Raw genomic sequence first — 57,671 nt, 5'->3', positions numbered from 1 at the left:
GACGTCCATCTGGTGCGTGACCCAGTGCCGGATGAAGGCATCGAGGCTGAGCGTGCGCGGCACGCCGTCGACGATCGCGAGCATATTGGCGGCGAAGTTGTCCTGCAGCTGGGTGTGCTTGTAGAGGTTGTTCAGCACCACCTTGGCCACGGCGTCGCGCTTGAGCACGATCACCAGTCGCTGGCCGGTCCGGCCCGAGGTCTCGTCGCGGAGGTCGGCGATGCCGGAGATCTTGCCGTCCTTGACGAGTTCGGCGATCTTGATGGCCAGATTGTCCGGGTTGGCCTGGTACGGCAGCTCGGTGACCACCAGGCACGTGCGGCCCTGGAGTTCCTCGACGTTGACCACGGCGCGCATCGTGATGGAGCCGCGGCCCGTGCGGTACGCGTCCTCGATGCCCTTGTGGCCCAGGATCGTGGCGCCGGTCGGGAAGTCCGGTCCCTTGACGCGCTGGATCAGCTCTTCGAGCAGCTCTTCGCGGCTGGCGGTTGGGTTGGCCAAGTACCACTGCACACCGTCGGCGACCTCGCGGAGGTTGTGCGGCGGGATGTTGGTGGCCATGCCGACGGCGATGCCGGAGGACCCGTTCACCAGGAGGTTCGGGAACCGCGCCGGCAGGATGGTCGGTTCCTGGTTCTTCCCGTCGTAGTTGTCCTGGAAGTCGACGGTTTCCTCGTCGATGTCCCGGACCATTTCCATGGCCAGCGGCGCCATCTTGGTTTCGGTATACCGCGGGGCGGCCGCGCCGTCGTTGCCCGGCGAGCCGAAGTTGCCCTGGCCGAGCGCCAGCGGGTAGCGCATGGTCCAGTCCTGGATCAGGCGGACCAGGGCGTCGTAGATCGCGGTGTCGCCGTGGGGGTGGTACTGGCCCATGACTTCGCCCACCACGCGGGCACACTTGTTGAAAGAGCGTTCCGGGCGGTAGCCGCCGTCGAACATCGCGTAGAGCACGCGGCGGTGGACGGGCTTGAGGCCGTCGCGGACATCCGGCAGGGCACGGCCCACGATCACGGCCATGGCGTAGTCGAGGTAGGAGCGCTGCATTTCGGTCTGCAGGTCAACCTGCTCGACGCGGTCGGTCAGTACGTCGCCATCGAGGATGGCGCCTTCAAGGACGGGCTCGGAGCCAGCCGGCACCTCTGGTGTTTCGTCACTCATAGTCTATATTTTCCGTTTCAGGTATATATCAGTCCGGGCATATTCGGGGCTTGGCTGCCCTCTAGATGTCCAGGAACCGAACGTCCTTGGCGTTCTGCTGAATGAAGTTTCGGCGCGATTCAACGTCCTCGCCCATCAGAACCGAGAAGATCTGGTCCGCCGCCAGGGCATCGTCCATCGTCACCTGCAGCAGGGTCCGGTGGTCCGGGTCCATGGTGGTGTCCCACAGTTCCGTGTAGTCCATTTCACCGAGGCCCTTGTAGCGCTGGATGCCGTTGTCCTTGGGGATGCGGCGGCCGGCGGCCTGGCCCGAGAGCAGCTTCGCGTCGCGTTCACGGTCGCTGTAGACGTAGTCGTGCGGGGCATTGGACCACTTGATCCGGTACAGCGGCGGCTGCGCGAGGTAGACGTAGCCGTTTTCGATCAGCGGGCGCATGTAGCGGAACAGCAGCGTCATCAGCAGCGTCGTGATGTGCTGGCCGTCGACGTCGGCATCGGCCATGAGCACGATCTTGTGGTAGCGCAGCTTGGCGATGTCGAAGTCCTCGCCAATGCCGGTGCCGAAGGCGGTGATCATGGACTGGACCTCGGCATTGCCGAGCGCCTTGTCCAACCGGGCACGCTCGACGTTCAGGATCTTGCCGCGCAGCGGCAGGATGGCCTGGGTCTCCGGGTTGCGGCCGCGCTTGGCGGAACCGCCGGCCGAGTCACCCTCCACGATGTAGACCTCGCACCTCTCCGGGTTCTTCGAGGAGCAGTCGGATAGCTTGCCGGGCATGCCGAAGGATTCCAGCGGGCTCTTGCGGCGGGCGTTGTCCCGGGCCTTCCGGGCGGCCATGCGCGCCTGGGCTGCGGAGATGGCCTTGCGGATGACGTCCCGGGCGGGGCCGGGGTTGCGCTCGAGCCAGTCGCCCAGGCCGTCGGTGACAACGCGCTGGACAAAGCCCTTGACCTCGGAGTTGCCGAGCTTGGTCTTGGTCTGGCCCTCGAACTGCGGTTCCGAGAGCTTCACGGAAATGACTGCCGTCAGGCCCTCGCGGATGTCGTCCCCGGTGAGGTTGTCTTCCTTTTCCTTGATGATGTTCTTCTCCCGCGCATAGCGGTTGATGAGTGACGTCATCGCGGCGCGGAAACCCTCTTCGTGGGTGCCGCCCTCGTGCGTGTTGATCGTGTTGGCGTAGGTGTGGACGCTCTCGGAGTACGCGTTGGTCCACTGCATCGCCATTTCCAGGGCAATGTGCCGTTCCGTGTCCTCGGTTTCGAAGGCGATGACGTCCTCGTGGACCACGTCAACCTTCTTGCCGGAGTTCAGGTGCTTGACGTAGTCCAGCAGCCCGTCGTCGTACTGGTAGACCACGGTGTGGAATTCCGCGGGGATTTCGCCTTCGGTGGGGACCGTGTCCAGGTCCAGGTCGCCGTCCTCGGACGGTTCCTCCGGAGCGCGGCGCTCGTCCGTCAGCGTGATGCGCAGGCCCTTGTTGAGGAATGCCATCTGCTGGAAGCGGGCCCGCAGTGTTTCGAAGTCGAAGTCGGTGCTCTCGAAGATGCTGGCATCGGGGTAGAACGTCTGGGTAGTGCCGGTCTCGGTGGTTTCCTCGCCCTGGACCAGGCCGCCATGCGGCTTGCCGCCGTCGGCGAAAGACATCCGCCAGACGTGTCCCTGGCGGCGGACCTCGGTGTCGACCCGGCTGGAGAGTGCGTTGACCACCGAAATGCCGACGCCGTGCAGGCCGCCGGAAACGGCGTATCCGCCGCCGCCGAACTTGCCGCCGGCGTGCAGGATCGTCATGACGACTTCCACGGTGGGCTTGTGCTCGGTGGGGTGCATGTCCACGGGGATGCCGCGGCCGTCGTCGACCACCTTGACGCCGCCGTCGGCCTGCAGCACGATTTCGATGTGCGTGCAGTAGCCGGCCAGGGCCTCGTCCACCGAGTTGTCCACCACTTCATAGACCAGGTGGTGCAAACCGCGGGGGCCGGTGGAGCCGATGTACATGCCGGGACGTTTCCGGACAGCTTCCAGACCTTCAAGTACGGTGATGTCGCTGGCGCCGTATTCGCGCGATGTCGCGGTCCCCGACGGCGCCGCTGCCGGAGCCTCTTGTTCCACCGCTTCCGCTACGTCTTCCACTGCCGGGATCTCTGCATTGTCGTTAGCCACAGGCGCTTTCGACTCCTCTATGTTCGTTGAAGGCCGGCGGTTGCCCCTTCCGTGGAAAAGGCTCCTGCCAACAGGCACGTCACTGACGACGCCGGGTGTTTCCGCTGACTTGGGATACCGTCCGCCGCACGCTGAAATTGCGTCGGAAACGGACTCAGTCAACGCTTCACCGGCGCCCAGTTATCTACACCGATTCTATCGTGTTATAGGGGCCAAACCCGCATTCCAGGGCGCCAAACGGGCGGGAAAGTGCCGCTGGGAGGGCGCTGGCTCCCCCTGCAAGGCTTTCGGGGTCCAGCCCTAGGGTTCCTATACGACTCCGGGAGGTTCAAGCGCCCTACACGCCGCTTGCGGATTTTTCAAGGGTTTTTGCAAGAAGTGCTTCAGATCCGGTGCCCGCCAGGGCCGGAGGCTATCCGTACGTGTCGCGGGGACCCCGGCCGTTGACCGTCCGAAGGCCCTTGCGCCAGCTGGGGGCGGCGGGTCCGAGCACCTGGATGCTGGTGACGACGCCATCGCCAAGCTCGGTCCGGAATCTTTCCAGCAGGCTGCTGCTGAGCAGCCGCAGCTGGGTTGCCCAGGCCGTGGAATCGGTCCGCACATGCAAGGTGGTGTCGGTAAAACTCTCGGGAGTGCAGTGCGCCGAAATCTCCGGGCCCACCAGCACGGCCCACTGCGCCATCACGGATCCGACGGCCACCGGCGAGCTCCAGCCGCGTTCGGCGACGAGGCGTCCCACGACTTTGCCGAGCCCCAACGGATCCCTGCCGGTGCCGTGGAACTGGCTGAAACCGCGGGTTCCAGCGCTGCGGGCAGGCTTTTGGGTGCTGCCGGGCCGCGGCGGCGCCTTTCGGCGGATTTCGCCGCGGGCCGCGGCGGCGTCGCGCATCCGGTTCAATGCGGCCTGCGCGGCATCGATATCGTCGGGGTCGCGGCCGGGCTGCAGGCCGCCGTCGGTATCCTTATTCATCGATTTTCCTGCTCATCGATTCCTCCCGGGATGACCTTCACCCGCCGTCCCGTCAGCTCCGCCGGGATATCGTCCTCGACGGCGGCAGTGACCAGCACTTGCTCGGCGCCGGATACTATTGCCGCCAGTTTACGCCGCCGCTCGACGTCGAGTTCGGCAAAGACATCGTCCAGAATCAGGATCGGGGGCGAGCCGCCCGTGCGGGCATCGTCGAGCATGACGTAGTAGGAGGCCAGGCGCAGGGACAGGCACATGGACCAGGTTTCCCCGTGGGAGGCGTAGCCCTTGGCCGGAGCCGATCCAAGCACGAGCTCAAGTTCGTCGCGGTGTGGCCCGACCAGCGAGATTCCCCGTTCCAGTTCCTTGCGCCGGGCTGCGGCGAAGGCCTGAATGTAGCGGTCGGTGAGCTGCTCGACGGAGAGCAGGCGCAGGTCTTCCGCCGGGGCGGCCTCATCGGCAGCAGTTCCGTCCGCAGGTCTGGAATCCGCTGGTCTTGAGGTGGCGCCGTCATCGTCCAGGCTGTCCTGCAGCGTGGAACGGTACACCGCAGTGGCCTCCTTGGAGCCGTCGGTCAGCTGCGCGTAGGCGTTTTTCAGGTGCGGTTGCAGCCGGTCCACCAGCTCCAGGCGCGCGTGCAACAGCTCAGCCCCGGCCCGGGCCATGTGCTGGTCCCAGACATCGAGCGTCGCCTCGTGGCCGGTGCTGAATTTTCCGGCGCGGGCCGACTTGAGCAGCGCGTTGCGTTGCTTCAGGACCCGGTCATAGTCGCTCCTGGTCGCGGCGTGGCGCGGCATGAGGCTGACCAGGAGCTCATCCAGGAACCGGCGGCGGCTGGACGGATCGCCCTTGACCAGCGCCAGGTCCTCCGGCGCGAAGAGCACCGTCTGGCAGATCCCGAGCAGGTCCCTGGCACGGACCGGATTGCTCCGGTTGATCCGGCCGCGGTTGGCCCGGCCCGCGTTGATTTCCAGTTCCAGCACGGTGGACTGCTCGCCCCGGACCAGCTTGGCCCGGATCATGGCCCGCTCGGCACCGAACCGCAACAGCGGCGCGTCCGTGCTGACCCGGTGCGAGGTGAGCGTGGCCAGATACCCGATCGCTTCCATCAGGTTGGTCTTGCCGATGCCGTTGGAACCCACCAGGACGGTGACTCCGGGCTCAAGGCTGAGGTCGACCTGGGCGTAGCTGCGGAAATCGGTGAGCGAGAGTTTTTCTAGGTACACGCGGGATTCAGGACTTCACAGGCAGGATCAAGTGGCCGGGCAGAATTATTTGGCTGGCCGGGTCGCGTGGCCGCCGAACTGGTGGCGCAGCGCCGAGACCATCTTCATGGCCGGCGAATTGTCCTCGCGGGAAGAGAACCTGGCGAACAGCGCAGCCGTGATCGCCGGGGCCGGCACCGCGTTGGCAATGGCCTCCTCGACCGTCCAGCGGCCTTCGCCCGAATCCTCGACGTAGTCGGAGATCGATTCCAGTCCGGGATCCTCGTCAAGGGCCTTGACCATGAGGTCCAGGAGCCAGGAGCGGACAACCGTCCCCTTCTGCCAGGCCCGGAATGTCCCGGGAAGATCGGCGACGATCTCCTTGGCGGCCAGGAGCTCGTACCCCTCGGCGTAAGCCTGCATCAGGCCGTATTCGATCCCGTTGTGGACCATTTTGGCGTAGTGGCCGGCGCCGACGCCGCCGACGTGCACAAAGCTGTCGGCCCGCTCACCTGCGGGACGGAGCGCGTCGAAGACGGGGAGTGCCCGTTCGATGTCCGCGGCATCGCCGCCCGCCATCAGGCCGTAACCGTTCTCGAGGCCCCAGACCCCGCCGGACACGCCGCAGTCCGCAAAATGGATTCCCTTTTCGGCCAGCGCGGCACCGTGCTTCTGGTCTTCGGTGAACCGGGAGTTGCCGCCGTCGATCACGAGGTCACCGGCGTCGAGCTTGGTGCCCAGTTCGGTGATCACGGCGTCGGTAATCTCGCCCGAGGGGACCATGACCCAGATCAGGCGCGGCGCCGGGACGGCGGCGATGAGTTCGTCCAGGGTGGCAACGTCGGCAACGTCGGGGTTGCGGTCAAACCCGGTGACCTCGATCCCGCCGTTGCGCAGCCGTTCACGCATGTTGAAGCCCATTTTTCCAAGGCCGATTAGTCCGATGTGCACGGGGATGAACTCTTTTCTGCGCTGGGGTGCTTCGTTGGGGACGGCCGTGATGGCCCGCAGGTGCCGTGCTCCGGAGGTCCGGGGCACGGCAGTGACGGGCTAGTTGGGCAGCCGGACGGGCATGACGAGGTAGCGGTAGTCGCCCTGGTCCTCGCCCTCGGCGTCCTGCTGGGCCGTGATCATGGCCGGCTTGGGTGCGGTGGTGAAGGAGAAGCGCACGAACTTGGTTTCGATGACGCTCAGGCCCTCGATCAGGTAGTGCGGGTTGAAGGCCACGGTGATGTCTTCACCGGACAGCTGGGCTTCGAGCTCTTCGGAGGCCTGGGCGTCCTCGCCGGTGCCGGCGTCCAGGTGCAGCTGGCCCTGGGTGAAAGCGAGCCGGACAGGCGTGTTGCGTTCGGCCACGAGCGAGACGCGGCGCACGGCTTCTACCAGTTCCTGGGTCTGCACGGTGGCGTGGATGGGGGTCGAATCCGGGAAGAGCGAACGGATCTTCGGGTAGTCGCCGTCGACCAGGAGTGAAGTTGTGGTCCTGCCGCCGCTCTCGAAGCCGATCAGCCGGCTGTCGTCGTCGGCGAGGGCGATGTTGATGTCGCCGCTGCTGCCCAGGGTTTTGGCCACTTCGTTGAGGGTCTTGGCCTTGACCAGAGCACTCGTGGAGATGCCCGGCGTCGCAGGCTTCCACGGGACTTCCCGCATCGCCAGGCGGTAGCGGTCGGTGGCCAGGAGCGTGATGAGGTCGTCCTCGATTTCCATCCGCACGCCGGTCAGGATCGGCAGGGTGTCATCCTTGCTGGCCGCGATGATCACCTGGGATACGGCCTGGGCGAACGAATCGCCTGGCACCGTGCCGCTGATCGTCGGCAGGGCCGGCAGCGGCGGGTATTCGGCCTCGGGCATCGTGGCCAGGTGGAAGCTGCTTCGGCGGCAGGTCAGCGTCACCTTGTTGCCGTCGGTTTCGACCTCGACGGGGGCGGACGGCAGGCTGCGGCAGATGTCCGCGAGCAGGCGGCCCGATACCAGGATGGTGCCCTCAGCGCTGATGTCAGCGGGGATTTCGAGCCTCGCGGAGGTCTCGTAGTCGAAGCTCGACAGGCTGACGGTACCGGCTTCAGCCTTCAGGAGCAGGCCCGAAAGTACGGGAACGGGCGGCCGCGGAGACAACGACCGGGCGGTCCATGTCACGGCTTCTGCCAGGACGTCCCGTTCGACTCTGAACTTCACGGAAGGGTGCCGCCTTTCATTGCTGCTGTTAGTGCTGAAAATCGCTGAAACTGCTCAAGCTGCGGCGGACCTCGGCAGGGACGCCGAATTCCGTCAACAAGGGAATCGTCCGCCCACCCGGGCCCCATGGCCCCGTAGGAACCACAAAAGATGTCCGGGACGGACGCACTGCAGACAGCTTAGCCCCAAGGTGAGCGTTTCTCCCATCCCCGGGTTACATCGGTGTTGTTCGCGGGGCCGGTCTCCTGCGTCGGTCCGGAACGGGCCTGGGCGCTGCTCGGAGGTCGGAAGGAGATTGTTGTTTGAGGGAATTTCATTTTCTTGGGATTAGTAGTGTTAATAACTGCTGTGGAAACTGTGGATAACTCGATCCTGCCGTGCGAATCCGCGGTTAAGCCCTGTTCATGGACTGTGGGCGGAGCAGGTTTTAAACAGGGTGTGGATGGGGACAAGATTTTTGGCCGACTGGCCAATCCACAGGCGCCTTAAGGGTTTTAAGCCCATTAACCGCGGTTGTCCCCTTAACTATCCACAGGGTTGTCCACAGGGCCCTGTTAATAAGGTAAGAGTGCGCCGGCCGATGGCTCAGGAATTGCGCTGCTGTTGCTTGATCCGGTTGGTCAGCTCGGTCACCTGGTTGTAGATGACCCGGCGCTCGGCCATGAGTTCGCGGATCTTGCGGTCGGCGTGGATCACGGTGGTGTGGTCGCGGCCGCCCAGCTCCTGTCCGATCTTGGGCAGGGACATGTCCGTCAGCTCCCGGCACAGGTACATCGCGATCTGCCGGGCGGTCACCAGTGTGCGGGTGCGCGACTTGCTGCAGAGTTCTTCCATGCTGAGCTTGAAGTAGTCGGCTGTCTGGGTGAGGATCTGCGCCGAGGTGATTTCCTGGGCACCGTCGTCGGTGATCAGGTCCTTGAGCACCATCTCGGCCAGGGCCACATCCACCGGCTGCCGGTTCAGGCTGGCGAACGCCGTGACACGGATGAGGGCTCCCTCAAGTTCGCGGATGTTGCTGGAAATCTTGGAGGCGATGTATTCGAGCGCATCGTCCGGTGCGGAAAGGCCCTCGCTGAGGGCCTTCTTCCGGAGGATCGCGATGCGGGTCTCCAGTTCGGGCGGCTGGATGTCGGTCAGCAGGCCCCATTCGAAGCGCGACTTCATCCGGTCCTCGAAGCCGGCGAGCAGTTTCGGCGGCTGGTCCGAGGTGATGACCACCTGCTTGTTGTTGTTGTGCAGGGCGTTGAACGTGTGGAAGAACTCCTCCAGCGTCCGGTCCTTGCCGGCCAGGAACTGGATGTCGTCGATCAGCAGCACATCCACGTTGCGGTACGTGGTCTTGAAGCTGGTGCCTTCATCGTCGCGGATGGAGTTGATGAAGTCGTTGGTGAATTCCTCGGAATTGACGTAGCGGACCCGGATCCCGCTGTAGAGCCGGCGCGCGTAGTGGCCGATCGCGTGAAGCAGGTGGGTCTTGCCGAGTCCGGAGTCGCCGTAGATGAACAGCGGGTTGTAGGCCTTCGCCGGCGCCTCGGCTACTGCCACGGCGGCTGCGTGGGCGAACCGGTTGGAGGAACCGATCACGAAGGTGTCGAAGACGTACTTCGGATTCAGCCGGCCGAATTCGTGCGAGGTGCTCGGCAGCATCGGCTGCGGCTTCAACTCAACGGTCGGGTCGGCGGCCAGGGAAAGTTCGACGGCGGGTTCGGGCTCTGTGTGCAGCGGCACCAGATCCGTGTCGACGTCGATCGCGCAGCGGATTTCGTCGGAGAACACGCTGCGGAGCGCGTCGTCGAGGGCTTCCTTGACCTGGGTCTGCAGCACTTCGCGGGTGAGCTCATTCGGAACTGCCACCAGCAGGGTGGAACCGATGAGCCCCTGCGCCTGGGCGAGGATGACGAAGCCGCGCTGCCGGGGAGAGACACGGTGGTCGTTCTCCAGGAGGCTCACTACCCGCCGCCAGGAACTTCCGACAGTGTTGGCTTGGTTGGCTTCGTCTACTGTCATCAATCAGTTCCTCAAACTTGCTGGCCTGCATTACGTGCATCCACGCGGTCCGGAGCTGTCCACCGGCCGGCTCAATCCACAGGGTTATACACAGTCCGTGGATAAGGGGTTACTGAGACACTGTAGGGGATGAAAACGCCAGAAGATAGCTGGGTTCAGTCCTGTGGATAATTACACTGTTGTGGTTCTGAAATGGGGCGCGTGACGCACTTCATCCACAGGCTGCGGGAGCAGTTAGCCACAGCTGGGGATAGCTCGAGGAGCGGTCCCCGGTTTGACTCGGAAGGTTGGCAAGCCCTAACGTTGTGAAGTCCCATGTGTACGCTTTTCGCCTCATCTGCATCTTTCCTGACGCCCCGCGTCGTGTGAGATACGAGGGAAGCGGCACATACCAAAACTTAGCGTCGGCCAGTTCTTCCCCTTGATCGGGTGGGCGCACCTTTGATCCACTGGAGTAACTAACGTGAGCAAGCGGACTTTTCAGCCGAATAACCGCCGTCGAGCCAAGAAGCACGGCTTCCGCCTTCGTATGCGTACCCGTGCCGGCCGTGCCATCCTGGCAGCCCGTCGTGGCAAGGGCCGCACCGAACTGTCGGCCTAAATAACTGACTCGTCGGTCCATATCCCTGTGCGAGTTGAACGGTGCTAGCCACCAGGAACCGTCTGCGGACATCAACCGATTTTTCAACAACTGTACGTTCCGGTGTCCGCAATGGACGCCGGAACGTAGTGTTATATGCGGCAGCTCTCGCTGCCGATGAACCAAGCCGGATCGGATTCATCGTTTCCAAGAGTGTCGGGAACGCTGTTGTCAGGAACCTCGTTAAGAGGAGACTGAGAGAAGCCGGTGCATTGTCGTTGCAGAAATACGGCAGCGGGTTCGCCATTGTGGTCCGGGCCCTGCCCGCCGCAGCGGGAGCCAGCTGGGACCAGCTGCTCGCCGACTATGACGCCGCTTTGGAGACGACCATGAAAAGGCTGGGCAACCGCCTTTCGCAGGCTGCTTCACCAGGTTCTAACGAGACGACACAGGAAGGGACCCCGCGTGCGTAACTCAACTGCCGCCGTCGTCCCTCCTGCAAAATCCGCAGCAGCATGGTTGGGCCGGGCAGTCTGGAACTTGCCCCGCGATGTCCTCATCCTGTTGCTCCTGGCGTACCGCAAGGTGATCTCGCCGCTCTACGGCCAGGTTTGCCGTTTTTTCCCCAGCTGCTCGGCCTATGCCCTTGAGGCGATCACCGTCCACGGCGCGGTAAAAGGAAGCTGGCTCGCTGCGAGGCGCCTGTTGCGCTGCCATCCATGGAATGCCGGCGGTGTGGACCATGTCCCCGCCGGGCATCGGGAATGGCCCGCGGGCCGTACCCCCACAATTGTTGTGCTGAACAATCCGGACATATACCTGGCTGCTCAGCCTGATGGAGAAGGCCGCACTGCGGCCTGACGAATAGGGAATCGTATGGACATCTTTGGAACAATCTTGGCCCCGTTCAAGTGGCTGGTCTCAGCCATCATGGTCGGCTTCCATGACGGACTCAGCGCCATCGGCATGCCGGCGGCCAGCGGTTGGACCTGGACCTTGGCCATCATCGGACTTGTGCTGGTCATCCGTGCCGCCCTGATTCCCGTCTTCGTCAAGCAGATCAAGGCCCAGCGCGGCATGCAGCTGCTGCAGCCGGACCTGAAGAAAATGCAGGACAAGTACAAGGGCAAGACGGACCAGCTGTCCCGCCAGGCCATGGCGCAGGAACAGATGGCGCTGTACAAGAAGCACGGCACCAACCCGTTCTCCGCCTGCCTGCCCATGCTCATCCAGATGCCCTTCTTCTTCGCGCTGTTCCAGGTGCTCTCCGGTATCAGTTCGGCCAAGGCGGGCGGCCAGGGCATCGGCGCCATGAGCCCGGAGCAGGTCAAGCAGTTCGACGAATCCACCATCTTTGGCGCCCCGCTTTCGGCATCGCTGTTGCACGGCGGCGGCGGCAACCAGATGTCGGTGTGGATCCTGTCCATCGTGATGATCCTGGCCATGACGGCCTCGCAGTTCATCACGCAGAAGCAGATCATGGCCAAGAACATGTCCGAAGAGGCCCTGGCCAGCCCGTTCATGCGCCAGCAGAAAATGATGCTCTACATCCTGCCGGTCGTCTTCGGTGTGGGCGGTATTAACTTCCCCATCGGCGTCCTGATCTACTGGACCACCACCAACCTGTGGACCATGGGACAGCAGTTCTTCGTGATCCGCCGGATGCCTACGCCGGGATCGCCGGCGGCCAAGGCTCTCGCCGAGCGCCGGGCAGCCAAGGGGCTGCCCGCCCTGCCCCTTTTGGGCGGCAAGAAGGTCGACGCCGAGGCAGCCGAAGCCTCCGCCGCGGCCGCCGTCGAAGCCAAGACCCAGCGCGTCCAGCCGCAACGTAAGAACAGGAAGAGGAAGTAATGTCCGCCGAGAGCACCGAACACGCTATTTCCGCCGAGTTTGACGACGACCGGGACGACGCCCAGAGCGCGGCCGACGACTCGTCACAGGGTGCGGAGACCGGCACCGGCAAGAGTGTTTCCGCCAGCCGCCTCGAAGAAGAAGGCGACGTCGCTGCGGACTACCTCGAGGAACTGTTGGACATCGCGGACATTGATGGCGACATCGACATCGAGGTCCGCAACGGCCGCACGTACATCTCGATCGTCGCCGAAGAGGAAGCCGCCGGGCTGGACAGCCTGGTGGGCCGTGACGGCGAAGTCCTTGAGGCCCTCCAGGAGCTCACGAGGCTCGCGGTCCTCTCCGCGACGGAGAACCGCTCCCGCCTGGTGCTGGATATCAACGGCTACCGTGCCGAGCGTGCCGGCGACCTGCAGAAGATCGCTGAAGACGCCGTCGCTGCTGTGAAGGATTCCGGTGAGGCAGTTGCCCTGGCTCCGATGAGTGCCTACGAGCGCAAGATCGTGCACGACGCTGTCGCTGATTTGGGACTCGTGAGCGAGTCCGAAGGCGAAGGCGCCGACCGGCACATCGTTGTCTCCGCAGACTGAACCGTTGACTAGCTTGATGGTTGAAATTACCGCCCCGGAACTCAAGGCAGCAGAATCCATCTTCGGCGACCGCCTGGAACTGGCGAAACGCTACGTCGAGCACCTGGCGACGTCCGGGACCGAGCGGGGCCTGATCGGGCCCCGCGAGGTGCCGCGGCTTTGGAGCCGCCACGTGCTTAACTGCGCCGTCATCGAGAGCCAGATTGCCCACGGAAGCCATGTCGCCGACGTCGGCAGCGGCGCCGGCCTGCCTGGCCTGTGCCTGGCCATTGCGCGGCCGGATCTGGAACTGACGCTGATCGAACCGCTGGAGCGCCGCGTCATCTGGCTCCAGGAGGTGGTGGATGATCTTGGCCTCGAGAACGTCACGATCATGCGCACCCGCGCGGAACTCGCAGTGGGACTCGTGAACGCCGACGTCGTGACTGCCCGCGCCGTATCCGCGCTGTCCAATCTTGCCGGGCTGACCATTCCGCTCCTGGCCGGCAAGGGCGAAGTCGTCGCCATCAAGGGACGCAGCGCCGGCGAGGAAATCGAAAAAGCCGCCAAGGTTATCCGCAAACTGGGCGGCATTCAGACGTCCGTGGTGGTGGTGGGCGAAGACCTGCTTGAGGAACCCACCACCGTTGTGCGAATCGTAGTGAACAAGCCTCAAAAGATTACCTAGCACCGGCCCCGGTGCCCGGGGAGTCTGAGGGGAAGAGGTTAGGCTAGTAACCGGCAGTAAGAGCCGAATGAGAGTGAGCGTGTCATAGTGAGCAGTAGCGAAGCCTCCACACAACGGATCCCGCCGTTTGTGTCCCTGGGGTCCGCACGGGCGTTTACGGCTCCTGCAGTAGCTTTTGACTACTCCGGAAATCACACGGCTTCAGTTGCGAAGACGACCGGGATGGCCGGTGTTTCACGTGAAACATCCCTTCCGCACACGGGGAACGTGCTGGATTCCATCGACGATTCCAGTCCCATCGCCCGCGAACTCGCGCACGAAAACAAGCGCCGCGAGCGGTTGCTCGGCCGGCAGCTCCCCAAACCGGAGAAAACCCGGATCTTCACCGTTTCCAACCAGAAGGGCGGCGTCGGCAAGACCACGACGACCGTGAACATTGCCGCCGCGCTGGCGGCCGCTGGCCTGAACGTGCTCGTCATCGACATCGATCCGCAGGGCAACGCTTCCACCGCCTTGGGAATCGAGCACCACGCCGATGTCGACAGCATCTACGATGTGCTGATCAATGATGTCCCGCTGAAGGACGTCGTGGCCCCGTGCCCCGACATCGACAACCTGATCTGTGCGCCCGCCACCATCCACCTTGCCGGTGCCGAAATTGAACTCGTTAGCCTGGTGGCCCGCGAGCAGCGGCTGCGCCGCGCAATCGATGTGTACTCCAAGGAGCGCGCCAAGAATGGCGAGGAGCGCCTGGACTACATCTTCATCGACTGCCCGCCGAGCCTCGGGCTCCTGACCGTAAATGCGTTCTGCGCGGCAGGCGAAGTCCTTATCCCGATCCAGTGCGAGTACTACGCCCTCGAAGGCCTCAGCCAGCTCCTGAAGAACATTGAGATGATCCAGAAGCACCTGAACGCTGATCTGGTTGTGTCCACGATTCTGCTGACCATGTATGACGGCCGCACCAACCTCGCCGCCCAGGTGGCAGCCGAGGTCCGGGAGCACTTCCCGAAGCAGGTGCTCGGCGCTGTGGTGCCGAGGTCGGTCCGTATTTCCGAGGCGCCGAGCTACCAGCAAACTGTCATGACGTATGATCCTTCTTCCAGCGGTGCCCTGTCCTACCTGGAAGCCGCCGCGGAAATCGCGGAACGTTAGAATCTTTCAAGAATTGCACTAACCAGAGCCAGGTGAATCCCGGCTCTTCCACTGGAGGGATTTATCCATGAGCGATAAGCGACGCGGCCTCGGCCGTGGACTTGGCGCACTCATTCCAAGTTCCGCCGCGGCAAACGTCTCCGGAAACGGTGCTGCCCCATCCCGGCCCGTGGACCTCTTCTTCCCTGAAGCCCGAAAAAAGACCTCCGACGCCGAGCCGCACCCCGACGCAAACGCCACGCGGGACAAGGAGCCGAAGTCCACACCGCTCAAGGCCGACGATTCCGCTGATTTCACGGTTGACACCACGGAAACCGGCAGCGCCGGTGCCGAAGCCGACGTTGCTGCCGATAAAGCCGACGCAGCTGCCACCGTCGTGACCAAGAAAACTCCCGCTCGAAAGTCGGCTGCCTCCAAGTCGGCGCCCGCTGCTGCCAAGGCGGCCGCGTCTGACGCCGGCGAACAGCTGACGTTTGACTCCACGCCCGAGCGCGGCGACGAGGGAACTGTTGACCTCGTAGAGGTGCCCGGAGTCAGGTTCGCCGAAATCCCGGTCACGGACATCCATCCCAACCGCAAGCAGCCCCGCTCGGTCTTCGATGAGGATGACATGGCGGAGCTGGTGCACTCCGTGCGGGAAATTGGCGTCCTCCAGCCAATTGTGGTCCGTACCTCAACCGAAGAGGGTGGCGAACCCTATGAGCTCGTCATGGGTGAGCGACGGTGGCGTGCAGTACAGGCCGCGGGCCTGGAAACTATCCCGGCGATTGTCCGTGACACCACCGATGACGACCTCCTTCGCGACGCGCTGCTGGAGAACCTGCACCGCAGCCAGCTGAATCCCCTCGAAGAGGCGGCGGCCTACCAGCAGCTGCTCGAGGACTTCGGCACCACGCACGAGCAGTTGGCGGACCGGATTGGGCGTTCGCGGCCCCAGGTTTCCAACACCTTGCGCCTGCTGAAGCTGCCCCCGCTGGTGCAGCGCCGGGTCGCGGCAAATGTCATCTCCGCAGGGCATGCCCGAGCACTCCTGGCACTTCCTGACGCCGCGGCCATGGAACGCCTGGCGCAGAAGATTGTTTCAGAGGGCATGTCGGTCCGAGCGACCGAAGAAGCCGTGACCCTGTATCAGAGCCCCGCCTCGCCGGCCAAGAACAACATCCCGCGGGCGGGAGCGCGCCACGAGCGACTGGACTACCTGGCGTCGTCGCTGTCTGACCGCCTCGATACTAATGTCAAGATTTCGCTTGGTGCCCGCAAGGGGCGTGTCAGCATTGAGTTCGCCAGCGTCGAGGACCTGAACCGCATCATGGATGTCCTCACGCCGGGAGCGCCAAACTAGGTCGCGACTGGCTGAGTTCTCCGGGAGGGTCTGTTTCACGTGAAACAGACCCTCCCTTTTTGTCTCTACCGATGCTGCAGGTGTGCCGGCGGATTCGGTGGTGCCGAGTTCGGCGCTGCCGTGTGCGCGGCTGCCGGAGTTCGCCACTGTTTACGAGTACGGAGCTGCGACACCGGTGGCGCCGAGAACCTCCGGGTGACTCTCTCGCTTTCGTCCTGGCCCGGGGCTCTCGAGGGTTGCGGCTGCGGGCGTGGGACCGACGCAGCGCCGTGGTCTTTCTGTAGAAATTGTCAGTCTCGGCTCTGCTTCGGCGAGACCGAGGGACACGTGCGGAACGACGGGCTGGTACTGAGCAGGCGGTATCCCAGACTGGGACGAAGCTTCCTGCTGAGCATCCTGTTGAAGAGTCGATGGATTTCCGGTGGCCGTACCGTCCACTCTGTTGCGCTTCGTCGGTGGAGCTTCTGATTCCATGGAACGGCTACGCCGAGTGAAATGGCGGCTGTACAGTTCTCCTTTATGCGGAAAGGCCCCTCTCTCCTTTATGCGGAAGGGGCCCCTCCCTGTCGATGCCGCTGCGATCGCGCTTTTCAGCGACAGCCATCTTCGCCACCTTCCAGAGCTCAATGAACAGCTGAGATGGAATGGTCCATCAATGTTTCACGTGAAACGGGAGCGCGCATCTGCGCCTTGCCCCATCGAACGCCTTGCTGGCTGGTCGCCCGGGTGAGGACGCAAAAGGGCAGAAGAATCCGGCCACCGGCTGGAGACCGATGCGCTGTCGTCACTCCGGCAGCTGGACTGCGTCCCCGTCCATGCAAGTCTGCCTGCGACGTGGCGATCCGGCGCTGCGATTGCGCCGTCCATGGTCATGGCAATGCCGGTGGACTGGGATGCCGAGCGAATGCCGTCGTTTCGACCAAGGGTCCACCGTCTGCGTCATGACGGTTCAGCCTCCCCTTGAAGGGGGTCGGCCCGCAGCTATGGCCAAACTTTTCCTGGCGGTCGGGCCGGCCGCGGGTGCGATATGCGACCACATTCATCCATGCCGGTGCGAAGCAGGGGAAACGGCTCACTACGGCGCGGCTGCTGCGTGGCGACGGTGCAAGCTCGCCGCAGCCACAGCCGAACCTCGGAGCGACTGTTGTACCGTTGCCAGTCTCTGCGGGGTCACCCGCTCCTGTGCGCCGCTGAAAGTGCCATACGGCGCCGCTGCTGCGTTGGGTGGCCGCGTGGTTGACTGAGGGAAGGCGAAGCCGACTGGAGCGCAGCTGAAGCCTTGCACGCCTTGAGATGCCCTGATGCGGCACTGTCCGCTCCTGGCAGAGGCCCGCGGCACTCTCCCGCTGCTTACGATCACGGGCCGTGAAGGCACCCTCCGTGAAGGAAAATTGAAGTGGGTGAACCCTAAGTTCGTGCAGAGGCCGGCAGGCTGGTCAGCTACGTGCTTCGTCGGGTTCGGCGATGGATTTGTAGGCCGTTCCGGTGGTTACGGTTGAAGTAGGCGTCCGACACGCGCCTCGAAACGAACCCTGGACAGAGGTATCGATGCGGGCGTGGACGAAGGTCGGGACAAGGGCGACGGTGCAGACCTGGACGCCGAGCTTGGCGTGCAGATCGGGACGAGGGCGACGGTGCAGGCCGGACGCCGACCTTGGCGCGGGAATGGACGCGGGCCGTGATAGGGAGGGTGATCTGGCGTCGGTGCCGCAGAAAGTAGGTGGTCTCGATCGCGTGGGCAGAGGCCTCTTGTGGGACTGTGACAGCGGAAGCTGACCAGAGTTGCCTCCCTTTTGCGGATGTCTGCGTCCTTCGACTCCCCGCCGGTTTGCTGTTCACCCCCCTTTCACTGGGTTGCCCCCGCGTCCTAGGTTCCGGATTCAGTACTTGATTGTGCCTGTCAGTTTGCCGGGACCCGGGCAACCGGAACGGGGCCCTGACACGCATCCTCCCCACCCCGGTAGCCGGGTGCCATGACCGCCAACGTACTGCTGCAGTCCCGTCGCCGCATCCAGCCGTAACCATGCGCCATGTGGCATGCCGGCGTGCGAAGCATGCCTGATCTCCCTGAGGGCCCCGGCGGGCGTGCTGTTCCTGTCGCATTCTTCAGCTTCCTCCGGCGAGCCCGACGCCTTATCCAATGGCCGAGATGGCCCTGTGTGGGGCTTTCCCGGCACCCCGGACACGGCACCCCTCATCCGGAATCGCGCACCGGACACCTGGGGCCCCCACACTCTGCCGCTGCCGGCGCCTGCCGGCTTGCCGGTACCCGCTTGATGAGAGTGCAGCGCAGGTCCTGTACTGCTGCACATCGGTGACCCTGCTGCAGAGTGGTTGGAAGGAGTCCTTCAGCAGGAGCTCAGGCCACGCGACGCACCCGCGAGAAGGGAAGCGTAGCCCACGTGAAGTAGGGCCGGGGTCGTACCGATTAGTCCCAGGCGTCAACTACGCCTTCCCTGCGGATTCTATCTGGCCGGAACTGTCGGGGTGGTTCTTGTGTGGGCATCCAGCCAGCACCAGAGGGAAGCTGCCGAGCTGCTGCATGTCCAACTACACGGCTACCCGGGCCGGGTCCGCTCCCCCGGACCAGCGTGTTTCGGGCGGCCAGGTTCGTCTCCCCCGGGCACCAGGGCGCAGTTGCCTGTAGGATCCAATCCGCTGACCGCGCCGGACCCGTAAGTTGGTGCAGCAACCGGAGGGATTCAAACCGCAAAGAAAGGAAGGCAGGCATCCGGGCCAGTCTGATTGGGTTCGGGACTTGTGCTTGCGGGTGTCAACTGTGCCGGCACGACCGGGCCGACCGCTTTTTGCAGTCCGGCGCCTCCCTCATGCGAATCCCCAAGTCGACCGGCAATGCTTCAGTCGGAACAGGACCAGTGCTGTCCCAATGCAAACAACGCATGGCAAACACACGGTCGACGAGCCTCTTCGTGTCTGCATCGGCCAACGGACACGGCGGGTCCGCGGACCGGCGTGGAAAGATGATCGGCCAGACAGGCCCTGCGAGGGCGTGAGGCCCGACAGGGACTCCGAGCTCAGAGAGAATGTGAGCTGCCCGGCAAAGCTCATCGAGTCCGGCGGGTGCTGTCGTCGCATCTTGGCACGGCAAGGCGATCCCTGGACGTGGGATGGAAGAGTTCCTTGGGGTAACGGCTCCGCTCCCCTGGTTCTCTTGAGGTCCGCCTGGCGCTGTGGAACAAGCTGGCTTCGGTCGGCGCGTCGGGCGATGCAAGGGCACGCTGGCCGTCCCGGCGCTCGACGGGTTTGGTTCGACCCACGTGGATTTGCAGTTCCCGGCCGCCTTGGGATGACACGTCCGGAGAGCACTTCACTGCAGGTCAAGGGTGCATCCAGGCGGGATTCGTGTGGCCGTTCCCGGCTCGGATTTTAGCCAGCGGCCGGTGGATGGGGCGGTGGATAGAGCGGTGGATATTGCTGTGGATAACTTTGTGGATTAGTGACTGTTGCAGCCCGTTCGTGACGCCAGATTCTTGGGCGAGCTGTCGTCGTGACAACGGCCCCGAACGTCCTTTCAGGGCTCCCAGTCCGTTTCACGTGAAACATGATCATGGTGTTCAGCGACGATGGTCGAAGCGTTCGCGAAGATGTACTAAATCGACGTTCTATGGTTAATTTTACGGCGATATACGCTCTCTGCCGTATTGCGAGCCGGAGTTCTTAATCGGCGTCCAGGACACGCCTCTGGCACGGTGGGTGGCTGGTCAGACAGCCAGTTCGGAGGGGCGACCGCCCTCGGCGGCCCACTAGGAAAGGGCATGTGAATAATCTCTCAGAGCCTGTGGATAACGGTGTGAATAACTTCTGTGGAGAAACTCGTGGATATCGAGTGAGCTCCGGATTCTGTGGCCGCTGGACGGGCCGGAAATGCGCTTGTATCGGCCGCCGCTGACCTTCGCCTGGCGCCCAGGATGCCGGTCGTGATGGCTCGTGTATTGACAGTCGGAAGGCATGCACGGTGTCACTATGAGTGTGGCGATTTGCGGACAGATGCCGAGGGCTCGAAGCACATCCATAACGGGCAGCGGCGGTTGCGACGCCTGCCGGGGCGGGGGCAGGTTCGTGGCTGGACCTGGGTGTCCTCGGTCTGGCCGCCATGGAGTCGAACCTGCTGCGCCGCGACTGGCAGAGCAGGGGTCCCAACCTTCATGAGAACAAGCCTTCATGAGAACAGGCGCGCGATCTTCTTGTTCCGCGAATATCGAATTGGCCCACCTCGGGGACACAGGAGCCGGCTCAATCCGCTCCCCTCTAGAGCGGAATAGGGGCGCCCGGCTGCAGACAGCACAGGAGTTTGGGCAAGCTCAATGCAGCTTGAGTGGTGCCTGAGACCGAAGCGGGCCGGGGCGGAGAGAGTGGGCATTGTTCAGCTGGGACAAGATCATGCCGCGCGCCGAACGGGGATGGTGTTTGATGAACCGATCAGCCCACGAACTGTGAACAGGCACTGCGCGTTTGACCCTGGCTGCCGCCGGAGGGTCCCTGGACAGGAACCCTGGAGAAGAGGAGCCTGGCCTCGGGCAAGGCGAATTGGACGCGGACCGGAGGCGCAGAGGAGCAGAGGAGCAACTGTCGAGACGCGCCATGAATTGAATAAGGTGGGGGCCTAACCGGTGGAATCGCCTCAGGGCCGGGCCCTGTGTTTGGTCGGTTGCCCCATGGAATGCAGGTCCGGACCGTGCGTCCTGCGGCACGCAGAGTGCGGGAACTCCGCCGGCGGTAACAGCGGCGGGGCGTGTTCATTCGCTGACTGACTGCCGCAGCGATCCGATATTGATCGTCGGTTCGCTCTCAAATCAGACAACATAGGCCCTTGGTCGTAGGCGGGCGGCCGAGAGCGCACATGAGCACTCTGCCCCATGCTCCGGCCTGAGCTCAAGCAAGTTCACTCGCCCGTTCTGGGGCGTACTGCGCGCCGCTTCAGAGGCACCCAGGTTCGCATGTCCACACACGCGGCGGCTCGCCGAGACCTGAAGGGGCTGCCGGCAGTACCCCCATCGTGGCTACGGAGGTGAGTCTGGGTCTGCCTCGCTGCAGGCTGTTTCTGCTCCGGTGTGATGTTTCACGTGAAACCAGGCATTCCGGAGATGCTGGGACGGGGGTCGGATCCGATGATCTGCCCGAAATCCTGTCTGGTGTGCAGAAGTTGGGTCGCAGCCGGCGGTGCCTCAGCAAGCGTTGGGCCAGGAATGATGGCGGTCACCGGCACACACAAACGACCTTAGGGTCGCTCAGCCAAGGATGTGCCGTGTCCTTTTAGCAGGGAGACAAAGGCCATCAGGCGCAGCTTTGCGTCCCACCGACCTCCCTCCCTGGGGAATTGGGCACGCTGAGGCGAGACCCCAATATTTTATCTAAGAATCAACTATCATGTCGCTTCGGGTTGCGATTTATGGGTTGCCACCATGGGTGTTTCACGTGAAACATCAGTACGGCGGATGCGGGCGGAAGTATTCGGCGCTCTCGTGATGACCCTTCCAGTTTCACGTGAAACGTCGGGAGCCCGGAGGTTGGCGGGACAATTCGGCAGCCTGCGACGTACACACCTGTTTCACGTGAAACAGGTGTCCGAACCGGCCGGTCGCTGCAGCTGGTAGCGACCGGCAGGCGCTGATCGCCGTTCTTGAAAAAGGGACGAATATGTGTCGGTGTGACAGTCAAGTGCACTCGTGGTCATCCGTCGCCGAGTACAATTTCGCCTCGGACCCTGGCGGCCCCCACCCCTCCCTAAGCCCGTGGCGGACATGCAGGAGCGGTCATGGCGTGTTGCGCTGACGCGGGGGCTGCCCAATTTCGGGGGGGCAGTGGGGGTACGGCGCCGCCCTTACGGCAGTATCGGTGGATGCCCTCCCGTCACAAGACCGGATTCCTGGTATGAGCGCGGCCTCCACCCTCGACTCCCCTGCGGTGGACAAAGAGTATTTGGAGCGCATCTAGAGTCCGGACTCATCCCCAAAGCCGCCTCAAATTTGCTAACCATTCAAGAATTGGATGTTTCACGTGAAACACCATTGTGTGACGTTACGTATGGCGCTTTGGCGGAATGTGGGTCACCCACTCGGGAATATGGGCGACACGTCGCCCAGCGGTGACCACGAAGGCAACGGAAATCGAGTGGGATGTCCTGACCGGAAACCGTTCTCTTCTATGCGCGGGCGCACACCGCGCAGCAACTGCTAAGTGGGTTGTCGCGATCATCATGTTTCACGTGAAACAAGGCAGTGGTGTCCCCTACGCAACGGCCAAACACCTTCCGTGCCTGTCAGCACGAATAGCAGTTCGCCGGCCGAGGGATGGCCCATTCCACAAGCCGGCAGTAGCCAAGAGAATTGTCAGCCAGCAGACAAAAAACAATGCAGATAGACAGCCACTCAAGGTTGCAACAACGGTTATGGCAGATCTATGGCGTGTCCGCCCAGCCCTACTCCCCCACCGATGGCCTTGGAGCACAACAAAAAAGTGGCCCCCGCCAGAAGCGGGGGCCACTTTCGGTCAGCCTAGGACAGTACGTCCGCAAATTCCTTCTCGAAGAACTGCTTGGGCCGGGCGCCGATCACGGTGCTCTTGACCTCGCCGCCCTGGAACAGGTAGACGGCAGGGATGGAGGTGATGCCGTACTCGGCAGCGATGGCCGGGTTGTCGTCAACGTTCACCTTGACCACATCAACCTTCTCGCTGTATTCGACCGAAATCTCATCAAGAATCGGACCGAGCTTGCGGCAGGGACCGCACCATTCGGCCCAGAAATCGACAATGACGGGCTTCTCGGAGGCCAGTACATCAGTGCTGAAGCTGGCGTCCGTTACGTCTTTTGCGTTGCTCATAACCTTTGTCTCTCTTCCGTTGGTTGCTGCGCGCCGTTTAGGCGTGGAAATCTGCGAGGTAGTGCTCGACGTCGAGTGCCGCCACGCACCCGGAACCGGAGGCGGTGATGGCCTGGCGGTAGGTCGGATCAATGACGTCGCCGGCAGCGAAGACGCCCTGGACGCTGGTCTTCGAGGTGCGGCCGTCCACGGCGATGGTTCCCTCTGCGGTCAGCTCGAGTTTGCCCTTGACCAGATCGGTGCGGGGATCGTTGCCGATTGCCACGAACACTCCGGTTACGGACAGTTCGGATTCCGTGCCGTCCACCAGGTTCTTCAACCGCAGTGCGGTGACCTTGTCCTGTCCCAACACGTCTTCCACACCGGTGTTCCACACAAAGTTGATCTTCTCGTGGGCCAAGGCGCGGTCAGCCATGATCTTTGAAGCGCGGAGGGTATCGCGGCGGTGGACGACCGTGACGGACTTGGCGAACTTGGTGAGGAACAGGGCCTCTTCCATGGCCGAGTCGCCGCCACCGATGACGGCAATGTCCTGATCCTTGAAGAAGAAACCGTCGCAGGTTGCACACCAGCTCACACCGTGGCCCGAAAGCCTCTTCTCGTTCGGCAAGCCGAGCTCGCGATAGGCCGAGCCGGTGGAAAGAATGATGGAACGGGCCTTGAAGGTCTCCCCCGTGCCGATGGTGACGGTCTTGACGTCGCCGTCGAGGTCCAAATCGGTGACGTCCTCAAACTGGATCTCCGTGCCGAAACGGGCGGCCTGCTTCTCGAAGTTCTCCATCAGGTCCGGGCCCATGATGCCGTCGGGGAACCCTGGGTAGTTCTCCACGTCCGTAGTGTTCATCAGTTCGCCGCCGGCCGTAACCGAGCCTGCCAGGAGCAGCGGCTTCAAGTTCGCGCGCGCCGTGTACACCGCTGCGGTGTAGCCCGCCGGGCCGGAGCCGACGATGATGACATCACGTACTTCGGAGGCAGTGTTTTCTGCGTTGCTCACTGAACGGTGAACCTCTTCCTTTGTCGATGCGCCCGCCTCGATGGCCGGCCACATGGCACAACTATTGCCGGGCATTGAATATTCCGGCCGAAATGGGCGTCACGGAGCAACACCACTACTCAGGGTACCGGTTTGCCGGGGCCGGGGCCGGAGACGGCCCAGGATTACCGGCCCGCGGGCGGGCACGGCCCTGACGGCGCAACGGCGGCCTTAGAGCGCAGCCGCAGCCTCACGGCGCAACGCAGCAGCGCAACGGCGGCCGCGCAGGGCCGCTACTGGACTTTGATTTCGGCCAGGCGCAGGCCGTACCCATAGCGGGTCTTGGGTGCGGCCAGCTTCGGAAGCTTCTTGATGGACACGATCACGTACTGCGCCGTGACGGGTTCAGACAGCGGCATGGTCAGGTCCGGTGACGTAAAGCTGTTGCTGCCAATCTGCTTTGCACCGTCCAGGGTCGGCTTGTCATTGGTGAAGACGCTGATGTTGCCACCCGAGGCCCCCAACTGGCTCAGAGTGACGGAGGAGACCTTGGAAGGGTCCTGCAGCTTGACCACGAGCGGAACTTCGGAGGCGAGTCCGCCCCAGTCGTCCGTCGCGAATTCCATGTCTGACCAGAAGCTCGCGCCGTTCCCGTCAAAAGTCTTGACGAGGTCGGAGTCGTAATTTCCGGCGAAATCGAAATTGCCGAGTCGCGTCACGTCTTCGATGACGGGTGGTCCGGCCGCCGGCGCCTCGGTGGCGGTCGACGACGGCTGCGCGGTGGACGGTTCCGGTGCGCTGGAGGAGGCGGAGGTTACGGCGTTGGTCTGCGGGCTGCTCTTGAAGAGGCTGCCAAGGTTGGTAACCGCGAAGATCAGGCCCACCACCAGCACGGCAGCCAGGAGCCCGCCGACCAGCCAGCGCATGGAACGCGGCTCCCGGTTGGGCTCGTCCTCGTCTTCGTACTCGTACTCGTCCTCATCCTGGTCGACGGCGGCCCGGGCGGAGGCGGGGAAGTTGCCCGGAGCCCGATCCGCGGAGTCGAAGCCGGCAGCTGCCACTCCGGCAGCCGCAGCTGCGCCGCCGTGGTGCTCTCCGCCGCGCTGATCGTCACCGGCGTAGTCGTCGTCGGACCACAAGGAAACTTTTGGTGCCGCGGCGGGTGCCGGCTGCTGCGCTGCCGGTTCGGCCTGGCGGGGCGCGCCGCCGTTCTGGACGGGCTGCGGCGCCGTTGAATGCGCCGCCGCCTCCTGCGGTGCGGCTGTGGGGGCTTTGGGTGCCCTGGCCGCGGCAGCCCCGGCTGCTGCCGCGACGCCTGCCGCGGCGGCAGGAGCGGACGCGGGCCGCGACGGTACTCCCGCGGGCGGCGCCGCCGGAGAAACCGGCGGCTGTGCGTTTGTGCCCTGGGCCTGGCCATAGTTGATGTACCCGGCGTCGACTTCCTCGTCGTCGTACAGCCCGTCGTAGGTTTCGGGTTCGTGGGAGCGGGCCTGCCCGAAGATCTCGCTGCCCAGCGTGTCCGTGAAGAAGGGTTCGACGTACGGCGGGTTTGAAGAGACCACAAGATCCAGCAGATCCGCCGCCGAGGTGTGGTTGGTGATCAGGTACGTGGTGGCATCGCTGACGCCAAGATCGAGGATCTGCACGTTGCCGGGGCGTTCGCCCGTTGCCACTTCACGGGCGCTTTGGGCCACCTGGTCGGCGTTGCCCGGGCCTGCGACGAGGATGCTCACGGGGCGGTTGAGCACCTGGTCCACACCGTCCAGCACCAGATCCTGGTCATGTGAGGTCAGTACGGTGGCAGTGACCTTGTAGCGGCCACCGAGTACTGATCCGACATCGATCGGGTGGGACACGGGCTCCTCCTAGACTGTCCGGGACCTGCCGACGTGGTCACTCCGAGAGCGACCGTGTGCCCTCCGGTAAGCCGGTTGACCGCTGGTCCGCAACTTCCCTTGTTAGTCTTCGATCCTAGCCGATGCTCTGTCCAGGCCGCGTGAGCACGGCAGTTCGAAACGGAGCCGGGATCATTTTTTCTTTTTCCCGCCAAACGGGAAGTAGGGGTTGTGGCCGGCCGGGCCCTGGTAGGTGCGGCGGCCCGGCAGGGGAACATCGCCCTTGCCCAAGCCGCCCTGCGCGGTGCTGGGGAGGTCTTCTGCCGGCAGGTAACCGCCCTCCGGGCCCGCGGGACGGCCGTAAGGGAACGAGTCCTCTTCCCGGATGTCGGGACCGGCACGGAACGATTCGGCGTCGAACCCGCCGGAAATTCGCGGAATCAGGCCCGTATCCACCGAGACGGTGGCCCGTTCCGGTGCCCTCCGGACCTCCGCCGCGCCGCCTGCCTGCGGCTCGATGCCCGGCTCGGCGGTGCGGCGCCGGAGCCGCCCAAGCAGCGGCTGCAGGAGGTCCTGAAGCTCGGTGACCCGGAAGAGCTTCAGCAGCAGGAAGTAGGCGGCCAGCATGACGGGACCGACGACGACGATCGTCACCAGAGCGGCGATCCGGTTGCTCCAGGCGTAGCCGTCCGGGTTGTAGCTGCCCAGCATCCACAGGGCCACGGCTCCGGCCAGGGCCGAACCGAGGGCCGCATAGCCCATCCGGATATAGGAGCTGGCAATGCGGGGCCCGTCCAGGTGGCCCAGGAGCCGGCGCAGGAAGGTTGCGCTGACGATCACGGAGAGGATGTTGCCGCCGGTGTAGAGGATGGCGATGGCGAAGATAATCTGATCGAACGGCAGGAACTGGATGGCGAATGCGGCCGCCACGTTGACCAGCGCCAGGACCAGCTGGATGAAGAACGGGGTCCGGGCGTCCTCGTTGGCGTAGAACACGCGCGACATCATAAAGTTGGCGCTCATGAAGGGGGTGCTGAGGGCCAGGATGGTGAGGGTCTGGGCAAGCATGACGCCGTCCAGGCGCACGTCGCCGGAGAAGAACATGCCCAGCGGCCCGGCCAGCGCGAAGAGCGCCAGCGCACCGAAGACGGTGGCCACGGCCATGGTCCGCAGCCCGTGGGAGAGCGCGTTGCGCAGCGCGGCCCGGTCTCCGTCCTGGGACGCCCGGGTCATCCGGTTGAACAGTACGGTGGCCAGCGACAGGGCGATGATGGAGTGTGGCAGCAGGTACAGCTGGCTGGCCACCTCCAGCACGGCGTTGCCCGGAATGAAGGCCGCCGCGGGGTCCCCCGCTTGTTGGAGACGGGCCCGTTCCGCGCCCGGAATCGTGGCGATGCGCATGACGTAAAGGAAGGCCAACTGCCCGACGGCGGCTGTCGCCAGGGTCCAGACGCTCAGCTTTGCGGCATGGCCCAGCCCGACCCCGCGCCAGCCGAAGCGCGGCCGCAGCCCCAGCCGGAGCCTGAACACGGGAATGAGCAGGACGGCAGTCTGCGTGACGACGCCGATCGTGGAGAACCCCGCCACGAGGATGGTCTGCAAGGATCCCCAGTTTTCGATCGTGTGGGGATTGACGGCGTTGGCGCCCATGATGGCGATGAACATGCCCAGTCCGGCGATTGCCACGACGTTGTTCACGATCGGCGCCCACATCGCGGGCCCGAAGGCTCCGTGGGCGTTCAGGACCTGGGTCAGCAGGGCGTAGAGGCCGTAAAAGAAAATCTGCGGAAGGCACCAGAACGCGAACGACACCGCGAGGGCCTTCTGCTGCGGCGAGTAGCCCTGGGTGGTCAGTTGAATGACAGTGGGTGCCAGCAGCGTGACCAGCAGCGTGAGTACCAGCAGCACCAGGACCGCCAGCGTCAGCAGCCTGCTGATGTAGTCCGCACCCTTGTCCGGCGCCTTGCTGGCCTTGATGATCTGCGGCACCAGAACAGCATTGAACACCCCGCCGGCCACCAGCAGGAAGATCAGGTTGGGGAGGTTGTTGGCATTGATGAAGGTGTCATTGACGGAGGAGCCCAGGCCCAGGGCGGCGGCCAGCATCCAGGTCTTGGCGAAGCCCAGGAAACGCGAAACGAGGGTTCCGGCGGCCATGATGGCGCTGGAACGGGCTTCTCCGGATTGGGCAGCTTTGGAATCGGCGGGGCCGGAGGGTACGGGGGCGGGTTTGGCTGATGACATCGTCTTCATCGTCTCACCCGCGCGGGGCATTAGTCGCTATCAAAGGACGTGACGGGCCGCACCGGCGGCCTTCAGCGGTCTTCCGGCAGGACTTCTTTGGCCAGATCCGCGATGCGGCGTTCGTTGGGGAAGGACAGCTTGCGCGCCAGCTCCTGGATCGGAACCCACGCGACGTCCACGGCTTCCTTGTCCGGATCGTTTTCGATGGTGAGTTCCCCGCCGGTGGCCCGCAACAGGTAGTGGTGCACGGTCTTGTGGACGCGGTGCCCGCTCACGGTGAACCAGTAGTCGATGCTTCCCAGCGGTGCCAGGATCTTGCCTTCGATCCCGGTTTCCTCGGCGATCTCGCGGACCGCGGCTTCCTCGTTGCTTTCCTTGCCTTCCGGGTGGCCCTTCGGCAGGCACCACTCGAGACGTCCGCCGCGGTTAAGGCGCGCGATGATCGCTACCCGCAGGTCGGCGTCGGACATGTCCACCACGACGCCGCCGGCGGAGATTTCCTCAACAGTGGGCAGGGAGGCGTGGCCCGTGTGCTGGACAGGCGCGACGTTGGCACCTATTGCCGACGGCAACGGTGCGTTTGTCCTCCTGCCGGGAGCGCTCGGTACGGGATGGGCCATGAGGTCCACTCTAACGACTCTTGCCCGCTGTTGATGACCTAAACATGGCCGGAAAGTAGACGGCCGGGAAAGTCGGCCCGCGCCGGTTCGTGCGCTATCGTGACGAACCCGCCGGATCCTTGAGGGTTCCGGTGTGGTGCTGGCGCGGTTTTCTGACAAGCTTAAGTAACTATGGCGCACGCACATCACAAGACTGACTCCCACACCGTTTCTTTCCAGGTAGATCCGGTGGTTCTGGAGCTGGGGCAGCGCTTCGTCGACGCCGGCCACGAGCTGTCCCTGGTGGGCGGGCCCGTCCGTGACCTTTTTCTTGGCCGGGTCTCGCCCGACCTGGACTTCACCACTGACGCCACTCCGGACCAGACGGTTGCCCTGATCAAGAAATGGGCGGACAACTACTGGGAGATCGGGCGCGCCTTCGGCACCATCGGGATGCGCAAGGACGACTTCCAGATCGAAATCACCACCTACCGGGCCGACGCCTACGATCCGGAGTCCCGCAAGCCGTTAGTGGCCTTCGGAACATCCCTGACGGATGACCTGTTGCGGCGGGACTTCACGATCAACGCCATGGCCCTGCGGCTGCCCGTGCTGGAGCTCGTCGATCCTTTCGGCGGTGTCCGCGACCTGCACGCCTCGATCCTGAACACACCCGGGCCGCCGGAAACGTCCTTCTCCGACGACCCCCTGCGCATGATGCGCGCCGCGAGGTTCGCGGCCCAACTAGGGGTGTCGCTGCACCCCGACGTCCGCGAGGGCATGGTCCGGATGGCGGAACGGATCAGCATCATCTCGGCCGAACGCGTGCGCGATGAACTGATCAAGCTCATCTGCGCCGCTCAGCCGCGGGCCGGCGTGGACCTGCTGGTCGATACCGGACTCGCGGACCTGGTCCTGCCGGAAGTCTCGGCCCTGCGCCTGGAATCCGATGAACACCACCGCCACAAGGACGTCTACCAGCACTCGCTGCAGGTGCTGGAACAGGCAGCAGCGCTGGAGTCGAAGGCGGACGGCCCGGTTCCCGGCCCGGACTTTGTGTTGCGGTTCGCGGCGCTGATGCACGACGTCGGCAAGCCGGCCACGCGCCGCTTTGAACCGGGCGGCGCAGTGAGCTTCCGCCACCACGACATGGTGGGCGCCAAGCTGACTGCCAAGCGCATGAAGGCGCTGCGCTTCGACAACGACACGATCAAGGCCGTGGCCAGGCTTGTGGAGCTGCACATGCGCTTCTACGGCTACGGTGAGGCCGGCTGGAGCGATTCCGCGGTCCGCCGCTACATCACCGACGCCGGTCCCCTCCTGGAGCGCCTGCACCGGCTCACCCGCTCCGATGTCACCACGCGGAACCAGCGCAAGGCGGACCGGCTGTCCTTCGCCTACGACGACCTCGAGGACAGGATTGCGGCGCTGCGGGAGCAGGAGTCCCTCGACGCCGTCCGCCCGGACCTGGACGGCGGCCAGATTATGGCGCTGCTTGGTCTCAAGCCCGGTCCCGTGGTGGGCCGCGCCTACAAATTCCTGCTGGAAGAACGCATGGAGCATGGCCCGCTCGATCCCGCCGTCGCCGAATCCCGCCTGCGGGACTGGTGGGCGGCACAGCCCGAGGCGGCGCCCGCCGGCGCCGAACTTTCCACCACTGAGGAGTCCTAAGTGATTGCACCATCCAATGGCCCCCGCCCCCAACTGTGGATCCTGCGGCACGGTGAAACAGAATGGTCCAAGAGCGGGCAGTACACCGGTCTCACGGACATGCCCCTCACGGTGGAGGGCGAGCAGCAGGCCGTGGAGGCGCGCAGGGTGCTCGAGACCGTCGACTTCGACCTCGTACTGACCTCACCCCTGCGCCGCGCCCGCCGGACCGCCGAACTCGCCGGCTACCCCGACGCCCAGTTGGAGCCGCTGGCGGTGGAATGGGACTACGGCGACTACGAGGGCATCAGCTCGGACCTCATCCGCAAGGACAACCCCGAATACCTGATCTGGACGCACGGCGTGCCCAATGGTGAAGCGCTCGACGACGTCGCCGCCCGCGCGGACAAGATCGTGGCCCGGGTGCTCGAATCGGGCCTGGACAACGTGCTGATCGTCGCGCACGGGCATTTCTCCCGCATCCTGACCGCCCGGTGGCTCGGATTGGACCCCCGCGAGGGCCGGCATTTCGTGTTGGGGACCGCCAAAGTCTGCACACTGGGATGGGATAAGAAGACACCGGCAATCGTGCGCTGGGGACTCTAAAACCGGTTTCTAAAACAAAGTCAAAAAAAGTTTATGAATTCGGTAGGCAACTGCCGTATTCGTAGTGTATTTTTATTTCTGACCCCAAGGCGACTTGCCGGAGTCACGGCGCGCGTCGCCCGGCCAGTCAGCCGGAGCCACGGCAGAACAGAAAAGGAGGTTGGGAAAATGATGATTACTTTGACTAGCGGATGGATGTACTCCACCACCGCCAACCCGGCCTCGTTCGCTGAGCCGCGCCCAAATGTCGGACTGACTGTTTCCTGACCGCGTTCCCGTCCCAGGCAACGCAGCTTGGGGCCCGCGGCAGTTGGCCTTCTTCAACGGAAAGCCCAATGACGGCAGCCTGATCAGGCGGAACCACGCGGTTGCACAGCCTCCCCATAGTTCGGAACCCAGCTTCTTGTTGGGGTTTCAGCGCTACCGCGTCCAGGGGCCATTCTCCATCGAATAACTTTTTCCGCTCCGGAATTCCGGCCTAAATTAAGGCCGGGGATTTCCGGGCTAATTGGCACGCCCGGAACCGGCTATTCGAATTCCTTGCATCTAGGGCTCTATTTGTCGCGCCCAAAAATCGGCCGCCCGTTTCATCCGCCCATTCCTGCTGCCTCCTGGTCGCGACCATTGAGCCCAGGCGGCGCAATCCCCCACGAACGAAAGGTCCCTGTGACTACCGCAACCACCGCTCCAGCCCACCGCACAGCCCTGCCGCCACCCGGGCACGCCGATCGAGTCCCCGAGGGGAGGTAAGAACCATGATGAACAAGCTCTATACGGTCCTGTTCCGAAAGCTGGCCCGCAGGGAGTCGACACGCTTCAACGGCCAGCTCCTGGACCAAAAGCGGGACGACACGTTCCTCGCCATGCATCAGGCCGGCCTGATTCGCTGACGCCCTGATCTGCTGACGGCCGGACAGTTCCGCCACCGCCGCATGGACTAATCCCGTGCAGGGGCGAAGGCCGTTACCGGCAGGACTGTCCGCAGCGAAGGAGGACCTGATGACTGACATTGGAACCGATCCCAGGGAGCCCGTGCGTCGCCGCACGGGCTCCCCCTTTAAGCGTCCCTTCATGGCCCGCCGTTGTGGCGGCCTCCGATACGACGTGCCAGCGAAGACCGCGGGGCGGCATGGGTCAATGTCCCCCGGTAAGCTCAAGGTCATGCAGGAGACAAAGCCGCCGGAGCGTAAACGGGTCCGATTGGTCATCCCGAGCCGCAGCGACCCTTTTCTCCGAAACTTCACGGAACTGGTAGGCGGCCCTTTGGGCCACCGCTCGGCGCCCGGGATCGTTTCGCCGGGATTCTTTACGGTGGAACGTGTTCTGGTGATCCTCACTGTCCTCGCCGCCCTGGCCGGGATTCTGCTCAAGAACTTCTGCCGCACCAATGGCTGGGAAACACCCGGGCAGTTCTACGCCACGTGCTACTCGGACTTTCCGGAGCTGTTCCGCAACCGTGGCCTGGGCGATGGTGCCTTCCCCTTCATTACCCCGGGAAGCCTCTTCGAGTACCCCGTGCTGATGGGGTTGATCGCGGGTGCCACCGCACTTCTGGTGCCCGGCGCCGGCACCGACGATCCCCGCGTCCTTGGCTACTTCGACGTCAACGCCACCCTGATCGCCGCCGTCTGGATCATCACCGTGCTGGCCACGGCACGGACGAACCGCCGGCGGTCCTGGGACGCGGCGATGGTTGCCCTCGCCCCCGGCATTGTCCTGGCGGGCGTCATTAACTGGGACATGTGGGCCGTGTGCATGCTGGCTCTTGGCATGTACTTCTTTGCGCGTAACAAGCTCGTCCTCGCCGGGATCTTCATCGGCCTGGGCACGGCCACCAAGCTCTACCCGCTGTTGATCCTCGGCGCCGTCCTGCTGCTGGCGCTCCGGAGCGGGCGCATCCGGGCGCTGCTGATCACGGCCGGTGCCGCAACCGCGGCCTGGCTGGCGGTCAACGTCCCCGCAGCCGCGGCAAATCCGGACGGCTGGAAGTACTTCTACCAGTTCACGCAGGAGCGTCCGGCGGGCTACAGCTCGCCCTGGTTCGCCTACAACCTGGTGGCCGCCCGGCTGGGCTGGAATCCGCTTGAGGCCGCGGCCATCAACTCCCTGGCACTGGACCTGTTTCTCCTGGCCTGCATCCTGATTGCGGTCCTGGCACTGACGGCACCCCGCCGGCCGAGGATCGCGCAGCTGGCGTTCCTGATCGTGGCCGCGTTCATCCTGACCAACAAGGTGTACTCCCCCCAATTCGTGTTGTGGCTGATCCCCCTGATCGCCCTCGCCCGGCCCCGCTGGCGTGACTTCGTCATCTGGCAGGCCATCGAAGCGCTGCACTGGGGCGCCATCTGGATGTACCTCGGGCAGGCAACCAGCGGCGGCTCGACCCAGCACAACATCGATATGCCCTACTACGTCCTGGCCGTGGTTGCCCACATGCTCGCCACCGCGTACCTGATGGCGCGTATCGCCTGGGACATCTGGGATCCGTCCTGCGACGTGATCCGCCGCCACCGCATCGATGATCCGCATGGCGGCCCCTTCGACGGTGCCCCGGACTGGCTGCGGATTGATCTGCGCCGGCCCGCGGCGTCCCTGGTGCCGTGGCGGAAGAGTGCCGTGACCGAAAGCCACAGCGCATGACTGACGTCGCCGTCGTCGGTTCCGGCCCCAACGGGCTGGCCGCGGCGGTGACCATGGCGCGGGCCGGACTCAAAGTCCACGTGTTCGAGGCGGCCGCCACGCCCGGCGGAGGACTGCGCACCGCCGAACTGATGGAACCGGGCCACTTCCACGACGTCTGTTCGGCCGTGCACCCCATGGTTCTGGCCTCACCCTTTTTCCGCCGGTTCGAGCTGTCCAGGCGCGTGCCCCTGGAGGTGCCCGAGCTCTCGTACGGATCCCCGCTCGACGGCGGCCGCGCGGCGCTGGCCTACCGTTCCCTGGACCGCACCGTTGCCGAACTCGGGCGGGACGGCGCCGCCTACCGCCAGCTCATGGAGCCCCTCGTGCGGCGGGTGGAGGGCGTCGCGGACCTGACCCTGAACCAGCTGCTGCGGATTCCGGCAGATCCCCTGGCTGCCGCCGCGTTCGGCCTCCGGGCGCTCGAACAAGGCTCGGCGCTGTGGAATGCGAGGTTCAGCCAGGACCTGGCTCCCGCACTGCTGAGCGGCGTCGCCGCCCATGCCGTGGCGCCGCTGCCCTCGATCACCGCCGCCGGAGCCGGGCTGATGCTGGGCGCCCTGGGCCATGCCGGCGGCTGGCCGGTTCCGCGCGGCGGATCGGCCGCGATTGCCCGGGCGCTGACCGCTGACATCGAGGCCCATGGCGGGGTGGTCGAGACCGGCAGGCGGATCACATCGCTCGCGGAGCTGCCGCCGGCCCGGACCACGCTGCTGGATGTGGCACCACCCGCGCTGCTGCACCTGGCGGAGGGCCAGCTCCCGCCGCGCTATAGGAGCGCCCTGGCGTCCTTCCGCTTCGGGAACGCTTCCTGCAAGGTCGATTTCATCCTCTCCGGACCGGTGCCGTGGGCGGCACACGGGCTCGCCGATGCCGGGACGGTGCACGTGGGCGGCACCAGGGCGGAAACCGCCGAAGCGGAGCGCCTGGTCGCCTCGGGACGGCATCCGGACCGGCCCTACGTGCTGGTATCCCAGCCCTCGCGTTTTGATGCCGGCCGCGCGCCGGCCGGCCGGCACATCCTTTGGACCTATTGCCACGTTCCGGCCGGTTCCACCGTGGACATGAGCGATGCGGTCATGGCGCAACTTGAGCGCTTCGCGCCCGGGTTCCGGGATGTGGTGGTGCAGTTCAAGGTGACCACGGCCGCAGGGCTGGCGGCGTACGACGAGAACTTCGTCGGTGGGGACTTCGGCGCAGGCCGCATGGACCTTTGGGGCATGTTGCGGCGGCCGGTGCTGAGCCCGGTGCCCTGGCGGACGCCGCTGCCAGGGGTGTACTTGTGTTCGTCGTCGACCCCGCCCGGTCCCGGCGTCACCGGGATGCCCGGCTTCCACGCCGCCCGGCATGCCCTCAAGGACATGTTCGGTCTCGGGGTCCCGGACCTCGCATACCGGGTCCCCTAGCCGCTAGCCCCTAGCCCTGCCGCGGCGCCGCAGCGGCCGCCGTCGCCACCCTGGCGGACAGCCGTCCGTCGCGCATGCTCGCGACGGCGTCGGTGAGCGGCACGAAATCGGTGTCGTGGGTGACCATGACCGTTGCCGCGCTGAATTCGTCGGTGACCTGCCGCAGCAGCCGGATGATCGCTTCGCTGCGCTGGTGGTCCAGGGCGGCCGTCGGCTCGTCCACCAGCAGCACGGCAGGGTTGCCCATGAGTGCCCGGGCAATGTTGACGCGCTGGCGCTGTCCGCCGGAGAGCTGGTGCGGCCGTTTCGCCAGGGCATGCCCGAGGCCGACAAGGTCCAGCAGAGCCGCGGCGCGTTCCCCGGCCGCCCGAGCCGTCCCGCCGCGCAGGCGCTGGGTGATCACGAGCTGCTCCACCGCGGTGAGGGAGGGCAGGAGGTTGGGCTGCTGGAAGATGATGCCGATCTTGTCCCGCCGCAGTGCGGTGCGGCCGGAGTCGGGCAATCCGCCGGCGTCCTCGCCGTCGACCACCACCAGGCCGGCGGTGGGCCGGACCAGGGTGGCGGCGACGGCCAGCAGGGACGACTTGCCGGACCCCGAGGGGCCGATCAGGGACACGAATTCGCCTGCGTGCACCTTGAGGCTCACGGAGTCCAGGGCCTTGAGGGTGCCGTCTCCGTCCGGGTACTCCAGGGTAACGTTGACGAGGTTCAGGGCGGTGTTGTTCAGGGTTGAGTTCATGAGATATGCCTTTCTAGGAATATATGGGGCGGGCCGGGGCTGCTCAGTTGCCGCCGAGGGCGATGAGCGGATCGACGCGGGCGACGCTGCGGACCGCGAGGGCTGCGCCGGCCAGGCCCAGGAGCACGATTCCGGCGATGGGCAGCAGCGTTGTCCAGGGCGTGAGGAGGAACGGTGCCGCCTGCGACGCGAGGACTCCGCCGGCCACACCGGCCAGCCCCCCGGCCACCGCGCCCGCCAGCAGGACCAGGGCCGCCTGCGCCATGGCGTCCCGGAGGATGTAGCGGGCGGACCCGCCCAGTGCCTTCAGAACGGCGATGTCCCGGGTGCGCTGGACCGTCCAGACCGTCAGGAAGGCAACAATCACAAGGGCTGAGATGCCGTAGAGGAAGGCCTGCATGAGCAGCAGCGAGCCGTTCTCGCTCTTGTAGGAGCCGAGGGCCTGGAAGGACCCGTCGATCGTGGTGCTGACGGTTCCCGCGGCGGTGTTGGCGGCACCGAGATCCACCCCTGTTCCGGCGGTGGAGTCGAATGTCACGGCCAGCACCGTCGCGGCGTCCGCGTCTTGGATATGGGCCAGCTTCTGCCAGTCGGCCAGCGTGGTCCACACGACGCCGGTGTGGGAATACCACTGCTCCGGCACGACGGCCGTCACAACGAGGTCGGCGCCGCCCACCGAGGCGTGGCTGCCGATGCTGAGCTCCAGGTCCTCCGCCAGTCCGGCTCCGACGGCGATGGTTCCCTCTGTCAGCGGGGCAGGAGCCAGGCCTGCGCCGGGCTCGGTGCCGAAGACCGCAACGCTTGCCGTGCGTGCCGGCACGCCTTCGGCGCCGAGTGCCTGGAAGCGGCTCTGGCTGATCCCGACGGCGTCGGCTCGGACGACGCCGTCGCGCGCCGACCACAGGCTCTGTTGGGCGCGCGTGACTTCGGATTCGGTAAACGAGGCCTTGGGTGCGCTCCCGGCCGGGGCGCCGAAGACCAGCTGGTCGGCCGGGAGGGCGGCGAGGGCCGACGTCGACTGGTTTCCGAGTCCGGCCGTCAGCCCGGAAAGCATGACGAGCAGGAGGGTGATGAGGGCGACGACCGCGCCCATCAGGGCGAACCGTCCCTTGGCAAAGCGGATATCGCGGATGGCGAGATACATGTTGTCCTTCTTGGTGTCGTTTGAGGCGCTTGTGGCGTTGCTTCCAGCCTTCCCTCCGCCGGGCTCCAGGGCATCGGCCGCCCGGTTGGACCGCCGCCACCGGTCGGACGGCCCTGCGATCAACCAAAAGGTTGATTCCGCCGTGGGCGGGCCGTTTTCCGCAGGAGCCCCGCCGCACCGGCACTACGCTGGAAGCATGGAGGGCGACGCCGGCAACACGGTCCACAACGGCACAGGACCCAGGGGCGCACCGCACGCCGGCGCCGGGCATGCCGGCGCACCGCACGCGCCGGAGCCCACCGGGGCGGCCGTCATTCTGCGCGTCCTTCGCGTGAGCCTGCACGTCGGCTTTGCGGTGCTGCTCCTGGTGGCGCTGCTCCGGCTCCTGGCCGGCGGCATCACTGGGCAGGAGTGGATCACCCTGTTGCTGGCCGTGCTGCTCGCCGCCTTCTACCTCGTGGGCACCGTGCTGGAGAAACGGCACGCCGCCCGCCGGACCCGGTTCGATCCGCGGCCCTACTCGGCCTGGTGGCTGGGCGGCGTCTGCCTCCTCTGGCTGCTGCTGGTCTGGGCCAGTGCCGACTTCGTCTGGCTGGCCTTCCCGCTGTTCTTCCTGCAGTTGCACGTGCTCCGGCGCCGGCTGGCGCTGCCGGCGATCGCATTGAGTACCGTGTTTGTTATTGCGGCGCTCTGGTTCCACAACGGCGGTAGCGCGTCTCCCGATCTGGCCACTGCGGATCCGGCCAGCGTGGGGCTGCAGCTGCCCATGGTGCTCGGGCCCGTTTTCGGCGCAGCCTTCGCTGTGGTCACCGGACTGGCCTACCGGGCGCTGTTCCTGGAGGCGGAAAACCAGCGGCTGGCGGCCGAAGAGCTGCGCCGCACCCGTGCCGAACTCGCCCGGACCCAGCACAATGCCGGCACCCTGGCCGAGCGCACCCGGCTGGCCCGGGAAATCCATGACACCCTCGCCCAAGGCCTGTCCAGCATCGTGCTGATGGGGCGCGCGGCCGAGAAGGCCCTGGACGACGGCGAACCCGCCGTGGCACGGGACAGGCTGCGGATTGTCCGGGACACGGCCGCCGCCAACCTGGCAGAGGCCCGCAACTTCGTCCGGGCCCTGCAGTCCCCCGATCTCGAGGACGGCTCCCTCGTGGCCGGACTTCTCCGGCTGTGCGAAAAGACCGAAGCGGAGACCGCGGCGCGGGGTGCCGGGCTGCGGTGCCGCCTCGACGTCGAAGGTGTGCCGGTGGAACTCCCCGGCGCCCACCAGACGGTCCTGCTCCGGGCCGCGCAGGCGAGCCTGGCCAACGTGCGGGCGCATGCGCAGGCGGGCACCGCCGTCGTCACCCTTTCCTTCCTGGGCCCGGAGGTGGCCATGGACATCTACGACGACGGCGCCGGATTCGACCCCTCGGCCTTGCCGGCCCGTCCGGACGGGTCCGGCTATGGGCTGACGTCGTTGCGGGACCGCGTGGCCGCCCTCCACGGGCAGCTGGACATCGAGTCTGCCCCGGGTGAGGGAACCGTGGTGGCCATCCGGCTGCCACTGGGCCAAGCGCCCGGTTCCAACGCCGCGCCGGCGCCGGTCCGCGGGGACCGGAAATGAACAACATCCGGGTGTTCCTGGTGGACGACCACCCGGTGGTCCGGGCCGGTCTGCGGGCAATGCTGGGTGATCTGGAGGGCATCACGGTGGTGGCCGAGGCCGCCGACGGCGGCGCCGCGCTGGCCGGACTGGCCAGGCTCCACACCCTGGGTGAGCCCGCGGACGTGGTGCTCATGGACCTGCAGATGGGCGCGGGCATGGACGGCGTCACGGCCACCGGCCGGATCAAGGCAGGAGAGGCCGGCGAGCCGCCGCCGCCGGTGCTCATCCTGACCACCTATGACTCCGACGCCGACATCCTGGCCGCCGTCGAGGCCGGCGCCAGCGGCTACATGCTCAAGGATGCCCCGCCGGAGCAGATCCGCCAGGCGGTGCTCTCTGCCGCGGCCGGCGGCACCGCGCTGGCCCCCGAAGTCGCGGCCCGGCTGATGGGCCGGATCAGGAATCCGGAGCCTGCCCTGTCCGCCCGCGAGGTCCAGTTGCTCGGATTGCTGGCCACCGGGATGGGAAACCGGGCGATCGCGAAGCAGCTGTTCATTTCCGAGGCCACGGTCAAGACGCACCTGGTGCACATCTACGGCAAACTCGGCGTGGACAACCGCACCGCCGCGATCGCCGTGGCAGCGCAGCGCAGGATCATCCGGCGGCCCTAGGCGTTCCCGGCACCCGAAGTGAAGCCGGGGGGCGGGTGACGGTGCTAAGTGACGGTGTTATGTGACAACGGACTTGTCGGTGGCCCGGGGCATAATGGGCGCCATGGGGAACTCATCAAAACTTGCACTGGCCCTTGTGGGCCTTGTTCTTGGCGGCTCGCTGGTCGCCTGCGGCGACGGCCGTGAGGGCGCCGAAAGCGCTGCCAAACAGCTCGCGTCCGCGGTGTCCGCGCTCGACGTCGGATCCGTCGCCTTTGAGGGCAAGGACTCCGGTGCCGCCAACGACCAGCTCAAGGAAATATTCAAGGGGCTTGACCCGGCCCGCCCTTCAGTGGAAAGCGGCCAACTGACGCTGGAGTCCGATAAGGCCACGGTCCCGCTCAACTACCGCTGGAAGATCGGCTCCGAAGAGTGGAAGTACACCACCTTCGCCGAGTTCAAGAAGTCCGGCGACAAGTGGCTGACGGTCTGGAACCCGGCCACCCTGGTCCCCGAACTGGCCGAAGGCGAGCTCGTCGGCTCGGCAACCCATTCGCCCTCGCGCGCCGACATCCTGGGCGCCGGTGGGGTCCCGCTGGTCACGTACCGGCCCGTGGTCAATGTTGGCATCGACAAGCCGGCGCTCGGCGGTGCAGACGCCGCCGATTCCGCCACCAAGCTTGCCCATCTGGTGGGGGTCGACCCGGCGGCGTACGGGCAGCAGGTCGCGGCGGCCGGCCCCGAGGCGTTCGTTGCCGCCATCACTTTGCGTGAAGAAGGACGGACCATCACCGACGCTCAGATCGGCGAGATTCCCGGCGCCCGCGCCATCCGGGGCTCCCTTCCGCTGGCACCAAACCGCACCTTCGCCCGCGCCCTGCTGGGCACCGCAGCGGAGGCGAATGCAGAACAGATCGAAAAATCGAACGGGGCACTCAAAGCCGGGGACACCACGGGCACCGGTGGCCTGCAACAGCAATACGACGCGCAGCTTCGCGGCAGCGACGGCATCCAGGTCTTCGCCGAGAAGGCAGGCCTCACGGCCGCAGAGAAGCAGGCTCTGCCCAACGCGGGACGCCGCGTACTTTTTCAGACTGAGATAAAAGACGGCACCCCGCTGAAAACCACCCTGGACCCGAAGCTGCAGCAGCTCGCGGAAGACGTCCTCGGCAAGGTCGGCCCGGCGTCGGCCATTGTGGCGCTCCGGCCCTCCAGCGGCGCCGTCCTGGCGGCCGCCTCCGGGCCGGGCAGCAACGGCTACGACACGGCGATGCTGGGACAGTATGCCCCTGGATCGATCTTCAAGATGGTCGATTCCCTGGCCATGTTCCGCAACGGAATGACGCCCGACTCCAAGGTGGACTGCCCGCCCACCCTCACGGTGGACGGCCGCACCTTCAAAAACGCCGAGGGATACCCTGAGTCCTCCCTGGGGTCCGTGACGCTGCGCGACGCCTTTGCGCACTCCTGCAACACCGCGTTCATCAACGCCCGCGACACCGTCACCCAGGCACAGCTCGAATCCGCCGCGACCTCGCTGGGCGTGGCAGTTGAAGCACCCGCGCTGGGCGCGGCCGCATTCCTCGGCTCCGTCCCCGGGGATGCCGAAGGAACCGAACATGCCGCCTCCATGATCGGCCAGGGCAAAGTGCTTCTGTCCCCCCTGGCCGCCGCCGTCATGGCCGGCTCGGTGGCCAAGGGAGCCCCGGTGGCCGCCCAGCTGGTGTTGAATCCGGACGAGGGCGCCAGCCCTCCAGATGCCCAGGGCGCCGCCCCCACAGGCACGGCTGCAGCCGGCACGTCGCCGGCTGCCCCGGCCACCGGTGACGCGACACCGTCGGCCCCCGCACCGGCCACGGCCGTCGAAAAGCCGGTGACTGCAGCGGAAGCCGCGGCGCTGGCTGACATGATGCGGGCCGTCGTCACCAGCGGACATGCCGGGTTCCTGGCCTCCGTCCCCGGCGAGCCCGTCGGGGCGAAGACCGGAACGGCCGAGTTCGGCAACGACACCCCGCCCAAGACCCACGCCTGGATCGTGGCCGTGCACGGTGACCTCGCCGTCGCCGTGTTCGTCGAGGACGGCGGACTCGGGGCCACCACGTCCGGGCCGCTGCTCAAGGAGTTCCTGACCCGGGCCGGCTGAGCGGACGCTTTCCCGGCCGTGGGAAGAGCCGTGGGAAGATTGAACGCGTGGCTCATATTGACGTATCCGGCATCGACTACTTCCTCTCCGACGGCACCCAGCTGCTCAACGGGGTGACCTTCAAGGTCCCGGACGGCACCAAGACAGCGCTGATCGGGCCCAACGGGACCGGCAAGACCACGCTGTTCCGGATCATTTCCGGCGACCTCGTCCCGGACGAAGGCGTGATCGGCCGTTCCGGCAACATGGGCATCATGCGCCAGTTCGTGGGCCAGGTCCGGGACGAGTCCACGGTCCGCGACCTGCTGGTCTCCGCCGCCCCGCCTGCCCTGGCCGGCGCCGCGCGGGCCGTCGACGAGGCAGAGCTCGCCATGCTGGAGCACGACGACGAGCCCACCCAGATGGCCTATGCCCAGGCGATCGTGGACTGGGGGGATGCCGGCGGCTACGACGTCGAAACGGTCTGGGACGAGGTCTGCATGGCCGCCGTCGGCCTGCCCTTCGACCGGGCACAGCACCGCCCGGCGTCGAGCCTCTCCGGCGGCGAGCAGAAGCGTCTGGTCCTCGAGGCCCTCTTCGCCGGCCCCGACGAACTGCTGCTCCTGGACGAGCCGGACAATTACCTCGATGTTCCGGGCAAGCGCTGGCTCGAGGCCAAACTGAACGATTCGAAGAAGACCGTGTTCTTCATCAGCCACGACCGTGAACTGCTCAACAACGCCGCCGGCCGCATCGTCACCCTGGAACCGGGCATCAACGGCGCCGGCGCCTGGATCCACGGCGGCGGCTTCGGGTCCTACGTGGATGCCCGGGCCGACCGGAACGCGCGCTTCGAGGAACTGCGCAAGCGCTGGGACGAGGAGCACGTCAAGCTCAAGGAACTCGTCAACATGTACAAGAACAAGGCCGCGTTCCGTTCCGACATGGCCAACCGCTATCACGCGGCGCAGACCCGGCTCGCGAAGTTCCTCGAGGCCGGCCCGCCCGAGGCCCTGCCCATCGAGCAGAACGTGCAGATGCGGCTCAAGGGCGGCCGCACCGCCAAGCGCGCCGTCGTGGCCGAGAAGCTGGAACTGACAGGCCTGATGAAGCCGTTCTCCACCGAAATCTGGTTCGGCGACCGGGTGGGCGTCCTTGGTTCCAACGGTTCGGGCAAGAGCCACTTCCTGCGCCTGCTCGCCACCGGCGGCACGGATCCCGAGCGCGAGCACCTGCCGGTGTCCGACGTCGAGATCGCCGAAGTGCCGCACGAGGGCACCGTGAAACTCGGCGCCCGGATCCGGCCCGGATTCTTCGCCCAGACCCACGTCCGGCCCGACCTGCTGGGTAAGACCCTGCTCGAAATCCTGCACCGGGGCGACGAGCACCGCTCGGGCATGGGCCGTGAAGCCGCCGCCGGGGCGCTGGACGGCTACGGGCTGGCGGCGCAGTCCGAGCAGAAGTACGAATCCCTTTCCGGCGGCCAGCAGGCGCGGTTCCAGATCCTGCTGCTGCAGCTCTCCGGCGCCACGCTGCTGCTGCTCGACGAGCCCACGGACAACCTGGACCTGCACTCGGCCGAGGCCCTGGAACGGGCGATCGACCACTTCGAGGGCACCGTCCTGGCCGTCACCCACGACCGCTGGTTCGCCCGAACCTTCGACCGCTTCCTGGTTTTCGGCTCCGACGGCAGGGTCTACGAGTCCGCCGAACCGGTCTGGGACGAAAAGCGCGTAGAGCGCGCCCGCTGACCCCACATGGGCCATCATCTGCGCAACAAATGATTAAATGCTCACCAGCCGCTAGCATTTGAGCATGAACACTGATGAGCGGCACCGCCTGATCGGCGGACTGCTGCGCGACCGGGAGCACGTGACGGTGGACGAACTGACGGCCGCCTGCGGCGCCTCCGGCGCCACCATCCGCCGTGACCTCGACATCCTGGCCTTGCACGGCGTGCTGCGAAGGGTCCACGGCGGAGCCAGGAGCCTGGTTTTCGGCGGCGAAAACCCGCACTACGGGCAACGCGAACTCGAGGACCACACCGCCAAGCTGCGGATCGCCGCCGGGGTGGCGGCCATGCTCGCGGACCGTGGACACGTCTGGCTGGACAGCGGCACCACCGCCACGGAGATCGCCCGCCGGTTGCGCCAGCGTGAGATGACGATCATGCCGATGTCGCTGCGGGCCGTCACCGCGCTGTCGGCAGACGACGCTCCGGCCGGGCGCCGCCCCGAGCTCCTGTTGCCCGGCGGCAGCCTCGTCCCCGGCGAACTTTCCTTCCGCGGGCCGATGACGGAATCCAACATCCGCTCACTGCGCTTCGACACCGCCGTCGTCACGCCCTGCGCCCTGAACCTCAAGGACGGACTGTTGGCCCACGACCTCGACGACGCCGCAGTCAAACGCGCCGGCCTCGAATCCGCCGCCCGGGTGATCGTCGCCTGTGCCGGCACCAAATGGAACGCCAGCGCCGTCGCCCTCGTCGCCTCCCTGGACGCCGTGGATGCCATCGTGACGGACCGGCAGCTCAGCCCGGAAGAACTTGACCAACTCACCCAGCACTCGGTGGAAGCAGTGATCGTATGACCAGTACCGCAACCGTCCCGCAACTCAAGGCTGCCACCGGGGCGACTTTCCTTGTCTTTGGCATCAACGGGTTAGTCTTCGCCAGCTGGGCAGCCCGCATCCCGGCCGTGACGGAGATCCTGCACATCACCGCGGGCCAGATGGGAACCCTCCTGCTGTGCGTCGCGGTCGGTTCGCTGATCGCCTTGCCGACTGCCGGGTTCGTCGTCGGCCGGATCGGCACCGCCAACACCGTCCGCAGCGCCGGACTCGTGGCCGCGGCGGCCGGCGTCGGCGTCGCGCTCTCACTGATGGCGGCCTCCATCCCGGGGACTGCCATTGCCCTGTTCTTCTTCGGGATCGGCGTCGGGTTGTGGGATGTTTCGCAGAACATTGAAGGTGCCGACGTCGAACACCGGCTCGGGCGCACCATCATGCCGCAGTTCCACGCGGCCTTCAGCGGCGGCGCGTTCGTCGGCGCCCTGATCGGCGCCGGACTATCCACCCTGGGGGTCGGGCTCCCGGAGCACCTGCTGGTCATAGCCGCCGTCGTCGCCGTCCTGACCACGGTGGCCCCCCGGTACTTCCTGCCCCACCTGCCTGCGGAGGCACCCGCCGCGGGGGACGCGGACCGCGGCAACGCAGGTTCGGCCTGGCGGGACGGGCGCACGCTGCTGATCGGCGTCGTCGTCCTCGGCGCCACCCTGACCGAAGGCGCCGGCAACGACTGGATTGCCAAGGCCGCGGTTGACGGCCTGGGCGCCGAACAGTCCACGGGGGCGCTGCTGTTCGCCGCGTTCGTGCTGGCCATGACCGCCATGCGCTTCTTCGGTGGCCGTGCGATCGACGTCTACGGCCGCGTTGCCGTGCTGCGGGCCAGCATGGCGGCGGCGACCGCGGGCCTCTGCCTCTTCGTGTTCGCCGGCACCATCTGGCTGGCCACCGCCGGTGCCGTGCTCTGGGGCGTGGGGGCAGCCCTCGCGTTCCCGATCGGGATGTCCGCCGCCGCGGACGACCCCAAGAAGGCGGCCGCCCGGGTGTCCGTGGTGTCCACGCTGGGTTACATTGCCTTCCTCGCCGGGCCGCCCCTGCTGGGCTACCTGGGTGATGTCACCGGTGTCAGGACCGCCCTGCTGGCGATCGGGATTCCGATTGTGGTGGCGCTGGTCCTGGCCGGAGCCGCGAAGCCGCTGCCCGCGAGGTAGCAGTATGGTGGTCCAATGCGAACCATGCTGAGGAAGGCCCCCGGCCGCCTGTCGAAATTCGACCGCAAACTGGTGGGCGCCATCTCCAATCTGCCGGGAGGAGGCCATGACGACTTCTTCCGCCGTCTGTCCGCCGCCGCCAACAAGGGCAAACTTTGGTTCGGCGTTGCCGGAGCCATGGCTCTGGTGCCCGGCAAGACGCGGCGGGCAGCGGTGCACGGACTCATCGCGCAAGGCGCCGCCTCGGCGGTCACCAACGTCGTGTTCAAGACCCTCCTGCCCCGGGCCCGCCCCCTGCCCGAACACCTTCCGGTCTTCCGCTTCGTGAACCCGCAGCCGACGAGTTCGTCGATGCCGTCGGGACACTCCGCCTCCGCGGTGGCTTTCGCACTCGGGGTCGGCATGGTCCGCCCGGCCCTCGGTGCGGCGCTGGCCCCCCTCGCGGCCGGAGTGGCTTACTCCCGGGTCCACACCGGGGCCCACTGGCCCTCGGATGTGCTCTTCGGATCCGCGATCGGCGCCGGCGCGGCCATGGTGACGCGGAAGTGGTGGCCCGTCCGGCCGCCATTCCCGGAAACCCGCCGCGGCGCCGCCCCGGCCGCGGAACTCCCTGACGGCCAGGGGCTCGGCATCGCGGTCAACACCCTCGGCGGGTCCTATGCTGACGAGACTGCCGACGCCCTGCAAAAAGTATTCCCTAAAGCGTATATAAAGGAAATCGGGCCCGGTGAGTCCGTCGACGCGGGCATCGCCCAGGTCGCGACCCGGCCGGGCATTGCGGCCCTGGGCGTCTGGGGCGGCGACGGGACCGTGGGCTCCGCTGCGGCCGCCGCCGTCGAACGTTCCCTCCCGCTGCTGGTGCTCCCCGGCGGCACGTTGAACCATTTCGCCCGCGACGCCGGAACCCCCACCCTGGCGGACGCCGTGCAGGCGGCGTCTCGCGGCGAGGCCGCTGTGGCCGACGTCGGCCACGTGAGTGTCGAGCGCGGGCTCCCCGACAGCCCGGAGCAGCTCGAGCTGATGATGCTCAACACCGCCAGCATCGGCCTTTACCCGAACCTGGTCCGCCGGCGGGAGCAGCTCCAGCCGGCACTGGGCAAACCCCTGGCCGGAGTGGTGGCCATGCTCCGGACCTTCGCGGCCGGCACCCCCACCACGCTGATCGTCAACGGGGTGCGGCACCGGCTCTGGATCCTGTACATCGGCCGCGGCCGCTATTACCCCCGCGACCATGCGCCGCTGGTGCGCCCGGTACTGGCGGACGGCGTCCTGGATCTGCGGATGATCACCGCCGATGAGCCGTTCGCCCGCTTGCGGCTGCTCTGGGCCGTGCTCACGGGCACCGTGGCCACGTCCGGGATCACCCATCTGAGCGAAACGGACATGATCACGGTGGAACCCGGGAACGGGCCCATGGTCCTCGCCGTCGACGGAGAGGTCATGCCCGGGGTGCGGCGGGTGGAATTCTCGGTCCGCCCCGGCGCGCTGACCTACTATTCGCCCCTCGGCTGAACCCTGTCGCCCGACCCCGTCGTCCAAACCCCTGTCATCCTCCCGGACTACCCTGATTAGTCCCTGAATCATCCCTGAGACCGGCGAAATACGCAGGTTGCCTCGGTAGCGTGGTGTGCAGACGGGCCCGTGACTGCGGTGCCCCGGATCATCTCCCGCAACGCAAAGGAACGCTTCCATGATCGAAGCACGAGGCCTGACCAAGGTTTACGGCGACAAGACCGCCGTCGCCGGCGTCAACTTCACCGTCGAAGCCGGCCGGGTCACCGGCTTCCTGGGCCCGAACGGGGCCGGAAAATCCACCACCATGCGCATGATCATGGGGCTGGACCGGCCGACGTCGGGCTCGGTGACGGTCAACGGGTCCCCGCTGACCGGGCACGCCGCACCGCTGCGCGACGTCGGCGCCCTGCTCGATGCCAAGGCAGTCCACACGAGCCGCTCCGCCTACAACCACCTGCTGGCCATGGCGGCGACCCACAGCATCCCGAAGAAGCGGGTCCACGAAGTCATTGAGATGACCGGACTGGCCGAGGTGGCCAGGAAGAAGGTCGGCGGCTTCTCGCTCGGCATGGGCCAGCGGCTGGGCATCGCCGCCGCCCTCCTGGGCGACCCGCAGACCGTCATCCTGGACGAGCCCGTCAACGGCCTTGACCCGGAGGGCGTGGTGTGGGTCCGCAACCTGGTGAAGTACCTGGCCTCCGAGGGCCGCACGGTCTTCCTCTCCAGCCACCTCATGAGCGAGATGGCCGTCACGGCGGACCACCTGATCGTGATCGGCCGCGGGAGGATCATTGCGGACGCCCCGATCCAGGAGATCATCACCGGCAAGGGCCAGGGCCGGACGCGGGTCCGCACCGACCAGCCGGACCGGCTCATGCAGCTGCTGGCCGGGACCGGGGTCTCGGTGGAGGTCCAGGAGCGCGAACTCCTCGAAGTCACAGGCCTGGACCCGCGCCAGATCGCCACTGCGGCGCTGGAGAACCACGTCATGATCTACGAACTCACCCCGCTGCAGGCCAGCCTCGAGGAGGCCTACATGGAACTGACCAAGGATGAGGTCGAATACCACTCGCTGATCACCACGGGCGCCGTTCCCGTCGAAGCCGGAGGCAACTAAGCCATGAGCTCCACAACCGTTGAATCCACGCCCTCGCGCCGCGGCGCCGACGCACCGCGGTCCGGAAACGGCAGCAGTTCCGGCCCCGGCCCCAGCTTCCTGCGGGTCCTCAACTCCGAATTCATCAAGTTCCGCACCCTGCTCTCCACTCTGATCCTGCTTGGCTCCACAGTGGTGGTCATGGTGGGGTTCGGGGCGCTTTCGGCCTGGGGGACGGGCCAGTTCTCCGAGGCCGCGGCCCGGGACCCGGAGGTCGGCGCCAGGCTCGCGGCCCAGGGCGGCGACATCGTCGTCAGCGTGCCCACCTCCGGCATCGCGTTCGCCCAGCTGATCCTGGGCTCCCTCGGCGTGCTGCTGATGAGCTCCGAGTTCACCACGGGCATGGCCCGGTCCACGTTCGCGGCGGTGCCCAAACGCATCCCCGCCTTCGCGGCCAAGCTCGTGGTGGTGGTGGTGACCTCCTTCGTCGTCACCGCCGCATCCACCCTGGCCGCCGGATTCGTATCCGTGCCGATCCTGGACAACTACGGCCTGGGCCTGGACCTGGGCAGCTCGCAGTCGGTCAAGCTGCTCCTTGTCAACAGCATTTACGTGGCGGCGGTCGCGGCCATCGGCATGGCGCTGGGCACGCTGATCCGCAACTCGGCGGGCGGCATCATGAGCCTCGTGGGTCTGTTCTTCGTGGCACCCATCGCCTTCCAGCTCATTCCGGGCGACTTCTTCGTGGAGGCCCGCAAGTACCTGCCCGGCAACACCGTGGATCCGCTGACCGCGGTGGAGCACCTCCCGGACACCCTCGAGGCCTGGCAGGCCGCCCTGGTGCTGGGCGCCTGGGTTGTCATCCCGGTGCTCCTGGCCGCCGTCCTGCTCAAGAGGCGGGACGTTTAGGCCGGCGCCACGGGCCCCAGAGTCTAGGCTCAGAGCATGATCGATGCGGTACCTGTCAGGGACGCGTCGGCCGGACCGGCCGACGCGTCCCTTGCTGAACTCACGGCCCGCCGCCGCGGCCGGCTCCGGCGCTACCTGCTGGCCAATCCGCGGGTCATGGACGTCCTGGTGGTGCTCTGCTACCTGGTCCTGGTCACGCCCACGGCGGTCGAATCGGTCATCCACGGCGACTGGCCGGTGGCCGTGTTGCTCGCCGCGGCCGCGCCGGTCCTGCTCTTCCGGCGGGCGTATCCGGTGCGGGTGGCGGCGGTTGTGGGGGCCCTGGAACTGGCGGTCACCTTCCTGCATCCCTGGGGGTCCAATGTCTCCGCCGGGCTCTGGTTTTCGCTGTACGCCGTCGCCGTCGTCCGCACCCGGCGGTTCGCCCTCGCCGCCCTGGCCCTGACCACCGCCCCGCTGCTGCTCCTGTACTTCCTGCTGGCCGTCGGCCCGTTGGACGGCCGGCTCCCGGACATGGCCGTCCGCACACCGGAGAATTTCCAGCTGCTGACGGGCATCGCGGCGGGCATCGGCATCGCGCTCTCGAATGTGATCGCCACGGGGATCGGGATCTCGGTGCGGCAGCGGCGCGAGCACGAGCACGAGATCGCGGCCTGGGCCGCCCGGGCCCAGCAGCTGGGCTCGGTCACGGAACGGAACCGGATCGCGCGCGAAATGCACGACGTCGTGGCGCACTCGCTGACGGTCATGATCAGCCTGTCGGACGGCGCCGCCGTCGTGGTCAAGAAGGATCCGGAGCGCGCCGCCGGCGTCCTGGCCGAACTCTCCCGGACCGGACGCACCGCGCTGGCCGACATGCGGCGCGTCCTTGGCGTGCTGCGCGAGGACGCCGCCACGGGACATGCCCCGCGCGAGCCGCTGGTGGCCGGGGGCAGCCTGGCCAAACTGCTCGAGGGCTTCCGCACCGCGGGACTGCCGCTGCACTACACGCACACCGGCCCGTCTCTGCCCGACGATGCGGCGTTCCAGCTGACCGTCTACAGAATTGTGCAGGAGTCGCTGACCAACGTGCTGCGCTACGGCCGCGCCCTCAGCCGGGTGGAGGTCAGCATTGTCCGGAACGGCTCCCGCGTCACCATTGAAGTGCTCGACGACGGCAGGGGCACCGTTGACCCGGGGGCTCCCGGAACCGGCGCGCAGGCGAAGCCTGACGCACTGGACTCCTTCGGCACCGGGCATGGAATCGCCGGGATGCGGGAGCGGGCCAGGATCTACGCTGGCACCGTGTACGCCGGGCGCGCCGGCGACCGCGGCTGGCGCGTGCACGCGGAACTGAACTGCAACGGCGAGAATGCCACGGAATTAAGGGGGAACAATGTCCGACAACATGCCGGTACGCGTCCTGCTGGTGGATGACCAGCCGCTGCTTCGGATGGGTTTCCGCCTCATCCTGGAGGGTGAAGACGATTTGCGCATCGTGGGCGAGGCATCCAACGGCGCCGAAGCGGTCCGCCACGTCCGGGAGCTTGCGCCCGACGTCGTCCTGATGGATGTGCGGATGCCGGTGCTGGACGGGATCGAGGCCACCCGGGCGATCGCCGCCTCGGGCTCCGACGCAAAAATCATCATCCTGACCACCTTTGACCTCGATGAATACGCCTTTGCAGCACTGCAGGCAGGGGCCTCTGCGTTCCTGCTCAAGGACGTGGCGCCGGCGGAACTGGTCAGCGCGGTGCGGGTGGTGGCCAGCGGCGACGCCGTGGTGGCACCCCGTGTTACGCAGCGGCTGCTGGAGACCTATGTCCGCGGTGCCGGCGGCCTGGATCCTGCGGGGACAGGCGGCGCCGGCGGCCGGCACGCCGGGGACGAGGGCGGTCAGCAGGCCGGCAGCCCCGCACGCCCGGCGCGGGATCCGTTGCTGGAAGACCTGACACCCCGCGAAAACGAGATGCTCGGGGCGATGGCGGAGGGACTCTCCAACGCCGAAATCGCGCACCGGTACTTCCTGTCCGAGGCCACCGTCAAGACGCATGTGCGCCGGATCCTGACCAAGCTCCACCTCCGCGACCGCGTCCAGGCCGTGGTGTACGCATATGAGACCGGCCTCGTGGTGCCCAGCAACGCGGACTATTGACGGCCGTCGCCCGGCCGTCGTAAGGCAGGTTACCGGCAGGTAGTATCTGAAGCAGTGGTTTCAGGCACATTGCCGAATTGCCCATGAGGCAACTTTGGTTGACTCCCTGGCCCTCGCGTTGGGTGATGGCCCGGTCTGAGCCGCCGTCATATGTGGGACTGCACAAGACGGACGGTGTGCCGCGCGGTCTAGTGTGAAACGACATTGTGGTCCGCCGCACAGCATGGATGCGATTCCGTGCCGGCAACGAGCGGGCCTGAACCCCCCACGAAGGACGGCGCTTCCATGCCCGCTGACCAGCAGCTCTCAAAATCCCTGAAACCCAGGCATCTGTCCATGATCGCCATCGCCGGGGTGATCGGCGCCGGACTGTTTGTCGGTTCGGGTGCGGCGATCCAGCAGGCCGGCCCCGGCATCCTGGTTGCCTACGCCGCGGCGGGACTCGTCGTCATCCTCGTCATGCGGATGCTGGGCGAGATGGCCGCGGCCAACCCGGAAACCGGGTCATTCTCCACCTACGCGGACAAGGCCCTGGGCCGCTGGGCCGGGTTCAGCATCGGCTGGCTCTACGCATGGTTCTGGATCATCGTCCTCGGCATCGAGGCCACGGCCGGGGCAGCGATCATGCACCGCTGGGTCCCCGGCATTGACCAGTGGGTGTGGGCGCTTGTCCTCATGGTGCTGCTGACGCTCACCAACCTCGGGTCCGTGAAGTCGTACGGCGAGTTCGAGTTCTGGTTCGCCTCCATCAAGGTGGCGGCAATCGTGCTCTTCCTGCTCTTCGGCGCTGCCGCAATCCTGGGCCTCATCCCCGGCGTTCCGGCGCCCGGCCTGGACAACCTGATCGGTAACGGCGGGTTCATGCCCAACGGCCCCGGCGCCGTCCTGGCCGGCATCCTCGTGGTGGTGTTCTCCTTCTTCGGCGCGGAAATTGCCACCATCGCCGCCGGCGAATCCGAGAACCCGGTCGACGCCGTCAAGAAGGCCGTGAAGTCCACCGTCTGGCGCATCCTCGTCTTCTACATCGGCTCCATCGCCATTGTGGTCACCCTGCTGCCCTGGAACTCGGCCTCCGTCGCCAAGAGCCCCTACGTTGCGGTCATCGAACTGTTCGGCATCCCCGGCGCCGGAACCATCATGGACATCGTAGTGCTGACCTCGGTGCTCTCCTGCCTGAACTCGGGCCTTTACACCGCCAGCCGCATGCTGTTCTCGCTGTCCCGCCGCGGCGACGCCCCCAAGTCATGGATGCGGATTTCCAAGCGCGGCGTGCCTGCCGCCGCGGTACTGGCCTCGACGGTGGTCGGCTTCGTCACTGTCGGGCTGAACTACATCGCCCCGGACACGGTCTTCCTGTTCCTGGTCAACACCTCCGGCGCCATCGCGCTGTTCGTCTGGCTCGTCATTGCCGGCTCACAGCTGATACTGCGCCGCCGCATGGGCGCCGCCGCCAAGGACCTCCAGCTGAAAATGTGGCTCTTCCCGTACCTGACCTGGGTATCGATCGTCAGCATCGTGGCCCTGCTGATCGGCATGGTGATCCTGGAATCCACCCGGGAATCGCTGCTGCTCTCGCTGGCTCTCGCCGCCGTCGTGGTGGGGATCGGAGTCTTCCGCTACCGCAGGAACGGCTCCAAGGCCACCGTTCCCGCAACTGGTGCCGCCGAGGCTCCTGCCGACGCTGCCGAGGACGCTTCCGTGGCTCGCGCCGGGAACGCCACAGTGGTTGACGCCGAGGACGCCACGGTGGGCGCCCGTCCGGTGTCGTAGCCTCCAGGACGCCCCCGCGGCGGTCCCGCCCCACCGGACATGCCCTCCCCCCGCGCCCTCCACTGGACATAGCGCCATTATGTCCACTGCCCGGCGCGAGGGGAGGGCATGTCCATGCGTGCCGGGGGGACATGCCCAGTCTCCGGGCCGAGGGGAGGGAATGTCCATGCGTGCCGGAGCACAGCCGCGTCACAGGAAGGGACTAGCCAGCCCATAGCGCTGCCGGGTTCGATGGGGTCATGACAAAAATGCCGCAGCCCCCGCACCCCAACCACGACCGCGGCCTGGAATTCGATCTCTCCACCCTCGTCAGCCGCCGAACGCTGGGCATGTTCCTCGGCGCGGGAACGGCCGCTGCCCTTGCGGCTTGCAGCCCGGGCGGCACCAGCGGCACCAGCGGCAGTTCGACGTCGGCCGCGGGGACATCGGCGGCACCAGCCCCGGCGCCCTCGGCCGCGGCGACGTCGTCGTCGGCCCCGGCCACTCCGACGCTGACCCGGGCGATCGCCGAGTGCGGGGTCGAAATCCCGCAGGAAACCGCCGGGCCCTACCCCGGTGACGGTTCCAACGGACCCAACGTCCTCGAGGCATCCGGCGTGGTCCGTCAGGACATCACATCCAGCTTCGGGACCTCCACCAGCACAGCCGAGGGCGTACCGCTGACCGTCACGCTGACCCTTCTCGACTAAGCCAACGGCTGCACCCCGCTGGCCGGTGCGGCGGTGTACGCCTGGCACTGTGACCGCGAGGGCAAATACTCCATGTACGATTCCGGGCTTCAGAACGAGAACTACCTCCGCGGCGTCCAGGAGGCCGACGCCAACGGGCAGGTCACGTTCAAGACCATCTACCCCGGCGCCTACAGCGGCCGCTGGCCGCACATCCACTTCGAAGTGTTCGAGTCCCTGAGCAATGCGACGGCGGCCGGCCAGGTCCTGGCGGTGTCCCAGATCGCCCTGACCGAGGCGGCGTGCAAAGAGGTCTACGCGTCGGCCGGCTACGAATCCAGTGCGCAGAATTTCCCCCGCACCACGCTGAAATACGACAACGTCTTCGGCAACGACGGCGGTATCTACCAGCTGGCCACCGTGAGCGGCTCGGTAGCCGCGGGCTACGCCGCCGGCCTCAACGTCACCGTCTAGGCAAGGCGGCGCCCGGCCCACCCGGGCCGCGGGGCCCGTGTGTGCCGGGCTAGACTCGGAGCCATGCCAACACCGAGCACTGCCGAAGAGCACATCCAGGACCTCGGCGCGTATGTCAGCGCGTCGCCGTCGAGCTTCCACGCCGTCCACGAAGCCGCGCGCCGGCTGGACGCGGCTGGCTTCACGGGCCTGGACGAACTGCAGCCCTGGCCGGAGCCCAAGGCCGCCACTGCCGGCAAGTTCTATGTGATCCGCGACGGCGCCCTCATCGCCTGGGTGGTGCCGTCAGGCGCCGGACCGACCACCGGTTTCAACATCCTTGGCGCCCACACGGACTCGCCGTCCTTCAAACTCAAGCCGAAGCCCACCACGGGCAAGTTCGGCTGGCTGCAGGCCGGCGTCGAGGTCTACGGCGGACCCCTCCTGAACTCCTGGCTGGACCGCGAACTGCAGCTCGCCGGCCGGCTCGTCATGCGCGACGGCACACAGCACCTCACGTCCACTGGCCCGCTGCTGCGCTTCCCGCAGCTCGCCATCCACCTGGACCGGGCCGTGAACGAAGGCCTGGCCCTGGACAAGCAACAGCACATGAATCCGGTCTTTGGCCTGGGCGATCCCGCCGGCGAGGACCTGCTTGGGCTCCTCGCGGACAGGGTTACCGATGCCGAGGTGGATCCGGCGCAGATCGGCGGGTACGACGTCGTCATCGCGGACACCCAGGCCCCGGCGGTGTTCGGCGCGCGGGGCGAATTCTTTGCCTCCGGCCGGCTCGACAACCTCTCCGCGACCCATGCAGGGCTCACGGCGCTGATCGCCCACGCCGCCATGACGCCGCCGAGCGGTTCGCCGATCGCCGTGCTGGCCGCCTTCGACCATGAGGAAATCGGCTCAGCGTCCCGATCCGGCGCGTGCGGGCCCGTCCTCGAAGACGTCCTCGTGCGGATTTCCGACGGGCTCGGCGCTTCGGTCAGCCAGCGGCGGCAGGCGTTCGCGGCGTCGTTCTGCGTCTCGGCGGACGCGGGCCATGCCGTGCACCCGAACTATCCGGAGCGGCACGATCCCGCCAACCGGCCGGTCCTGAACGGCGGGCCGCTGCTGAAGATCAATGCCAACCAGCGCTATGCCACCGACGCCGCCGGCGCCGCCCTCTGGGCCCGGCTGTGCACCGACGCCGGTATTCCGTACCAGGAATTCGTCTCCAACAACGTGATGCCGTGCGGCTCGACGATCGGCCCGCTGACAGCCACCCGGTTGGGGATCCGGACGGTCGACGTCGGGGTGCCCCTGCTCTCGATGCACTCGGCGCGCGAGCTCTGCGGAGTTCAGGACCCGCACCGGCTGGCCACGGTGACCCGGACGTTTTTCCGGACGGCGGCGTAACCGCAGGTCAGTGGGGGTTGAGCGGCATAAAGCAGACCCACATGGATCCTGCGGATACCCACAAAGTTGACTCCGATCCTCTGGCAGGGGTTCCGGGGCGGTCCTAGAGTTCAAGGCGTATGGAAGCCCCCGCAGGTTGGTGGTCCAGGTTCCGGACTGCCGCGGAGAGTCACCTCGACGCCTCCGCCTGCGACCGGCTTCAACACAACTTGATAGCACCAAACATTTGGACTCCGAGGTATCGGTGTCCTGGTCAGGCCTAGGTAGTGCAGAAACCGCGGCCGCGCCCTAGAGTGATCGCGCCCAGCAGGGAGTCCACCGTGAAGTCTGCACACGCCTTTTTGCCCCGCCGGATTGTCCGGCCGACAGTCGCCGCCGTGATTACGGCCCTACTCGCCGCGGCATTGTCCGTCCTGGGCGTCCCGGCGGCGACTGCGGCAGGGCCATGCACCGTCCCGATTGTGAGCAAAGTAGCCTGCGAAAACACCCAGCCGGGCAACCCGGCCTCGGAGTGGCAGGTTTCCGGCGCGGGCAGCAGCACGATCCAGGGCTATTCCACGTCCATGAGCGTCAACATTGGCGACACCGTGAAATTCAAGGTCAAGACGCCGTCCACTTCGTACCACATCGATGTCTACCGCCTTGGCTATTACCAGGGGCTGGGCGCCCGGAAAGTCGCGGCGAACGTGCTGCCGAGCGCTTCGCTTCCGCAGACCCAGCCGGCGTGCGCGACGTTCTCCGCCACCGGATTGATTGACTGCGGGAACTGGGCAGTCTCAGCGTCCTGGCAGGTCCCGGGGTCGGCCGTTTCCGGAGTGTATATCGCACGGCTCGTGCGCAATGATGCCACCGGCGTCAGCGTCATTCCTTTCGTGGTCCGCGACGACGCCGCTCACTCAGACGTCATGTTCCAGACCTCGGATACGACGTGGCAGGCCTACAACAGCTACGGGGGGAACAGCCTCTACGCCTGCACGGTGTCATGCCCACCGGGCAGCCCGTTGGCGTACAAGGCCGCGTTCAAGGTCTCCTACAACAGGCCATTTTCGACTGCGGGGGATGCTCAAGGGCAGAACTGGCTGATGTATGCCGAATATCCCATGATCCGGTTCATGGAGGCCAACGGCTACGACGTGAGCTACATGAGCGGTCTTGACGTCGCCACCAAGGGGCCATTGCTCCTGAACCATAAGTCATTCATGTCCGTGGGCCACGACGAATACTGGTCTGCGGACCAACGGACCAATGTGGAAGCCGCCCGGGACGCCGGGGTTCATCTGGCCTTCTTCAGCGGCAACGAAATGTTCTGGAAGACTCGGTGGGAGCCCAGCTCCGACGGTACGAATACGCAAGGCCGCACTCTGGTGTCGTATAAAGACACACACTTCAATGCCCCGACAGATCCGGTCGCCTGGACCGGCACCTGGCGCGACCCGCGCTACGGAACTGCCACGGGCGGCGGGAACCCAGAGAACGCCTTGACCGGACAGTTCTTCCTGGTCAACTCTGGTACTACCGATATCACCGTTCCCGCCAGTTTCAGCAAGTTGCGGCTGTGGAGGAACACCACGGTTGCCGGGCTGTCCGCGGGAACCACGGCTACTTTGGGCGCCGGGTTGGGCACGCTTGGCTACGAATGGGACTCCGATTCGGATAACGGCTTCAGACCCGCCGGATCCTTTAAATTGTCTCAAACCACCAGCACGACTGCGGAAGTCTTCACCGACTATGGATCCACCACAAAGAATCCTGGGACAGCGACTCACAACCTCACGACCTACAAAGCGGCTAGCGGCGCCTTGGTCTTCGGCGCTGGCACAGTGCAGTGGTCTTGGGGACTCGACGGCTACACGACTGGAAAAGCCGTGGACAAGAACATGCAGCAGGCCACCGTCAATCTCTTCGCTGACATGGGGACCCAGCCGGTGACCATCATCGCCGGGCTGACCCCGGCCGTGGCGTCAACGGATACCACAGCGCCGACGTCGAGAATTACGTCTCCTGCGGGAGGCGCCACAATAGCTGATGGCACGGTTGTGACCATCAGCGGCACCGCTGCGGACACCGGTGGCGTCGTGGCGGGCGTCGAGATATCCACCGACGGCGGCAAGACCTGGCGCCCCGCCACGGGAACCACAAGCTGGACCTATCAGTGGATTGCACACGGAAATCCGACGTCGACCCTACAGTCTCGGGCAGTGGACGACAGCGGTAACCTTGAGTCTCCAGCCCCAGGGTCTGTTACTAACATTTCGTGCCCGTGCTCACTGGTCGGCGTGAATGTCGCCCCGGCGGCTGCGGACTCCGGTGATGGGTCTGGCGTCGAGGTCGGCGCGAAGTTCTACGCGGATGTCGCCGGAACCATCAGCGCCGTGCGATTCTACAAGGCCGCGAAGAACACCGGCACACATGTGGGGAATGTCTGGAACATGTCCGGTCAGCGCCTAGCCACTGCCACCTTCACCGGAGAGTCGTCCACAGGGTGGCAAACCGTCAGCTTGTCGCCAGCCCTTGCTGTTACAGCCAACACGATGTACGTGGTTTCGTACTATGCTCCGTCCGGTCACTATTCCCAAGACGAGGGATTCTTCTATAACCACCCATCTCCGCCACCCGCGGGGAACGGCAGCACGGACAGCGCCCCTCTGCATTTCACCCGCAGCCTTCCTGGTACCCCCAATGGGTTCTTTCGGTACGGCACGTCGTCGACCTTTCCCAACCAGATCTACGCCGCGGAGTACTACTGGGTGGATGCCGTCTTTAGCCCGTCGGCTCCGTCGGCMCCGGCTGTTTCGTCGGTGTCTCCGGCGAGCGGTGCGACGGGTGTGGATGTGGGCGTGAAGCCGGCGGCGACGTTCAGTCAGGCGGTGACGGCGTCCTCGGTGGTATTCACGCTCAAGGATTCAGCCAATTCGTCCGTCGCGGGGACGGTTTCCTACGATTCGGCGAGCAAAACTGCGGCGTTCACGCCGGGAAGCGCCCTGGCCTATAGCGCGACATATACGGCTACGGTCAGC

General features: G+C 66.0%; 41 protein-coding genes and 1 pseudogene (1 of these 42 running past the window's edge). 28 read left to right on the top strand and 14 right to left on the bottom strand.

The window, feature by feature from the left end; all coding sequences use genetic code 11:
- The 7 genes from gyrA to dnaA all read right to left on the bottom strand — a co-directional run.
- Positions 1-1,158: the start of a DNA gyrase subunit A gene (gene gyrA / locus AC1DRO_RS11740; RefSeq protein WP_476950934.1), read on the bottom strand. Its footprint begins 1,581 nt before the window's first position; only the first 1,158 of its 2,739 coding nucleotides appear in the window; its start codon is at positions 1,156-1,158; its stop codon lies off the left edge, out of view.
- A gap of 61 nt (positions 1,159-1,219) precedes the next feature.
- Positions 1,220-3,319: a DNA topoisomerase (ATP-hydrolyzing) subunit B gene (gyrB, locus tag AC1DRO_RS11735; protein ID WP_476950933.1), complete on the bottom strand. Its 2,100-nt coding sequence runs from the start codon at positions 3,317-3,319 to the stop codon at positions 1,220-1,222.
- Between the two features lie 412 nt (positions 3,320-3,731).
- Complete coding sequence (locus AC1DRO_RS11730) at positions 3,732-4,289, bottom strand: DciA family protein (RefSeq protein WP_476950932.1); 558 nt, start codon at positions 4,287-4,289, stop codon at positions 3,732-3,734.
- A complete protein-coding gene (recF, locus tag AC1DRO_RS11725; RefSeq protein ID WP_476950931.1) occupies positions 4,286-5,512 on the bottom strand; it encodes a DNA replication/repair protein RecF in 1,227 nt (408 codons plus the stop codon). Before recF ends, AC1DRO_RS11730 begins: the two co-directional genes overlap by 4 nt.
- 45 nt (positions 5,513-5,557) lie before the next feature.
- Entirely contained in the window at positions 5,558-6,442 is an 885-nt protein-coding gene (gene gnd / locus AC1DRO_RS11720; RefSeq protein WP_476951024.1) for a phosphogluconate dehydrogenase (NAD(+)-dependent, decarboxylating), read from the bottom strand.
- A 99-nt stretch (positions 6,443-6,541) separates the two neighbouring features.
- The gene (gene dnaN / locus AC1DRO_RS11715) at positions 6,542-7,666 is read right to left on the bottom strand and encodes a DNA polymerase III subunit beta (protein ID WP_018775670.1); all 1,125 of its coding nucleotides are present in this window, start codon (positions 7,664-7,666) and stop codon (positions 6,542-6,544) included.
- A 585-nt stretch (positions 7,667-8,251) separates the two neighbouring features.
- Positions 8,252-9,673, bottom strand: coding sequence for a chromosomal replication initiator protein DnaA (gene dnaA, locus AC1DRO_RS11710; RefSeq protein WP_018775671.1), 1,422 nt, complete (start codon positions 9,671-9,673; stop codon positions 8,252-8,254).
- A gap of 463 nt (positions 9,674-10,136) precedes the next feature.
- Here dnaA and rpmH point away from each other — a divergent pair, with 463 nt between their 5' ends.
- The 8 genes from rpmH to AC1DRO_RS11670 all read left to right on the top strand — a co-directional run bounded on the left by rpmH (position 10,137) and on the right by AC1DRO_RS11670 (position 15,858).
- The gene (gene rpmH / locus AC1DRO_RS11705) at positions 10,137-10,274 is read left to right on the top strand and encodes a 50S ribosomal protein L34 (protein ID WP_003800212.1); all 138 of its coding nucleotides are present in this window, start codon (positions 10,137-10,139) and stop codon (positions 10,272-10,274) included.
- Positions 10,275-10,315: 41 nt separating this feature from the next.
- Positions 10,316-10,726 carry a ribonuclease P protein component gene (rnpA, locus tag AC1DRO_RS11700; RefSeq protein WP_079552763.1) on the top strand — a complete coding sequence of 137 codons (411 nt, stop codon included), beginning with the start codon at positions 10,316-10,318 and terminating at the stop codon, positions 10,724-10,726.
- Positions 10,719-11,114: a membrane protein insertion efficiency factor YidD gene (yidD, locus tag AC1DRO_RS11695; RefSeq protein ID WP_476950930.1), complete on the top strand. Its 396-nt coding sequence runs from the start codon at positions 10,719-10,721 to the stop codon at positions 11,112-11,114. The genes rnpA and yidD overlap by 8 nt, the downstream gene beginning before the upstream one ends.
- Positions 11,115-11,129: 15 nt before the next feature.
- Entirely contained in the window at positions 11,130-12,104 is a 975-nt protein-coding gene (gene yidC / locus AC1DRO_RS11690) for a membrane protein insertase YidC (protein WP_476950929.1), read from the top strand.
- Complete coding sequence (locus AC1DRO_RS11685; protein ID WP_230009108.1) at positions 12,104-12,694, top strand: Jag family protein; 591 nt, start codon at positions 12,104-12,106, stop codon at positions 12,692-12,694. Before yidC ends, AC1DRO_RS11685 begins: the two co-directional genes overlap by 1 nt.
- 16 nt (positions 12,695-12,710) lie before the next feature.
- The gene (gene rsmG / locus AC1DRO_RS11680; RefSeq protein WP_018775676.1) at positions 12,711-13,361 is read left to right on the top strand and encodes a 16S rRNA (guanine(527)-N(7))-methyltransferase RsmG; all 651 of its coding nucleotides are present in this window, start codon (positions 12,711-12,713) and stop codon (positions 13,359-13,361) included.
- 87 nt (positions 13,362-13,448) lie between these two features.
- Complete coding sequence (locus AC1DRO_RS11675; protein ID WP_275450894.1) at positions 13,449-14,516, top strand: ParA family protein; 1,068 nt, start codon at positions 13,449-13,451, stop codon at positions 14,514-14,516.
- Positions 14,517-14,583: 67 nt separating this feature from the next.
- Positions 14,584-15,858 (top strand): ParB/RepB/Spo0J family partition protein, encoded by a 1,275-nt coding sequence (locus AC1DRO_RS11670; RefSeq protein WP_476950928.1) that lies wholly within the window; start codon positions 14,584-14,586, stop codon positions 15,856-15,858.
- A gap of 6,515 nt (positions 15,859-22,373) precedes the next feature.
- Here the strand turns inward: AC1DRO_RS11670 and trxA are convergent.
- The 5 genes from trxA to AC1DRO_RS11645 all read right to left on the bottom strand — a co-directional run bounded on the left by trxA (position 22,374) and on the right by AC1DRO_RS11645 (position 28,372).
- Positions 22,374-22,700, bottom strand: a complete 327-nt coding sequence (trxA, locus tag AC1DRO_RS11665) for a thioredoxin (protein WP_018775302.1) — start codon at positions 22,698-22,700, stop codon at positions 22,374-22,376.
- Between the two features lie 37 nt (positions 22,701-22,737).
- The gene (gene trxB, locus AC1DRO_RS11660) at positions 22,738-23,694 is read right to left on the bottom strand and encodes a thioredoxin-disulfide reductase (protein ID WP_476950927.1); all 957 of its coding nucleotides are present in this window, start codon (positions 23,692-23,694) and stop codon (positions 22,738-22,740) included.
- Positions 23,695-23,966: 272 nt separating this feature from the next.
- Positions 23,967-25,529, bottom strand: a complete 1,563-nt coding sequence (locus AC1DRO_RS11655; protein ID WP_476950926.1) for an ABC transporter substrate-binding protein — start codon at positions 25,527-25,529, stop codon at positions 23,967-23,969.
- Positions 25,530-25,700: 171 nt separating this feature from the next.
- A complete protein-coding gene (murJ, locus tag AC1DRO_RS11650; RefSeq protein WP_476950925.1) occupies positions 25,701-27,761 on the bottom strand; it encodes a murein biosynthesis integral membrane protein MurJ in 2,061 nt (686 codons plus the stop codon).
- 62 nt (positions 27,762-27,823) lie between these two features.
- Positions 27,824-28,372 (bottom strand): NUDIX hydrolase, encoded by a 549-nt coding sequence (locus AC1DRO_RS11645; protein ID WP_231386393.1) that lies wholly within the window; start codon positions 28,370-28,372, stop codon positions 27,824-27,826.
- Between the two features lie 171 nt (positions 28,373-28,543).
- Between AC1DRO_RS11645 and AC1DRO_RS11640 the strand changes: the two genes are divergently transcribed.
- The 5 genes from AC1DRO_RS11640 (at position 28,544) to AC1DRO_RS11620 (ending at position 34,692) form a co-directional block, all read left to right on the top strand.
- Complete coding sequence (locus AC1DRO_RS11640) at positions 28,544-30,022, top strand: CCA tRNA nucleotidyltransferase (RefSeq protein WP_476950924.1); 1,479 nt, start codon at positions 28,544-28,546, stop codon at positions 30,020-30,022.
- Positions 30,023-30,607 (top strand): histidine phosphatase family protein, encoded by a 585-nt coding sequence (locus tag AC1DRO_RS11635; protein WP_028277661.1) that lies wholly within the window; start codon positions 30,023-30,025, stop codon positions 30,605-30,607.
- Between the two features lie 755 nt (positions 30,608-31,362).
- The gene (locus AC1DRO_RS11630; RefSeq protein ID WP_476950923.1) at positions 31,363-31,497 is read left to right on the top strand and encodes a hypothetical protein; all 135 of its coding nucleotides are present in this window, start codon (positions 31,363-31,365) and stop codon (positions 31,495-31,497) included.
- Positions 31,498-31,768: 271 nt separating this feature from the next.
- Positions 31,769-33,247, top strand: a complete 1,479-nt coding sequence (locus AC1DRO_RS11625; RefSeq protein ID WP_476951023.1) for a glycosyltransferase family 87 protein — start codon at positions 31,769-31,771, stop codon at positions 33,245-33,247.
- Complete coding sequence (locus tag AC1DRO_RS11620) at positions 33,244-34,692, top strand: phytoene desaturase family protein (RefSeq protein WP_476950922.1); 1,449 nt, start codon at positions 33,244-33,246, stop codon at positions 34,690-34,692. The genes AC1DRO_RS11625 and AC1DRO_RS11620 overlap by 4 nt, the downstream gene beginning before the upstream one ends.
- Before the next feature lie 10 nt (positions 34,693-34,702).
- Here the strand turns inward: AC1DRO_RS11620 and AC1DRO_RS11615 are convergent, their stop codons facing one another.
- The gene (locus tag AC1DRO_RS11615; RefSeq protein WP_476950921.1) at positions 34,703-35,431 is read right to left on the bottom strand and encodes an ABC transporter ATP-binding protein; all 729 of its coding nucleotides are present in this window, start codon (positions 35,429-35,431) and stop codon (positions 34,703-34,705) included.
- 43 nt (positions 35,432-35,474) lie between these two features.
- A complete protein-coding gene (locus AC1DRO_RS11610) occupies positions 35,475-36,575 on the bottom strand; it encodes an FtsX-like permease family protein (RefSeq protein WP_476950920.1) in 1,101 nt (366 codons plus the stop codon).
- A 196-nt stretch (positions 36,576-36,771) separates the two neighbouring features.
- Between AC1DRO_RS11610 and AC1DRO_RS11605 the strand changes: the two genes are divergently transcribed.
- From AC1DRO_RS11605 to AC1DRO_RS11535, 15 genes and pseudogenes are all read left to right on the top strand, one after another.
- Entirely contained in the window at positions 36,772-38,181 is a 1,410-nt protein-coding gene (locus AC1DRO_RS11605) for a sensor histidine kinase (RefSeq protein ID WP_476950919.1), read from the top strand.
- On the top strand, positions 38,178-38,834 hold the full coding sequence (locus AC1DRO_RS11600) for a response regulator (protein WP_243178139.1): 657 nt from the start codon (positions 38,178-38,180) through the stop codon (positions 38,832-38,834). The genes AC1DRO_RS11605 and AC1DRO_RS11600 overlap by 4 nt, the downstream gene beginning before the upstream one ends.
- A 103-nt stretch (positions 38,835-38,937) precedes the next feature.
- A complete protein-coding gene (locus tag AC1DRO_RS11595) occupies positions 38,938-40,956 on the top strand; it encodes a penicillin-binding transpeptidase domain-containing protein (RefSeq protein ID WP_476950918.1) in 2,019 nt (672 codons plus the stop codon).
- Positions 40,957-41,003: 47 nt separating this feature from the next.
- On the top strand, positions 41,004-42,686 hold the full coding sequence (locus tag AC1DRO_RS11590) for an ABC-F family ATP-binding cassette domain-containing protein (protein WP_476950917.1): 1,683 nt from the start codon (positions 41,004-41,006) through the stop codon (positions 42,684-42,686).
- A gap of 64 nt (positions 42,687-42,750) precedes the next feature.
- Positions 42,751-43,524 (top strand): DeoR/GlpR family DNA-binding transcription regulator, encoded by a 774-nt coding sequence (locus AC1DRO_RS11585; RefSeq protein WP_476950916.1) that lies wholly within the window; start codon positions 42,751-42,753, stop codon positions 43,522-43,524.
- Positions 43,521-44,708, top strand: a complete 1,188-nt coding sequence (locus tag AC1DRO_RS11580) for an MFS transporter (RefSeq protein ID WP_476950915.1) — start codon at positions 43,521-43,523, stop codon at positions 44,706-44,708. The genes AC1DRO_RS11585 and AC1DRO_RS11580 overlap by 4 nt, the downstream gene beginning before the upstream one ends.
- Positions 44,709-44,723: 15 nt before the next feature.
- A complete protein-coding gene (locus AC1DRO_RS11575; RefSeq protein WP_476950914.1) occupies positions 44,724-46,220 on the top strand; it encodes a phosphatase PAP2 family protein in 1,497 nt (498 codons plus the stop codon).
- A gap of 178 nt (positions 46,221-46,398) precedes the next feature.
- The gene (locus AC1DRO_RS11570) at positions 46,399-47,340 is read left to right on the top strand and encodes an ABC transporter ATP-binding protein (RefSeq protein WP_223914891.1); all 942 of its coding nucleotides are present in this window, start codon (positions 46,399-46,401) and stop codon (positions 47,338-47,340) included.
- A 3-nt stretch (positions 47,341-47,343) separates the two neighbouring features.
- Positions 47,344-48,228: an ABC transporter permease gene (locus AC1DRO_RS11565; RefSeq protein WP_476950913.1), complete on the top strand. Its 885-nt coding sequence runs from the start codon at positions 47,344-47,346 to the stop codon at positions 48,226-48,228.
- Positions 48,229-48,264: 36 nt separating this feature from the next.
- Positions 48,265-49,644, top strand: coding sequence for a sensor histidine kinase (locus tag AC1DRO_RS11560; protein ID WP_476950912.1), 1,380 nt, complete (start codon positions 48,265-48,267; stop codon positions 49,642-49,644).
- Positions 49,604-50,362 carry a response regulator gene (locus AC1DRO_RS11555; protein WP_476950911.1) on the top strand — a complete coding sequence of 253 codons (759 nt, stop codon included), beginning with the start codon at positions 49,604-49,606 and terminating at the stop codon, positions 50,360-50,362. The genes AC1DRO_RS11560 and AC1DRO_RS11555 overlap by 41 nt, the downstream gene beginning before the upstream one ends.
- Positions 50,363-50,647: 285 nt before the next feature.
- Entirely contained in the window at positions 50,648-52,132 is a 1,485-nt protein-coding gene (locus tag AC1DRO_RS11550) for an amino acid permease (RefSeq protein ID WP_476950910.1), read from the top strand.
- A 248-nt stretch (positions 52,133-52,380) separates the two neighbouring features.
- Positions 52,381-53,274 (top strand): annotated as a pseudogene (locus AC1DRO_RS11545) (dioxygenase family protein).
- A gap of 63 nt (positions 53,275-53,337) precedes the next feature.
- Positions 53,338-54,654 carry a M18 family aminopeptidase gene (locus AC1DRO_RS11540; protein ID WP_476950909.1) on the top strand — a complete coding sequence of 439 codons (1,317 nt, stop codon included), beginning with the start codon at positions 53,338-53,340 and terminating at the stop codon, positions 54,652-54,654.
- Positions 54,655-55,115: 461 nt separating this feature from the next.
- Positions 55,116-57,671 (top strand): N,N-dimethylformamidase beta subunit family domain-containing protein (locus tag AC1DRO_RS11535; RefSeq protein WP_476950908.1); only part of this gene is annotated, 2,556 nt, incomplete at its 3' end.

Source organism: Arthrobacter sp. P4_F11 (assembly GCF_056401395.1).
This window is presented reverse-complemented; position numbering and strand designations above follow the sequence as displayed.

What these genes read in the sequence shown, in the direction of transcription:
- AC1DRO_RS11610 (WP_476950920.1), bottom strand. Translation starts at nt 36,575, where the DNA reads ATGTATCTCGCCATCCGCGATATCCGCTTTGCCAAGGGACGGTTCGCC.
- trxA (WP_018775302.1), bottom strand. Translation starts at nt 22,700, where the DNA reads ATGAGCAACGCAAAAGACGTAACGGACGCCAGCTTCAGCACTGATGTA.
- AC1DRO_RS11670 (WP_476950928.1), top strand. Translation starts at nt 14,584, where the DNA reads ATGAGCGATAAGCGACGCGGCCTCGGCCGTGGACTTGGCGCACTCATT.
- murJ (WP_476950925.1), bottom strand. Translation starts at nt 27,761, where the DNA reads ATGAAGACGATGTCATCAGCCAAACCCGCCCCCGTACCCTCCGGCCCC.
- AC1DRO_RS11570 (WP_223914891.1), top strand. Translation starts at nt 46,399, where the DNA reads ATGATCGAAGCACGAGGCCTGACCAAGGTTTACGGCGACAAGACCGCC.
- AC1DRO_RS11685 (WP_230009108.1), top strand. Translation starts at nt 12,104, where the DNA reads ATGTCCGCCGAGAGCACCGAACACGCTATTTCCGCCGAGTTTGACGAC.
- dnaA (WP_018775671.1), bottom strand. Translation starts at nt 9,673, where the DNA reads ATGACAGTAGACGAAGCCAACCAAGCCAACACTGTCGGAAGTTCCTGG.
- AC1DRO_RS11550 (WP_476950910.1), top strand. Translation starts at nt 50,648, where the DNA reads ATGCCCGCTGACCAGCAGCTCTCAAAATCCCTGAAACCCAGGCATCTG.
- yidC (WP_476950929.1), top strand. Translation starts at nt 11,130, where the DNA reads ATGGACATCTTTGGAACAATCTTGGCCCCGTTCAAGTGGCTGGTCTCA.
- AC1DRO_RS11625 (WP_476951023.1), top strand. Translation starts at nt 31,769, where the DNA reads ATGCAGGAGACAAAGCCGCCGGAGCGTAAACGGGTCCGATTGGTCATC.
- AC1DRO_RS11555 (WP_476950911.1), top strand. Translation starts at nt 49,604, where the DNA reads ATGTCCGACAACATGCCGGTACGCGTCCTGCTGGTGGATGACCAGCCG.
- AC1DRO_RS11630 (WP_476950923.1), top strand. Translation starts at nt 31,363, where the DNA reads ATGATGAACAAGCTCTATACGGTCCTGTTCCGAAAGCTGGCCCGCAGG.
- AC1DRO_RS11540 (WP_476950909.1), top strand. Translation starts at nt 53,338, where the DNA reads ATGCCAACACCGAGCACTGCCGAAGAGCACATCCAGGACCTCGGCGCG.
- AC1DRO_RS11580 (WP_476950915.1), top strand. Translation starts at nt 43,521, where the DNA reads ATGACCAGTACCGCAACCGTCCCGCAACTCAAGGCTGCCACCGGGGCG.
- AC1DRO_RS11595 (WP_476950918.1), top strand. Translation starts at nt 38,938, where the DNA reads ATGGGGAACTCATCAAAACTTGCACTGGCCCTTGTGGGCCTTGTTCTT.
- AC1DRO_RS11600 (WP_243178139.1), top strand. Translation starts at nt 38,178, where the DNA reads ATGAACAACATCCGGGTGTTCCTGGTGGACGACCACCCGGTGGTCCGG.
- AC1DRO_RS11605 (WP_476950919.1), top strand. Translation starts at nt 36,772, where the DNA reads ATGGAGGGCGACGCCGGCAACACGGTCCACAACGGCACAGGACCCAGG.
- rsmG (WP_018775676.1), top strand. Translation starts at nt 12,711, where the DNA reads ATGGTTGAAATTACCGCCCCGGAACTCAAGGCAGCAGAATCCATCTTC.
- AC1DRO_RS11620 (WP_476950922.1), top strand. Translation starts at nt 33,244, where the DNA reads ATGACTGACGTCGCCGTCGTCGGTTCCGGCCCCAACGGGCTGGCCGCG.
- AC1DRO_RS11730 (WP_476950932.1), bottom strand. Translation starts at nt 4,289, where the DNA reads ATGAATAAGGATACCGACGGCGGCCTGCAGCCCGGCCGCGACCCCGAC.
- AC1DRO_RS11565 (WP_476950913.1), top strand. Translation starts at nt 47,344, where the DNA reads ATGAGCTCCACAACCGTTGAATCCACGCCCTCGCGCCGCGGCGCCGAC.
- AC1DRO_RS11575 (WP_476950914.1), top strand. Translation starts at nt 44,724, where the DNA reads ATGCGAACCATGCTGAGGAAGGCCCCCGGCCGCCTGTCGAAATTCGAC.
- AC1DRO_RS11640 (WP_476950924.1), top strand. Translation starts at nt 28,544, where the DNA reads ATGGCGCACGCACATCACAAGACTGACTCCCACACCGTTTCTTTCCAG.
- AC1DRO_RS11560 (WP_476950912.1), top strand. Translation starts at nt 48,265, where the DNA reads ATGATCGATGCGGTACCTGTCAGGGACGCGTCGGCCGGACCGGCCGAC.
- AC1DRO_RS11585 (WP_476950916.1), top strand. Translation starts at nt 42,751, where the DNA reads ATGAACACTGATGAGCGGCACCGCCTGATCGGCGGACTGCTGCGCGAC.
- AC1DRO_RS11615 (WP_476950921.1), bottom strand. Translation starts at nt 35,431, where the DNA reads ATGAACTCAACCCTGAACAACACCGCCCTGAACCTCGTCAACGTTACC.
- AC1DRO_RS11645 (WP_231386393.1), bottom strand. Translation starts at nt 28,372, where the DNA reads ATGGCCCATCCCGTACCGAGCGCTCCCGGCAGGAGGACAAACGCACCG.